This window comes from Thermoflexibacter ruber, assembly GCF_900113045.1.
GTDB lineage: Bacteria > Bacteroidota > Bacteroidia > Cytophagales > Thermoflexibacteraceae > Thermoflexibacter > Thermoflexibacter ruber.
On record NZ_FONY01000003.1, the window covers coordinates 57,672 to 115,342 of the forward strand.

The 57,671-nt window shown below is 37.7% G+C and carries 46 protein-coding genes, 1 tRNA gene, 1 pseudogene and 1 riboswitch (2 of these 49 cut by a window edge); of the genes and pseudogenes, 18 read left to right on the forward strand and 30 right to left on the reverse strand.

Annotated features, from left to right (window positions below; all coding sequences use genetic code 11):
- The 4 genes from BM141_RS02255 to BM141_RS02270 all read right to left on the reverse strand — a co-directional run.
- Positions 1-598: the 5' portion of a sulfite exporter TauE/SafE family protein gene (locus BM141_RS02255; protein WP_091539313.1), read on the reverse strand. 215 nt of this gene lie to the left of the window's left edge; 598 of the gene's 813 nt are visible here — the first part of the coding sequence; its start codon is at positions 596-598; its stop codon lies beyond the left edge, outside the window.
- A 224-nt stretch (positions 599-822) separates the two neighbouring features.
- Entirely contained in the window at positions 823-2,151 is a 1,329-nt protein-coding gene (locus BM141_RS02260) for a sulfate adenylyltransferase subunit 1 (RefSeq protein ID WP_091539316.1), read from the reverse strand.
- A 91-nt stretch (positions 2,152-2,242) separates the two neighbouring features.
- Positions 2,243-3,133 carry a sulfate adenylyltransferase subunit CysD gene (gene cysD, locus BM141_RS02265; RefSeq protein WP_091539320.1) on the reverse strand — a complete coding sequence of 297 codons (891 nt, stop codon included), beginning with the start codon at positions 3,131-3,133 and terminating at the stop codon, positions 2,243-2,245.
- 385 nt (positions 3,134-3,518) lie between these two features.
- Positions 3,519-4,235 (reverse strand): phosphoadenylyl-sulfate reductase, encoded by a 717-nt coding sequence (locus BM141_RS02270; protein ID WP_091539324.1) that lies wholly within the window; start codon positions 4,233-4,235, stop codon positions 3,519-3,521.
- Between the two features lie 99 nt (positions 4,236-4,334).
- Here BM141_RS02270 and BM141_RS22510 point away from each other — a divergent pair, with 99 nt between their 5' ends.
- Positions 4,335-4,541: a hypothetical protein gene (locus tag BM141_RS22510; RefSeq protein ID WP_143090765.1), complete on the forward strand. Its 207-nt coding sequence runs from the start codon at positions 4,335-4,337 to the stop codon at positions 4,539-4,541.
- 56 nt (positions 4,542-4,597) lie between these two features.
- A riboswitch (SAM riboswitch) is annotated at positions 4,598-4,711 on the reverse strand.
- 94 nt (positions 4,712-4,805) lie between these two features.
- Here the strand turns inward: BM141_RS22510 and BM141_RS02275 are convergent.
- Positions 4,806-6,170 (reverse strand): PorP/SprF family type IX secretion system membrane protein, encoded by a 1,365-nt coding sequence (locus tag BM141_RS02275; protein WP_091539327.1) that lies wholly within the window; start codon positions 6,168-6,170, stop codon positions 4,806-4,808.
- Between the two features lie 354 nt (positions 6,171-6,524).
- Here BM141_RS02275 and BM141_RS02280 point away from each other — a divergent pair, with 354 nt between their 5' ends.
- Positions 6,525-6,746: a hypothetical protein gene (locus tag BM141_RS02280; protein ID WP_091539330.1), complete on the forward strand. Its 222-nt coding sequence runs from the start codon at positions 6,525-6,527 to the stop codon at positions 6,744-6,746.
- A 13-nt stretch (positions 6,747-6,759) separates the two neighbouring features.
- Here BM141_RS02280 and ruvB read toward each other — a convergent pair whose 3' ends face one another.
- From ruvB to aroB, 13 genes are all read right to left on the reverse strand, one after another.
- Positions 6,760-7,788 (reverse strand): Holliday junction branch migration DNA helicase RuvB, encoded by a 1,029-nt coding sequence (ruvB, locus tag BM141_RS02285; RefSeq protein ID WP_091539334.1) that lies wholly within the window; start codon positions 7,786-7,788, stop codon positions 6,760-6,762.
- Positions 7,789-7,800: 12 nt separating this feature from the next.
- Positions 7,801-8,379 (reverse strand): NAD(P)H-dependent oxidoreductase, encoded by a 579-nt coding sequence (locus tag BM141_RS02290; protein ID WP_091539338.1) that lies wholly within the window; start codon positions 8,377-8,379, stop codon positions 7,801-7,803.
- Positions 8,380-8,456: 77 nt separating this feature from the next.
- Entirely contained in the window at positions 8,457-9,536 is a 1,080-nt protein-coding gene (locus BM141_RS02295; RefSeq protein ID WP_091539342.1) for an alkane 1-monooxygenase, read from the reverse strand.
- A 53-nt stretch (positions 9,537-9,589) separates the two neighbouring features.
- The gene (locus tag BM141_RS02300) at positions 9,590-11,260 is read right to left on the reverse strand and encodes a glutamine--tRNA ligase/YqeY domain fusion protein (RefSeq protein ID WP_091539346.1); all 1,671 of its coding nucleotides are present in this window, start codon (positions 11,258-11,260) and stop codon (positions 9,590-9,592) included.
- Between the two features lie 269 nt (positions 11,261-11,529).
- Positions 11,530-12,570: a LacI family DNA-binding transcriptional regulator gene (locus BM141_RS02305; RefSeq protein ID WP_091539349.1), complete on the reverse strand. Its 1,041-nt coding sequence runs from the start codon at positions 12,568-12,570 to the stop codon at positions 11,530-11,532.
- Positions 12,571-12,630: 60 nt separating this feature from the next.
- Positions 12,631-13,845: a nucleoside permease gene (locus BM141_RS02310; RefSeq protein WP_091539353.1), complete on the reverse strand. Its 1,215-nt coding sequence runs from the start codon at positions 13,843-13,845 to the stop codon at positions 12,631-12,633.
- 116 nt (positions 13,846-13,961) lie between these two features.
- Positions 13,962-14,642: a DNA alkylation repair protein gene (locus BM141_RS02315; RefSeq protein ID WP_143090766.1), complete on the reverse strand. Its 681-nt coding sequence runs from the start codon at positions 14,640-14,642 to the stop codon at positions 13,962-13,964.
- A 22-nt stretch (positions 14,643-14,664) separates the two neighbouring features.
- Positions 14,665-15,900, reverse strand: a complete 1,236-nt coding sequence (locus tag BM141_RS02320; RefSeq protein WP_091539360.1) for an FtsX-like permease family protein — start codon at positions 15,898-15,900, stop codon at positions 14,665-14,667.
- Between the two features lie 14 nt (positions 15,901-15,914).
- A complete protein-coding gene (gene argH / locus BM141_RS02325; RefSeq protein ID WP_091539364.1) occupies positions 15,915-17,270 on the reverse strand; it encodes an argininosuccinate lyase in 1,356 nt (451 codons plus the stop codon).
- 17 nt (positions 17,271-17,287) lie between these two features.
- A complete protein-coding gene (locus tag BM141_RS02330; RefSeq protein ID WP_143090767.1) occupies positions 17,288-18,685 on the reverse strand; it encodes a hypothetical protein in 1,398 nt (465 codons plus the stop codon).
- A gap of 120 nt (positions 18,686-18,805) precedes the next feature.
- Positions 18,806-20,830 carry a DUF3857 domain-containing protein gene (locus BM141_RS02335; protein ID WP_091539371.1) on the reverse strand — a complete coding sequence of 675 codons (2,025 nt, stop codon included), beginning with the start codon at positions 20,828-20,830 and terminating at the stop codon, positions 18,806-18,808.
- Between the two features lie 95 nt (positions 20,831-20,925).
- A complete protein-coding gene (locus tag BM141_RS02340; protein ID WP_091539373.1) occupies positions 20,926-22,935 on the reverse strand; it encodes a DUF3857 domain-containing protein in 2,010 nt (669 codons plus the stop codon).
- Positions 22,936-23,367: 432 nt separating this feature from the next.
- A complete protein-coding gene (aroB, locus tag BM141_RS02345) occupies positions 23,368-24,396 on the reverse strand; it encodes a 3-dehydroquinate synthase (RefSeq protein ID WP_091539376.1) in 1,029 nt (342 codons plus the stop codon).
- 347 nt (positions 24,397-24,743) lie between these two features.
- Here aroB and BM141_RS02355 point away from each other — a divergent pair, with 347 nt between their 5' ends.
- The 3 genes from BM141_RS02355 to BM141_RS02365 all read left to right on the forward strand — a co-directional run bounded on the left by BM141_RS02355 (position 24,744) and on the right by BM141_RS02365 (position 28,924).
- Positions 24,744-25,829 (forward strand): efflux RND transporter periplasmic adaptor subunit, encoded by a 1,086-nt coding sequence (locus BM141_RS02355; RefSeq protein WP_091539384.1) that lies wholly within the window; start codon positions 24,744-24,746, stop codon positions 25,827-25,829.
- Between the two features lie 189 nt (positions 25,830-26,018).
- Complete coding sequence (locus tag BM141_RS02360) at positions 26,019-27,743, forward strand: site-specific DNA-methyltransferase (protein WP_091539387.1); 1,725 nt, start codon at positions 26,019-26,021, stop codon at positions 27,741-27,743.
- 98 nt (positions 27,744-27,841) lie between these two features.
- Positions 27,842-28,924 carry a serine hydrolase gene (locus BM141_RS02365; RefSeq protein ID WP_177217238.1) on the forward strand — a complete coding sequence of 361 codons (1,083 nt, stop codon included), beginning with the start codon at positions 27,842-27,844 and terminating at the stop codon, positions 28,922-28,924.
- Positions 28,925-28,962: 38 nt separating this feature from the next.
- Here the strand turns inward: BM141_RS02365 and hisC are convergent, their stop codons facing one another.
- Complete coding sequence (gene hisC / locus BM141_RS02370; protein ID WP_091539393.1) at positions 28,963-30,015, reverse strand: histidinol-phosphate transaminase; 1,053 nt, start codon at positions 30,013-30,015, stop codon at positions 28,963-28,965.
- Between the two features lie 297 nt (positions 30,016-30,312).
- Between hisC and BM141_RS02375 the strand changes: the two genes are divergently transcribed.
- Entirely contained in the window at positions 30,313-31,020 is a 708-nt protein-coding gene (locus BM141_RS02375) for a Cj0371 family chemotaxis-regulating polar lipoprotein (protein ID WP_091539396.1), read from the forward strand.
- A gap of 2 nt (positions 31,021-31,022) precedes the next feature.
- On the opposite strand, the gene BM141_RS02380 is transcribed toward BM141_RS02375, so the two are convergent.
- The 6 genes from BM141_RS02380 to BM141_RS02405 all read right to left on the reverse strand — a co-directional run bounded on the left by BM141_RS02380 (position 31,023) and on the right by BM141_RS02405 (position 37,228).
- A complete protein-coding gene (locus BM141_RS02380; RefSeq protein ID WP_091539398.1) occupies positions 31,023-32,168 on the reverse strand; it encodes a 5-(carboxyamino)imidazole ribonucleotide synthase in 1,146 nt (381 codons plus the stop codon).
- Between the two features lie 24 nt (positions 32,169-32,192).
- Complete coding sequence (locus tag BM141_RS02385; RefSeq protein WP_091539401.1) at positions 32,193-33,647, reverse strand: APC family permease; 1,455 nt, start codon at positions 33,645-33,647, stop codon at positions 32,193-32,195.
- Positions 33,644-35,056, reverse strand: coding sequence for a hypothetical protein (locus tag BM141_RS02390; RefSeq protein WP_091539404.1), 1,413 nt, complete (start codon positions 35,054-35,056; stop codon positions 33,644-33,646). The genes BM141_RS02385 and BM141_RS02390 overlap by 4 nt, the downstream gene beginning before the upstream one ends.
- The gene (gene rbfA / locus BM141_RS02395; protein ID WP_091539407.1) at positions 35,049-35,435 is read right to left on the reverse strand and encodes a 30S ribosome-binding factor RbfA; all 387 of its coding nucleotides are present in this window, start codon (positions 35,433-35,435) and stop codon (positions 35,049-35,051) included. Before rbfA ends, BM141_RS02390 begins: the two co-directional genes overlap by 8 nt.
- A 105-nt stretch (positions 35,436-35,540) precedes the next feature.
- Positions 35,541-37,082 (reverse strand): hypothetical protein, encoded by a 1,542-nt coding sequence (locus tag BM141_RS02400; RefSeq protein ID WP_091539411.1) that lies wholly within the window; start codon positions 37,080-37,082, stop codon positions 35,541-35,543.
- Complete coding sequence (locus BM141_RS02405; RefSeq protein ID WP_091539414.1) at positions 37,079-37,228, reverse strand: DUF2256 domain-containing protein; 150 nt, start codon at positions 37,226-37,228, stop codon at positions 37,079-37,081. The genes BM141_RS02400 and BM141_RS02405 overlap by 4 nt, the downstream gene beginning before the upstream one ends.
- Before the next feature lie 165 nt (positions 37,229-37,393).
- On the opposite strand from BM141_RS02405, the gene BM141_RS02410 reads away from it, so the two are divergent.
- The 6 genes and pseudogenes from BM141_RS02410 to BM141_RS02435 form a co-directional block, all read left to right on the forward strand.
- Positions 37,394-38,629, forward strand: a complete 1,236-nt coding sequence (locus BM141_RS02410; protein ID WP_091539418.1) for a GAF domain-containing protein — start codon at positions 37,394-37,396, stop codon at positions 38,627-38,629.
- A 65-nt stretch (positions 38,630-38,694) separates the two neighbouring features.
- The gene (locus tag BM141_RS02415) at positions 38,695-39,468 is read left to right on the forward strand and encodes a type III pantothenate kinase (protein WP_091539421.1); all 774 of its coding nucleotides are present in this window, start codon (positions 38,695-38,697) and stop codon (positions 39,466-39,468) included.
- Between the two features lie 59 nt (positions 39,469-39,527).
- Positions 39,528-40,784: a BamG family beta-barrel-assembly machinery protein gene (locus BM141_RS02420; protein ID WP_091539424.1), complete on the forward strand. Its 1,257-nt coding sequence runs from the start codon at positions 39,528-39,530 to the stop codon at positions 40,782-40,784.
- A 287-nt stretch (positions 40,785-41,071) separates the two neighbouring features.
- Positions 41,072-42,457 carry a hypothetical protein gene (locus BM141_RS02425; RefSeq protein ID WP_143090769.1) on the forward strand — a complete coding sequence of 462 codons (1,386 nt, stop codon included), beginning with the start codon at positions 41,072-41,074 and terminating at the stop codon, positions 42,455-42,457.
- A gap of 175 nt (positions 42,458-42,632) precedes the next feature.
- Positions 42,633-44,162 carry a glutamine-hydrolyzing GMP synthase gene (gene guaA, locus BM141_RS02430; RefSeq protein WP_177217246.1) on the forward strand — a complete coding sequence of 510 codons (1,530 nt, stop codon included), beginning with the start codon at positions 42,633-42,635 and terminating at the stop codon, positions 44,160-44,162.
- A gap of 105 nt (positions 44,163-44,267) precedes the next feature.
- Positions 44,268-44,420: pseudogene (locus BM141_RS02435) on the forward strand (acetyl-CoA hydrolase/transferase C-terminal domain-containing protein); the annotation flags it as partial.
- A 24-nt stretch (positions 44,421-44,444) separates the two neighbouring features.
- Here BM141_RS02435 and BM141_RS02440 read toward each other — a convergent pair.
- Complete coding sequence (locus tag BM141_RS02440) at positions 44,445-45,887, reverse strand: hypothetical protein (RefSeq protein ID WP_091539436.1); 1,443 nt, start codon at positions 45,885-45,887, stop codon at positions 44,445-44,447.
- Positions 45,888-46,453: 566 nt separating this feature from the next.
- Here BM141_RS02440 and BM141_RS02445 point away from each other — a divergent pair.
- The 4 genes from BM141_RS02445 to BM141_RS02460 all read left to right on the forward strand — a co-directional run bounded on the left by BM141_RS02445 (position 46,454) and on the right by BM141_RS02460 (position 50,430).
- A tRNA-Asn gene (locus tag BM141_RS02445) sits at positions 46,454-46,527 on the forward strand.
- Positions 46,528-46,732: 205 nt separating this feature from the next.
- Entirely contained in the window at positions 46,733-47,608 is an 876-nt protein-coding gene (locus tag BM141_RS02450) for a TraB/GumN family protein (RefSeq protein WP_091539439.1), read from the forward strand.
- Positions 47,609-47,827: 219 nt separating this feature from the next.
- A complete protein-coding gene (locus BM141_RS02455) occupies positions 47,828-48,283 on the forward strand; it encodes a (2Fe-2S)-binding protein (RefSeq protein ID WP_091539443.1) in 456 nt (151 codons plus the stop codon).
- Between the two features lie 11 nt (positions 48,284-48,294).
- Positions 48,295-50,430: a xanthine dehydrogenase family protein molybdopterin-binding subunit gene (locus tag BM141_RS02460; RefSeq protein WP_091539446.1), complete on the forward strand. Its 2,136-nt coding sequence runs from the start codon at positions 48,295-48,297 to the stop codon at positions 50,428-50,430.
- A gap of 73 nt (positions 50,431-50,503) precedes the next feature.
- Here BM141_RS02460 and BM141_RS02465 read toward each other — a convergent pair whose 3' ends face one another.
- The 4 genes from BM141_RS02465 to BM141_RS02480 form a co-directional block, all read right to left on the reverse strand.
- Positions 50,504-51,823, reverse strand: coding sequence for a sigma-54 interaction domain-containing protein (locus tag BM141_RS02465; RefSeq protein ID WP_091539449.1), 1,320 nt, complete (start codon positions 51,821-51,823; stop codon positions 50,504-50,506).
- Positions 51,824-51,970: 147 nt separating this feature from the next.
- The gene (locus tag BM141_RS02470) at positions 51,971-53,140 is read right to left on the reverse strand and encodes a Gfo/Idh/MocA family protein (protein ID WP_245763965.1); all 1,170 of its coding nucleotides are present in this window, start codon (positions 53,138-53,140) and stop codon (positions 51,971-51,973) included.
- A gap of 185 nt (positions 53,141-53,325) precedes the next feature.
- Positions 53,326-55,821 carry a ligase-associated DNA damage response DEXH box helicase gene (locus BM141_RS02475; RefSeq protein WP_091539454.1) on the reverse strand — a complete coding sequence of 832 codons (2,496 nt, stop codon included), beginning with the start codon at positions 55,819-55,821 and terminating at the stop codon, positions 53,326-53,328.
- Between the two features lie 35 nt (positions 55,822-55,856).
- Positions 55,857-56,312 carry an NUDIX domain-containing protein gene (locus tag BM141_RS02480; RefSeq protein ID WP_245763966.1) on the reverse strand — a complete coding sequence of 152 codons (456 nt, stop codon included), beginning with the start codon at positions 56,310-56,312 and terminating at the stop codon, positions 55,857-55,859.
- A gap of 150 nt (positions 56,313-56,462) precedes the next feature.
- On the opposite strand from BM141_RS02480, the gene BM141_RS22760 reads away from it, so the two are divergent.
- Complete coding sequence (locus tag BM141_RS22760) at positions 56,463-56,600, forward strand: hypothetical protein (RefSeq protein ID WP_177217239.1); 138 nt, start codon at positions 56,463-56,465, stop codon at positions 56,598-56,600.
- Positions 56,601-56,980: 380 nt separating this feature from the next.
- A protein-coding gene (locus BM141_RS02485; RefSeq protein ID WP_091539458.1) for a glycosyltransferase family 2 protein crosses the window boundary here: on the forward strand, positions 56,981-57,671 show its 5' portion. It continues 62 nt past the right edge of the window; 691 of the gene's 753 nt are visible here — the first part of the coding sequence; it begins with the start codon at positions 56,981-56,983; the stop codon falls past the right edge of the window.

Here is a 57,671-nt window from a genome sequence, read left to right on the forward strand (position 1 = left end):
CTGCCAAATTTACTGTTCCTACCGTATAGCGTGCATCTCTACCATTTTTTAGCAAGGTAGAAACCACTACGGGTCCCCAACCTCCGCCACCTATCGCATCTAAAAAGCCTCCCACAAAAGCTAAAGGGTAGAGGCGTTTGGTTTTTGTCCTTTTCTTATTTTTTTGTAAGGCTTTTCTAATCACAATTCCTCCCATAATTGCCAAATAAACAGCTACATAAGGTTTCATTACTTTCCCATCAAAATTGCTTAAAATATAAGCACCTGTAATTACTCCCAAGCAACCAGGAATGATTAGCCCTTGCAGTAGCTTTTTATTCACATTTTTAAATTTCAAATGCGATAGACCTGAAACCCCTGCAATAAAGGTTTCTGCGATATGTACGCTTGCACTTGCATTGGCAGGCGGCAAGCCCAAACTGACCAAAAAGCTATTGGAACTGATGCCATACGCCATGCCCAAAGAACCATCTATCATCTGAGCGGTAAAACCTGCCAAAATAAAAAAGAGTAAACTTGTATCTGCTACACTAATGCCTGCTGAAAACCAAGCACCTATCGCTGAAAATATGTCGAGCAAGTACAAATAAGAAATCATCGTTAGTTTAGTAAAATTAAAATTTTCATTTAGCGATGTGTGTGATAACTCTCGTTACGAAGTGCACACATTATTTTATTAATTAGCCCCCTTTTCATGTGTTTTCACATGAAAAGCAAAAGTATAAAACATAGCCTGCACCAATTATCTGTATGTGAGTTAATTAAAGGATTTTCATATTTACTAAGATATTGATAAGTGCGATAAAGATACAGGCTAAGACTTTATTCTAAGAAACCGACCGCTACCGTAGCATTTGTTTGTGAATCAATTAAGATGAACGCACCGTTTGCCTTATTCTCCGCGTATAAGTCATAAAAAATAGGTTGTGCGGTGCGAATATGGACTTTCACTATGTCATTGAGTTTGATTTCATTGATTTTTACAGGTTCGTCAAACTCATTAATTGATGTTAACCGTGTCCCCACAGACAAAACTGCTTGCCCAAAATTTTCAATATCCACTTTATAGCTGATTTCCTGAATTTTCGCTTTTACTTCGCTTGAGGCGTGTTTTAAAATGAAGGTCGTCCCTAAGCGATAAGGGTTTTCACTCAACCAGCAAACTTTTGCTCGTAAGTCTTTGTTAATTAGTGGAATTGCATTACTTTTCACTATCATGCTTCCTCTGCTGATGTCGATTTCGTCGGCTAAGGAAATAGCTATAGAATCGTGAGCAAATGCTTGATTTAAAGTATCCTCGAAAAGACGAATTTCTGTAATTGTACTTTCAAGTTGGTTAGGAAGCACCATAACTCTGTCCCCTACCTGAAATGTACCACTGATGACTTTGCCTGCATAGCTTCTATAATCAGGAAATTCTTTATCATCTCTGCGAATGACGTACTGCACAGGGAAGCGAGCAGGTAAACTATTCCAATCTTTGTCGGTATCAACTTCCTCTAAAATTTCTAACAAGGGTTTGCCAATATACCAAGGCATTTTCTCAGATAAGTTAGCGATATTATCTCCATGCAAGGCACTGACAGGAATGAAGGTGATATTAGCCGCCCCACCCTTGCCCTCAGTATGCACTGCGCCCCCAGAGGAGAGGGAATTTGCAAGTTTTTGGAAATCAGAGGCTATTTTATAAAAAACCTCTTCTGAATAGTCCACCAAGTCCATCTTGTTTACGCAAACAATGATGTGGGGGACTCTAAGTAAAGTGTTGATAAAGAAGTGCCTGTACGTCTGCTCCACTACTCCTTTTCTTGCATCTATCAGGATAATAGAAAGTTCTGAATTAGAAGCTCCCGTAATCATGTTGCGAGTGTACTCTATGTGTCCTGGAGTGTCTGCTAAAATAAATTTTCTCTTATTGGTATGGAAATAAATATGGGCAACATCTATCGTTATGCCTTGCTCTCTCTCTGCCACTAAGCCATCGGTCAGCAGGGACAAGTCCGTGAAATCCAAACCTTTGCGTCTGCTTGCTCTTTCTACTGCCTCCAATCTGTCTTTAGTAAGGGACTCAGTATCATACAGTAAGCGACCTATTAAGGTGCTTTTTCCGTCATCTACGCTTCCTGCGGTTGCTAATTTTAGTACGTTCATCTTTTTTAAATCTGGAATTAGGAATCTGGAATTAGAAATGAATTAAAAAATTGTATTTTTCTCATTCCAGATTTATTCATTTTTCATTAAATTAAAAATACCCCTGCTTTTTGCGTTCTTCCATAGCAGATTCCGAACGCTTGTCATCGACTCTTGCACCTCTTTCTGAGATAGTTGCTTCGCTAATTTCTTCTATGACGGTATCTATGTCATCAGCAAAAGAAGGCACAGCCGCTGTGCAAGTCATGTCGCCTACGGTGCGAAATCTTACGGTAGCTTCAAATATTTTCTCATCGGCTTCTATATTCATAAAAGTAGAAAATGGAAGTATAAGTCCATCTCTTTCAAATACTTGGCGTTTATGTGCAAAGTAAATAGAAGGAATCCCAATTTGCTCTTGACGGATATAGTTCCATACATCTAACTCTGTCCAATTGCTGATAGGAAATACTCTTACATTTTCTCCAAATTGTATTTTTCCGTTATAGAGGTCAAACAATTCTGGTCTTTGGCGTTTTGCGTCCCACTGCCCAAACTCATCACGCACAGAAAAAATGCGTTCTTTTGCCCTTGCTTTTTCCTCATCTCGCCTTGCGCCGCCTAAGCAAGCATCAAAGCCTAACTCCTCTATTGCCTCTAATAAAACTGTGGTTTGCAAGTAATTGCGGCTTGCATACTTGCCCTTTTCCTCTACTACTTTCCCTTGGTCTATGGCATCTTGCACATAGCGCACTACCAAGTCTAAGCCCAAGTCTTTTACCAACTTATCTCTGAACTCAATGGTTTCTGGGAAATTATGTCCTGTATCTATATGCAAAAGTGGAAAAGGAATTTTTGCGGGAAAAAATGCCTTTTGCGCCAAACGAACCAAAGTAATGGAATCTTTCCCTCCCGAAAATAGCAAGGCTGGTTTCTTGAACTGACCCGCTACTTCCCTGATAATGTGGATAGATTCGCTTTCTAAATATTTTAAATAAGACATTGTTGGACTGTTATATAATTAAATAGTTTTGAATACAATTTTTTATTATAATCACAAGCAAGTGTTTTAAAGTAATTTTTCTATATATTTTTAATCCAATAGGATTGCAATATTGGTAGAAATTCTTTACTCCTATAGAAATCTAAACTCCATAGGAGTTTAATTATCAAGGTTTTATTCAACTCCTAACGGAGTAGGTCGTACCTGAGAATTTATATATTTTATCAATATATAGCACCTATGGTGTATTTTTAAAAACCTCTATTTTCGTTGAATTACTTGATTATTAAAATTTTATCCTACAAAGCTGTCGTCCCTTTGGGACTAAATACGCTTTATTCTGTATTTATAATTAATTCATAATTAATAATTTATAACTCATCACTCATTTTGCGTGTAAGCCACATTCCTTTTGCGAGCTTTCCCACCACCATCGACCAGCTCTGATGTCTTCATGAGGCTCAATGGCTCTTGTGCAGGGGGCGCAACCAATGCTTATAAATCCCTGGTCGTGTAGTGGGTTATAAGGCACTTTATTTTCTTTCAAATAGCTTATCGTTTTCTCTAATGACCAATTTATCAATGGGTTGTATTTAATCAATTTAAAATTATTATCCCATTCTATAGCTTTCATTTCAAAGCGATTAGCAGACTGCTCGGCTCTTAGCCCTGTTATCCAAACTTCCACATCTTTCAAGGCTCTTTTCAAAGGATTGACTTTGCGGATAGCACAACACGCCTTACGGTTTTCCACAGAATCGTAAAAACTATTCAAGCCTTTGGTATTTACAAATTCCTCTACCTCAGCACTGTCTGGGAAATATATTTTTATCTTTTTCTTATATTTGGCTATAGTCAAGTCCAAGAGGTCGTAAGTCTGGTTAAAAAGTCTGCCTGTATCTAAGGTAAAAACCTGAATATCAATATTATTTTTGAAAATAATATCTGTGATTACTTGGTCTTCTTGTCCGAGTGAAGTAGAAAAAGCCACTTTCCCTTTGAAGTTTTCCGCCAGAAAAGTGAGGCTTCCTACTATGGTTTTATTTGTTAGTTGAGTTTGTAAGTCAGTTATTAGTTGTAAGTTATGAGTTAGGAGTTCCATTTATCTTCTGCCTTATTTTTAGTTAGTTTAGTTTAAAGTTTGTGATTTGGTTTGAAATAGTTTGTTTGTTAGTTTATCTACTGATTGCGGTTATTAGCAATGAGCAATCATCGTAAAATATTGATTTTAAAATACTTAAATAATAGATTATTATATGCGTGTGCGTTTAGAGCCTATATTGGAGGCTTTGGCTATGGTCAAGGAATGCCAAGAATGAGATTAACAGCAACAACAACAACAAATGTTGTAAAAAGCTATTGGTGCGATGTAAGCAGTGGTTCTAACAAGAAAATGATAGGATTTTGAAGAATCCGAACTTAGAAGTGAACTAAGATTTTGAAACAGTGTTTTCATTTTTAATGAGTTTATATTATCCAAAAATTGGACAGGATTTGGCACCGTTCTATTTGAGTAGATGAATCAGAGGTTGCCAGAAGGTCTTAGAGCCTGTTCTCTCGCTTCGTTCTTTATAAACCATTCAGTAATTGAATAGATGATGCAAAGATAAATACAAGTTTTGAAATTTTGCAAGAAAAAATTAAAAAAATTTCAAAATCTATGCTTTTGATTTTATTTTTTCAAAAATTTGATTTCTACGCGGTTATTATTCATCTCATCATTATTATCTTGTAGAGGTCTGAGGTTTCCATATCCTACAGAAGATAACTGATAGCCTTTTGCCCCTTTGCTCATTAAATATTGCTTGATTGATTCTGCACGTCTTTGGGTAAGTGTCTTGCTTGCGTTGGCATGAATAGTGTTATCGGTATGCACCCCAATTTCTATTTGTAATTTAGGATTATTTTTTAATATCGTTCCCAGCTCATCTAATTCTTCTAAGTTGATTTTATCTAATTCGTTGCTATTATTGCCAAATTTGACGGTTTGGAGTAGATAGGGCTGCCCTACGAGCAAATTGGCGTATTTTTCAGGAAGTAAGAGAGTTTGAGTTGTATTGGTTGTTTTCTCCATAACTTCTTTTTCTTTGGTAGGCTCGGAATTTTTCTTTTTTCCAAAAGTATAATTGAGCATAATTTCATGAGTGCCGTTGGAGGCTATGCCTATATTCTGATTAGCAATTTCATAGGCATAGCTTGCTCTAATGTTTTCACTTACTTTGAACCCCATGCTCAAAGCATATCCATAGCTATTGCGATAACCTACTGACAACCATGCTTTTTCCTTCCATTCTGTAAGCAGGCTTATGTCTATCTGTCCAGGGAAAGTATTAGCAAAACGATAGAGCAAAATAGGCTCAAAAGTGAAATCGCCTTTTTTAGGTTTGATTTTATAAGAGGCACTCAAAATGCTATGATTCCCATAACGCAAGAAAGCATTGTTTAGGTCAAATTTTTTGCTTGCGCCGCGTGCAAAAAGATGGTGTACAGCCAAGCCTAATTGCAAGTTGTTGTATGTGTATAAGACGCTAAAATTTCCATCAGGTTGGAACTGGTCGTCGTTGCTGTATAACTTAGGGTCTATGAGGTCTTCGAGCATCACTCTGTCCCAATTAATGCTACTATACATTACTCCTAAGGATAATCCAAAAGAAAGTTTTTGCTTAGCACTGAGGTTGACAAGGTAAGCATAGCTTGCCAAAGCACTTGTTTGGGCAATGAGGTTGAGGTTTTCTCTTTTGAGGGTTGCTCCTAAGCCCATTTTTTGGGCGGGTAAGGTATGCTGGTAGGTCAAGAGGAATGTTTCTGGTGCCCCTTGCAATCCTGCCCATTGGTTGCGATAGATGAGATGTAATTGATTTGCCTCTTGCACCGCAATTTGTGAAGGATTGAATAGGAAACGATTGAGATAATAATGCGTCATCAAAGGTGCTTGCTGGGCATAAGTTTGTTTAGGAGGGATAAATAACCCTACGCAGATAGAGAGAGCAGAATAAAACAGAAGAATATTCAAAAAATGGTATTGACGTGTTTTCATATTTTTTCAAGAAAAGTATAGGTATGCTAATTGAACAATAAACCTATCTCAAATTTGAATAGTCTGGGTTATATTTGAACGATAATAAGTAATATTTAAACGAAAATACTGAAATCTTATTATAACACCGCAATTTCTTTGCCTTTTTTACATTCTTATTTGTGCTTGACTTAGAAATTCAAGCCTATTTTGGGCAAAAATATTTTACAAATCCAGTAAAAAATGACAAAAGTCATCATGCTTTGCGTGTAAAAATCATTTTTTTTCTATGCCAAAATATCCAATTTTGTAGCAAGTAAATTTTGTTATAAATACTCTTTAAGCTAAACTAACAAAAGCTAAACGGTTGATACTATGGTAAAAGAACAAATCAAAACCACGATTGAGCAAATTAGGCAGGAGGAACTTCAAAGGTACAGCAAATCATTGAAAGCACACGAAAGTATAGTCGTAGAGCAAGTAACACAAGGCTTTATAGAAAAGTTGATGCAAAAATTGGAGGCACATCTTTTTCAAAACGAAGCAAACGACAAATTAGAAGCATTGGCGATGCTATTTTCTATTCCTCAACGCTAAACAAAGTGATATGTTACTGAAAAAGTGTTCCGCCGAAAGCAGGGGGAATGATATTGAGATGCCTATAAGCCATTTCAGTAGCTTCTCTACCTCTGGAAGTTCTTTTCAAGTAGCCCTCTTGGATAAGAAAAGGCTCATATACCTCCTCGATGGTTTCCGCTTCCTCGCCGCAAGCGGTAGCAATGGTAGAAATACCTACAGGACCTCCATTAAATTTTTCAATGATAGTTTGCAAAATCCTGTTATCCATTTCGTCCAAACCATTTTCATCAACATCTAAGGCGTTCAAAGCCATTTGAGCGATAGGCAGGGTAATAGTGCCATCTCCTTTGACTTGGGCAAAATCGCGAGTGCGTCTAAGGAGGTTGTTGGCGATGCGGGGGGTGCCACGACTTCGGCGTGCTATCTCGTAAGCGGCTACGTCCTCAATAGGGGTATCGAGGATTTTGGCGGAGCGTTTGACAATATGGGTAAGTAGCTCAGCATTGTAATATTCCAAGCGGGCATTGATACCAAATCTGGCTCGCAAAGGAGAAGTAAGCAAACCCGCTCTTGTCGTTGCTCCAATCAATGTAAAAGGATTCAAACCTATCTGAATAGAGCGGGCATTAGGACCTGAGTCGAGCATGATGTCTATGCGATAGTCTTCCATAGCTGAGTAGAGATACTCCTCGACTACGGGATTCAAGCGGTGAATCTCGTCAATAAAAAGCACATCAAATTTTTCTAAGTTAGTCAATAGCCCTGCCAAATCGCTTGGCTTTTCCAAAACTGGTCCTGAGGTGATTTTAAGATTGGCTTTGAGTTCATTGGCAACGATGTGCGAAAGTGTAGTTTTGCCTAAGCCTGGGGGACCGTGCAATAGCACATGGTCAAGGGCTTCACCGCGTTTGCGTGCCGCACCGACAAAGACTTTCAGATTTTCTACAATTTTGCTTTGCCCTGTGAAGTCATCAAAGCTCAAAGGACGCAGAGCGCGGTCTATCTCTTTGTCTTCTGTATCTTGGCTTTCTTTATCTCCTTTCAAATAATCTTTTCGCATCGTTATTCTTTCTTAAAATCTGAATTTGCGTGCTATCTCCAAAGAATAATTGACAAACTGTTCCAATGTTTTATCGTAAATAGCATTACCCAATGAGTTTCCGTTTTCATCTACATTCTTGCTTGTTTCATGAGATTCGTAGATTTTTGGAGAAACAAAAGCATGTTGATAGGTAAAACTAATGATTTTATTGAGCAAAGTAGTTATTTGCAGTGCAGGCATTCTGCCCCCTCTGCCAGAGGAAACCCCGCAAAGTGCAAAAACTTTATTGTTAAACAGATAAGCAAAGTCTTCATTCCCAAGCTGATGTATGGCATTGATGAGTTGAGGGCTGGTGTTCCAATTATACTCAGGAATAGTAAAAAATACTAAATCTCCCTCTGCCCAAGTTTGTATGAGTTTTTTTTGAAACTCAGTGAGATGATTTTTATCTATACTCCCTTGCCCTACCAAAGGCAAATCATAACCTTCAAAATCACAAAAACCAATAGACTGATAGTTTTGATGCTCTAATATTTGTTTTATTCTCTTGGCTACTCTAAGTGAACTGCTTGATTTTCTTGGAGAAGTAGAGATTATGCTAATTCTCATTTTGTTGAAGTTTTGAAATACGATGCAAGTTAGATATTTTTTTAAATATATTTTAAATTTTTATTAATTTTTCAAATTTACGCTAAACTTGTTTGCTTCCACTCATCTAACTTTTTGTCCATGACCTTGAACCACAGCGGAGGCACCAAAGCAAGCAGAATCATAGAAGGATAGCCCGCAGGAAGTTGGGGACTTTCTTCTACGTGTTTGAGGACTTGGTAGCGTTTATGAGCAAAGGCATGGTGGTCAGAGTGCCTTTGTAGCTGAAAAAGGAAAAAGTTGCTAATCAACTGATTAGCATTCCAAGAGTGCAAAGTGTTCACTTTTTCGTACTTATTTGGGGCGATTTCTTTTCTAACAATTCCATAGTGTTCTATGTAGTTTACCGCTTCTAACAAAGAAAATCCTAAAATGCTTTGTATAAAAAAGAAAATAGGTATATCCCACAAAATAACTCCTTTGGGTAGGCTAAAAACAGCAGTCAAGACAGCGCAAAGCAAAATGGGCAACAAGGTAAACCAAATCATGTCATTTTGAAGGCTAAACTTAGATAGACCTTTTCTACTCATTCTCTCAAACTCTAACCTCCAAGCACTCAGGTAACTATCTCTGACGGTTCTCACCCAAAAAGCATAGAAATTTTCCCCTCTTCGGCTGGTGGCTGGGTCTTTGGGTGTACCTACGTGAACGTGATGCCCGCGATTATGCTCTATGTAAAAGTGCATGTAGCAAGTAGTCATGAGTAAGACTTTGGCATAAAATCGCTCTAACTTGGATTTTTTGTGTCCCAATTCGTGGGCTACTGTAATGCCTATGCCCCCTGTTACCAAAGGAAAACCCAAAATAAAGCCTATGTATTCCAAAGAAGTCATATTTTGCTGAGCAATGACATAACAACCCCACGCCAAAAAAGCCAACTGCACATAGACCCAAACATACAAAATAAAACGATAGTAAAACTCCTCAGCTACTTGGGAAACTACTCTATCTTCTACATTTTCAGCATCTTTCCCCACTATTTGGTCTATAATGGGGATAAGCACAAAGACAAAGACCACAGTGCTAAAATTCCAAGCACCGCCTAAGTAATATCCTGCTATCACCAAAGCAGGGATAATGAAGGCACTGAAAAAGCCTATTTTTTTGTAAACAGACATATATGGTTAAGGTTGTTAATCTTTAGCAGCAACTGATTTTAAAAAAATCTCATTTACTTGCCCTTAGAATCTTTCAAACTTACTGTCAAATTAAAAACTAATTCTTTAGCAGTACTGTCTATATCAACGCAGAAATAGCCTTTTCGTTCAAATTGGAAAGAATCGCCTACTTTGGCATTGCTCAAATTAGATTCTAACTTGCAGTTTTTCAATACTTTTAGAGAGTCAGGATTAAGTGCTTGTGTGTAATCCTCTACTTCCGAAAGGTCTGCTACGGTAAAAAGTCTATCGTAAAGCCTTACTTCTGCCTCTATGCTGTCTTTTTCACCTACCCAGTGAATAGTTGCCTTGATTTTAGGATTGCCTCCTGCTTGGTATTCTGGTTCGGGAATAGCTTGGCAGTGCAACTCCTCGATTGCCCCTTCGGCATTTTTCACTATTTTTTCTAAACGAATCATGGTAGAAGCATGTTTTAAACGCACAGGCTGAGCGGGGCTTAGTCGGAAGAAATTTTTATCAGGATTTTCTAAAAAGTCCTCCCTTTCTATGTAAATCACTTTGCTCATTTTTACCTTGCGAGTGCCGCTATTTTCTTGCTCAGGATTAATCACCGCCTCAAATTCTCTTACTTCGTTTTCCTCAAAATTGGTCAATACCACTTTCAAAGGCTCTAAGACTGCCATAGCGCGTGGAGCATTTTTGTTCAAATCCTCTCTGATGCTAAACTCTAACAAAGCTACATCTATGATGCCGTCCCTTTTGGCTACGCCTATTCTCTCAGCAAAATCTCTGATAGCGGCAGGCGTGTAACCTCTACGTCTTAGCCCTGAAATAGTGGGCATTCGAGGGTCGTCCCAGCCTTTGACGTGCTTATTTTGCACCAATTCAAGGAGTTTTCTCTTGCTCATTAGCGTATAAGTCAAGTTTAAGCGAGCAAACTCGATTTGTTGTGGGTGGTGAATTTCTACTTGCTCTATCAGCCAATCGTACAAAGGTCGGTGTACTTCAAACTCCAAGGTACAGATAGAGTGTGTAATTCCCTCAATAGAATCGCTGTAACCATGTGCAAAGTCGTAGGTAGGGTAAATACACCATTTGTCGCCTGTGCGGTGATGATGGGCATGGCGAATACGGTACAAAATAGGGTCTCTAAGGTGCATATTGGGCGAAGCCATGTCTATTTTGGCACGTAAAACCTTTTCTCCGTCTTTGAACTCCCCGTTTTTCATGCGGGTAAGCAAGTCCAAATTTTCCTCTATACTTCTATTTCTATAGGGGCTTTCTATGCCTGCTTTGGTTGGTGTACCTCTGTTAGCACTAATTTCTTCTGGGGTAAGGTCGCAAACGTAAGCCTTACCTTTTTTGACCAATTGCACGGCATATTGGTAAATTTGGTCAAAGTAATCTGAAGCATAAAACTTGTTGTCCCACTGAAAGCCAAGCCAGCGCACATCTGCCTCTATAGACTCTACATATTCCGTGTCTTCGGTAATAGGGTTGGTATCATCAAAACGCAAGTTGCACTTTCCGTTGTATTTCTGAGCCAAACCAAAGTTCAAACAGATAGACTTGGCATGACCGATGTGCAAGTAGCCGTTGGGTTCGGGAGGGAAGCGAGTATGCACTCGTCCATTATTTTTTCCTGCTTTGAGGTCGTTCTCGATGATATGCTCAATAAAATTGAGAGATTTTTCAATGCTTGGTTTTTCTTCTGCTTTGTTCATAAGTGCGTATCTATTCGTCTTAATTTTCTTTGTTTCCGATGAGTTGATTTTTATTTGTATTCAGTAAGTTAGTCTAATAACTTTTTTATAGAATAATTTTGGGACACAGATTTTACAGATTTTCACTGTTGAATTACTCAAAAATCTGTGTTCCATAAATAGTAAGCAACAATTTGGACAAATCAACAATCTATTTTTGTAAACTAACTACAAATATACACCTAATTTTTGATTTGCTTGTGATGTAATTAAAATGTACCCTTCAAAAATTATGAATGACTGAGTGCTTTCAAGCGGATTTTCTTGGTAGAGTTACGTTCTATGAGTTCAGTTTTTAAGACGATTCGCTCTGGTTTAGCAGTTTTGTTTTTAATTTGGTAAATAAGCTGGCGAGTAGCGACCTTGCCCATTTCAAAGGAGGGCTGTGCCATAGTGCTGATAGAAGGTTCTATGATGTCTGATACGGCATCATTGGTGAAGCCCATGAGCGAAATCTGTTCAGGCATTTTAAGTCCATGCTTACGAATAGCAATATGCGCCCCGATGGCTACGGGGTCTGTTACGGCAAAAATAGCATCTGGTTTTTGGGGAAGGGTCAGCAGTTTTTCTGCCAGCAACATTCCTTCGCGTTGGTCTAAATGCGAGTACACGATTAGTTCTTCGTTAATAGGCATATCATGGGCTTTGAGCGCGTCTAAATAACCTTCTTTACGCTTCTTGCATATCTCCAAGTTTTGAGGTCCTGCGATGTGGGCTATTCGCCTACACCCCGAGAGAATCAAATGTTCGGTAGCTTGGAAAGAGCCTTCATAATCATCTACAATTACTTTACTCGTATTCAAGTCTTCACAAACCCTATCAAAAAATACCAAAGGAATTTTTCTTTGCAAAGCCCACTCAAAATGCTCATATTTTTGAGTTTGGTTAGAGATAGATACCAAAATACCATCTACGCGGCTCGAGATAAGCGTTTGCATATTGATAATTTCTTTTTCATAAGTTTCATTGGATTGGCAAATCAATACCTTATACCCCTCAGCGTAAGCTACTTCCTCCACGCCAGCGATGACAGAAGCAAAAAAAGTATGTATGATTTCAGGAACAATGATACCAATGGTGTTGGTTCGCTTGTTTCGAAGGCTTGAGGCAATCGAGTTGGGGTGATACTGCATTTGCTTTGCCAATTCTGCTACGGCTTTTTTCGTTTCATCGCTAATATCAGGGTGATTCCTCAAAGCGCGAGAAACCGTAGAAGTGGAGATATTGAGTGCTTTGGCAATATCCTTAATCGTAATTTGCTCATTTTTCATAGTAAAACAATCTTTATTCTAAAAAAAGCCCACCGTAGAAACGGTGGGAAGTGTTCATAATTAACTCGCTGGTGCCGTTACCTCTGATTTTTCTTCTCTGAACACAAAAGTAAACAATATTAGTACGCCTAATGCTAAAATAGCAGGTACTATCCATATTTGTTGCCAAAGATGTGGAATAGCAGCATCAGCTACTGTATTTTGTTTGACAATTTCCCCAGATACATAAGAGCCAATCAGCATACCTATCCCATAAGTTGCTAAAGTAATCATGCCCTGAGCGGCACTTTTGAGATGGGCAGGGGCTTTGTTGTCCACGTAGATTTGACCTGTAACAAAAAAGAAGTCGTAACAAATGCCATGCAAAATAATACCCAAATAGAACATCCAAATTCCTGTATCTATATTGCCAAAGGCAAAAAGTAAATATCGCAGTGTCCACGCCGCCATACCAAACATAATCATTTTCTTTACGCCTAACCTAATGAAGAAGAAGGGCATCACCAACATAAAGAAAAACTCAGAAGCCTGCCCCATAGTCATCTTGCCTGCTGCATTTTCCATACCTACTTCGTTGAGAAACAGGTTAGTAAAATTGTAGTAAAAAGAAAGGGGAATACAAATAAGGATAGAAGCAATCACCACTACGGCGAAAGAGGTTTGCTTCATTAGTGCTAAGGCTTCTAAGCCAAGAACATCAGAAACTGTAACCTTTTCTCCTTTTTTCTTTGGAGGAGTATGAGGTAGCGTAAAAGCATATATGCCCATGAAAAAAGACATTCCCGAGGTGATAAGCATTTGAGTAACAGAAGCCTCCACTTTTAAGAAGCCAAGTACTAAACCAGCCACAATCCAACCTACTGTACCAAAAACTCTTACATTGGGAAATTCTTGGCTGGGGTCTTTCATTTGGTGAAAACATACCGCATTGGTTAGGGCTAAGGTAGGCATATAGCAAAGCGTATAGGCAAAAATGAGTGGATAGAAACTTTCAAAGGAGGATACTGTAGAGATGAGATACATCAAGATACCTCCTATGATGTGTAATATACCCAGTACTCTCTCAGCGGCAAAGAATCTATCTGCTACCATGCCTACAAAAAAAGGAGAAATAATCGCTGAGATAGACAAGGCACCATAGGCAGAGCCTACCTGCAAGCCATCAAATTTGAGCGTTTGGGTAAGGTAAGTCCCCATAGTTACATACCAAGACCCCCAAACGAAGTACTCTACAAACATCATGAAAGACAGTTGAGAACGTATTTTTAAATTCATATTTACTAAAAGGTTTAAGTATAAATAATTAGACAAGAGTTTCCATACTTATAGCGTGGGCTTAAAGATAAGAGTTTTGATAAATAAAAACAGCAAAATATAAATAAGAAAATTTCCTACCTCAATCTCTTTAATGCCTCTCTCTTGCTTAGATTAGAAAGCATGCGTTCATTGGCTTCTACAAAATCAATCACTGCTTGCGGATTAGTTTTGGCATATTCTCTTAAAGCCCACCCAATTCCCTTGCGAATAAAAAAATCAGGGTTCTCGGCATTGGTTAAACAATAGTGGAATAGGCGGATAGGGTCTGTTTTTTGTTTGTAAGAGAGTTGATGCAATATAGCGATACGTTTGAGCCAGATATTGTCATCTTTGCTGAGAATATCCATAGCTGCTTGTAAATCAGGATATTTTAAAATAATTTTTCCAATAATTTTTGAGGCTAAATAATCAATGCTATCCCACCAAGCATGCTGAACTGCTAAATTGGTGAGAAAAGGCAAGGCAGAAGGCGTAAGGTGATTGACAAATTTGCTCAGCAAATCAAGAGCAAAATAATGGTATTCTCGTTCTTGTTTTTGCCACATGGCGGTAGCTACTTCTTTCAAAAAATTTTCATTGACTTCCTTTTTAATCAAAAGAAAAAGAGGTTTATTGATTTTATCTCTTTCTGGACGGTTTATGCCCAAATAAGGAAAAAGATTTTTCATGTAGGCAGACATTGCTTTTGCCTTTTGAGGATTGCGTTCTTGTTCGTAACAGCTAACTAATTCTCTAACAAACTCTTGTGAAGTCATAAAAATAGTATTTACTTTTGTACTAATCAAACCTAATAGCTTTGATAGGGCTGATGTGAGAAATAATAGAAGTAGGTATCCAAAGCACTAAGGAAATAATAAGGATAAGTAAAATATTTATTATCACGATATTAGATAAATCCCATGCAATAGGTACGGTAGCCATGTAATAGGTTTCTACGTCAAGAGGAATCAAATGGAAGCGGTATTGCAAGTAGCCAATAAGTATAGCTAAAAAATTACCTACTACCATTCCCCTTAGCACAATCCGTAAACCATGATAAAAGAAAATCCTCTTAATCAACATATCACCTGCTCCAAAGGCTTTCAATGAACCTATCATATTAGTACGTTCCATAATGAGAATGAGTAGTACAGACACTATATTGAAACAAGCAACAAAGAAAATCACTGATAAAAAGATAATTACGTTGCGATGGAGCATATTAAACCACTCAAAAAAGTGTGCATAACGAGCCGTAACTGTATCTAACCACATGTCAAAATCCATAATATCAAGCATCTTTTCTGTCATGCCATTATGTAATTGGTTGAAATCTTTTAAAAAGACCTCATAGCCCCCCGTGAGCGAGTCTGCCCAGTTGTTAAGAATCTGAATGAGTTTATTATCAGCTATGACTATCTGATTATCAAAATCTTCTATTCCTGTTTCATAGATTCCTTGAATCTTCATTTTGCGAACTCTGGGAGGGTCTTGAATGAAATAGACAATAATAGTATCATTGATTTTTAATTCTAATTTATTAGCAAAAAACTTACTAATAATCAAATCGTTAGAGTGAGTAGAGTCATTGAAGGAAATAAAGCCTCCTTCTACAATGTTTTTCTTAAACCTCAAAGAATCAAAATCTCGTCCTACTCCTTTTAGCAAACTGCCCATGACCTCTGTTTCGGTTTTGAGCAAGGCTGGTTTCTGGCTAAAAGACTGAATATGTAGCACTTCTGGCATAGCCAGAGCCTGCTTAAAAGTTTTACTCTCCAAAGAGAGAGGCTTACTTTCTAAGGATTCTTTGGCATCGTACTTAGTAATTTGTATATGAGCAGAAAAACTAAAAATTTTTTCTCTGATTTCTTGTTGGAAACCTTCAAAAATCATAAATGAAACTATCATGGTGGCTAAGCCGAGTGCAATACTGCCTATAGCAATATTGGTAATAATGGCAGAAAATGAACTACCATTGGCACTTTGGCTAATGCGTTCTGCGATAAAGTAGGCAATGGGAGTATTTTTTTTCATGCTTTTTTTTAGGCTTATTTTACCAAATCATACATCTTTTCTGCTTTCTCAAATTCAAAATCTTGCCATACTTTCTGCATTTTGGCTTGAATCTGCTCATTACAAAGATTGCCTATGCTTCCTTCGTGGGTATGCTTGACCATTTTTACAGGCTCGAATATACCATTTTCTATTTCTAAACCTATTTTCTTGTAGGCATCTCTAAAACTCATTCCTTTGAGGACTTCTTGATTAACCGCCTCCACACTGAAGATGTACTTGTATTTTTCATCTTCGACAATGTTTTCTCTTACGATTACATTCTCAAGCATATAGGAGGCGATTTGAATACAGTCTTTGATTTCTTGGAAAGCAGGAATGATGTTTTCTTTGATAAGTTGCAAATCACGATGATAACCAGAAGGCATATTGGCTAAAATCAGATGGATTTCATTGGGCAGTGCCACGAGGCGATTGCACTTAGCACGGATAAGCTCAAAAACATCAGGATTTTTTTTGTGAGGCATGATGCTTGAGCCTGTAGTAAGTTCTTTTGGAAAGGTAAGAAAATCAAAATTTTGGCTCATGTAAAGACAGACATCAGAAGCCAATTTGTTCAGTGTACTTGCTACGCTCCCTATGGCAAAAGCCACTACTTTTTCAGTTTTGCCTCTGGTCATTTGGGCATACACAGAGTTGTAGTTTAAGTCCTCAAAACCAAGTAGTTCTGTAGTCATTTTCCTATTCAAAGGAAATGAAGTGCCATAGCCTGCCGCTGAGCCGAGTGGATTCTGATTAGCAATTTTGTAAGCAGAGAGAACTACTAATAGGTCATCAGTAAGACTTTCTGCGTATGCTCCAAACCACATACCAAAGGAGGAGGGCATAGCTACTTGAAAATGCGTATAACCGACTAAAAGTATTTCTTTGTATGTTTCACTCAGAGAAATAAGCAGGTCAAAAAATTGCTTAACCTCTATACAAAGTTCTTTTAATTCGTTTCTCAAATAGAGTTTCAAATCTACCAATACTTGGTCATTGCGAGAGCGACCGCTATGAATCTTTTTACCGACTTCGCCCAATTTTTCGGTCAGGAGAAACTCTACTTGGGAGTGTACGTCCTCTATCCCTTCTTGGATTTGGAAAGTGCCGCTTTGAATATATTGGTAGATGAGTTTTAGTTCTTGTTGTAAAACTTGTAACTCATTGGCAGTCAATAAACCTATGCTTTCCAGCATCTGAATATGGGCTAAAGAGCCAAGCACGTCATATTTTGCTAAGAATAAATCTGTTTCTCTATCTTTCCCAACAGTAAACTGGCTTACTTTGTCGTTGATGTTATAGTTTTTCTGCCAAAGGCTTTTTGTTCTCGTAGGTTTTTCTAAACTCATTTTATTTCAGTGCAAATTTACTCGAATACTTTAGTAACTTTTAGGTTGTCAAAGGCAACAATTTGCTTTCCACAAGACCTCAACCCAACATTGTTTACAGTGATTTCTATTTTTCCTCTTTCTATCAACTGTTCATTGAGGTAGTATTCGTATTCTTTATTTTGATTTTTTAAGATAACCTTTTGATGTATGTTCGTTTTTCCGTCAGTTTTCTGAGTAGTACCTCCTCTCCAATTAGAAACGCTTTTGTTCGTGCCTTTTTCATAAGTAGCTACGCTTCCTTTGCCATCGGGAAGGAGATTAAAATTTACCGTATTTTTCGCATTGTCATTGATAGTAATGCCAAAACTTTTCATATCTCCTTCTTTCCAAGTGCAATCTACCTCTAAGATGTAGTTTACTCCTGATTTGGCTTCCATAGTAGGAGGCAAAGGAATATCTGAAAAGTAGCAATTTTCTCCGTCTTGGATATTCATAAGATATTGCCCATTTTCTATTTTATACTGTTTATCAAAATATTCTTTAAATTCCCAGTCGGGGTGTGGCTTTACAAAACGCTCCTGCATAAGTACATTGCCTGTCTGGTTATCAGTTACTTTGACAAAAGTAAAAGCAATTTTCTGCCTTCCACATACGCGCAGTGCTATTTCCTTAGGAGTAATACTTGCTGCGATTTTGCCTTCTTCCACAAAAATGTCATTCACAAAATACTGAAAACTTTTTCCTTTAACGATGACTTTTTGTAAGTTTTCTTTGTTGCTTATGGCAGTAGCTACTGGCTTGAATTTAAAATCTGCCCACTCTTTGTTTTTGTACTCTTGGTAACAAGCCTCTCCATTTGCTTGCATTGCAAAGTTGCCAAAACGAGTGTTGTCTTGTATGAGCAAAAAGCCGTAAGTATCTTTATTATTTCCTTCTTTCCAAATAGAACCTACTTCTACTGTATAGCTTTCAGGGAGGTTTACACTTGCATCGTCCCAATAACACCATTCGTTTCGGTTACACTCAAATACGTAGGTATTATTCTCATGAGTCCTTTTGTATATGTAGGGCTGACCTATCAACCAACCATTCCTGTTGTCGTCAAAGGTTTCTAATAAAATGACCTGTGGTTCAGGTTTAGGACGGAAAAAAAAATAAAGCACAAGTAGTAAGGCGACAGCACCGCCAATGCCCCATTTTAGAAGTTGGCGGCGTGATTGGTTTGCCTTTTGTTCTTTTAGTAGGAGTTCCTGCCTTACTTTTTGCTCTATCTCTTTGATTTGTTGAGCATTCAGAGAGGTAACTGCGTCTAAGGCTTGCAGAAGAGCCTCTTTGTCCTCTGCATTTTCCTTTTTTTGCTTCAGTTTCTCCTCCTCCTCAAAAACGCGTTTTTTTAGCTCCTCTAAGATTTTATCTTCTAATTTCTTGCTCATATACATCAATTCTTTTTTATACTTCAAAAATAAATGATTTTGTAGTATTTATTTGCAATTAAAAAGATAAATGTAATGAATAAAAGCTAATTTATTCTTTTTGAGGAGCCGGGCTGATGCTTAATTTTCTTTCTCAAATATTAATGCAATTTTATTGAAACTCGCTGCTGCATTAGTTATTTTATGGAAATCTTGTATTTTATCTTTGCTGTAGTCTATTTTTTTGTAAAATTCTTCTATTTCAATGCGAATCAAGTTATTCCCTACTACATCATAGCGAGAAGTAAAAGCGGCAGTACGCTCTCCGTTTTCTTCTATGAAAGCCTCTTGGTTTAGCGAAGTGATATTTTTTATCCAATAACCTTCTGGGATTTCCAAATAAATGATTTTATGCACTCCTTGCTGATAATCACGCTCTATGTGTAGGTGTCTTTCCTGTTCCTTGCTTATCTTCTCGTGCTTGTCCATTAAATCTCCTATTCTGAACAAGAAATTATTACCTGCATACTCTATTGGCGAGGAGGTAGTCAAATCTGCCTCGATTTTGAAATAATCTGTGTAAGGGTCATCTTGCTGGTGATTGACCTCTACATTAGCCACTTTAATATCGTTCCCAAAGCGGCGCAGTACATTTTCTATCACTTCTTTCTTCTGTGCCTCAGAAGAATTCTCGTAATGATAAAGCAGGTTTACAGCATAGTATCCTGAAAATGACCTTTTTAGATGTATATTTGTCGTGCTAAAATTAGGAGCAAGTTTGACATTTAACTCTGTCAAATCATAGTTGCTTTGATACTCAGAGGCAGGTATTTCCTGTATCTTTGAGCTAAAAATATCAAATCCTTCGTAGCTGGGGCTGATAAACAATCCTTGATTGTGTGTGTAATGATAAGGCACTGTCCCATATTTGTATTCAGGGCTATGAGGGGCAAGAAAGTGCTGAGTATTAGGAAAATGAAAGAGATACTTGTCTAAATAGTTTAAAGTCTCGAAATCCCTATCAAACTTAGCATAAGTCCTATCTGTGGTCAAAACAACTTCATGCTCTACGTCAGCTAAAGTAAATAAAGCGGCAAATAGACGTACTATGCCAATTTCGCTACCATGCCTATTTCTCAATACATCTAAGGGGTTCTCTTCTTTGTTATGGCTATTTTCTGCCAGTCGGATATTTTGCTTGATATATTTCTCTATAGCTTTGATTTTTTCCTCTACTGAAGTAGCTGAGGCAGGAATAATTTTTTTAAGGAATTTTTCCATTCTCTGGCGGTCAGTCAGCGTCATTTTTTTATTAAAGCTATAAATATCCGAGTGGAAAAACTCTCCTAAGTAATCCCAAGTCATCAAATGGGCTTTTTCTGTTTGCTCTTTGTCATATCCCCATTTGTAATCTACCCGCATCAAGTTCGCATGATAGTAAGAATACTGTTCTGGAACGAGAGATTCTACTTTATTGACATATACGCCTAATACGTTTTTGTCTGCATATCTATCTATATCCATTTCCATTTGAGGGAAATTATTGTAACTTTTTGCCTCAAAAACTAAATTTTTAGGGGTTACTATCTCAAAACTTACGTCTTTGGCAGTTACAGAGGTCTGGAAAATTTCTCTGCCAAAAAAGCGAGGGTGTTGCTTCAAGGTATAGATATACTCTATCTCGCCTCCTACTTCTGCTCCTGAGATAGCAAAAATCTTGAATAGACCTGCATTATAGGGATTATCTAAGTCTTTGATTTGGTTCTTGTCCAACTCTACGATTCTTCCCGTCTTACTGATAAACCTTGCCTTAATCTCTATGATAGATAGAGCATTACGCATAGGAATATATACTTTATTGAACTCTTCTATTGCCGAGTGGCTATTGACCCTGATGATTTTATGGCGTGTATCGTACATGAACAGTCTGCCTGTCTTTAGGTCATAAGCGTATTCTATCAATCGCTTGTCTTTCAAGATAATAGCTGTTTCTTGGCTCTCTACCTCACTCAGATTCATAATAGTACGTTTCTGAATCCAATTGTAGCTTTGATGTACAAATTGGGTACTTCCTGAAAGAGGCTTGCGAGCAGGGATAGCATGCAGGTTAATAGCAAGTCCAAAGAAATAAATGGCAAAAGTAATTTTCCAAAAGGCTTTTTGCATGAGTTCGTTTATTATTGTTCTAAAAATTTATAAAGGGGTTCTACTAATTTTTCCAACTACTATACGTATCAAAAATTAATAGAGTTGCTATTTTTTTAATGGTTTACTATTTTAACACTATTTCTGTATGCTATATCTAAACTCTTTATCATCTCATTCCACAAATGAAAATCCTTGCTGGTGATAAAAAGTACATTGCAATACATCTTTTTAGTCATGATAAGCTGATTTTCCTTGACTGCATACTCGATAGAAAAGCCAAACTTTTCATTTTGGAAGCTACTGTTAGGCGGGATAAATTCAATTTTACAGTCCTTAGGGACATTCACTACATAACAACGAACATCATTGAACTTATATTCGATTTCCCTATCAGTTTTTCTTTTCCCAATGTCTATCATTTCATATTGCCACTTTCTATCCAAATGCAAATTCAAAAAAATCTCCTTACCTGCTATTTTTGTATGTTTTTCCACTAAAAAATCATAGGCAATGTCTATTTGCTGGTCGTTTTCCTCTGCTAAGTAGTAGGTGATTTGACCTACTTCTGGGTGCAGGTAATCACACCCTAAGAGTCGGACAAGATTATTTTTTTGTTCTTCTTTCTTTTTCTCTAAAATGTCCAATCCTGCGTTTGATTTATAGTATCCTGTAAGCAACATTTTGCCTTTGGCTTTGATATTTTCACCAACTATATCTACATAAGAGGTATCTATCAGTACATTCTCTTCGCTTTTTACCACAGGCACAGTAGCAATTTCGTAGTGTAGAGAGTCTATTCCTATCATAGCTTCTTTACCTTGAATCATTGCTGTAGGCATGTTAAAAGGTAAATAACTATCAGTGGCATCTAAAAAGATATTTTCTCCGTCAATTTTTGCAGTGGCTATCATGTGATTGTCCACCATAGGGGTAGGGACATCATAGTAGGTATAGGGTAGCTTTCTTGTGCCTATCCAAGTCAAGTAGGCTGGGATATTTGCCATTTTTAACATAGTAACGATAATACTTGACATGTCTTTGCAATCCCCATGCCTATTTTTGAATACTTCTGAGGCACTTTTGGGGATAAAACCACTCAAGCCATCTTCTATAGCTATGTATTTGATATGATTTTGCACCCATTGGAAGATGGTTTTGGCTTTTTCTCTGTCTGTAGGTTTATCTTTGACCAAAGTATCTACTAAAACTTGCATCTCTGCCAAAACTTCCTTATTCACATCTTTGGTGAGCGAGTAATACCACTGATAGAGGCTATTAGCATTTGCCAATAAAGGTTTCTTTTTTATTTCTGTAATATAAGCGATGATATGAGGCTCGTAGTAGCTTAAACTTGGGGCATCTTTTTCTATTTTATACTCTGCCAACTTATCTGCGCGCCAAGTATAAATGATTTGCTCTCCTACTTTTTTCTTTGTGAAATTTACATTTACTCCTTGCGTTCCATAAAGTTTATAAGCTATTTTGATGTCTTTATGCACTACAAGTACATATTCTGATTTCTCCACAGGGACATAAGAATTGAGATAAAAAACACCTAAAAAACGCGGTTCTTTGATAACCTCTTTGTAGTTTAGCACTGTTAAAGCCCCCGGTGCAACAGCAGGAAAAAGAAAAGTTTTTTCTTTGTAATCATCATAGAACCAGTTTTTTGAAACAATACTACTTGTTACGTAGTCTTTTTCTTGTACCTTGATTCTCTTGAGTTTGCTATTTTCATAGACTTGTGTATAAGCATTGATATTGAGTATCTGGTTAAATTTTGAAAAAGGCACAGACTCTGTGGCATACTGTTCGGATTTATTTTTGAGATGCAACATCTCAAAACGATTCTCGGCGACAATACTTATGCTGTCATTCTTTTCAAATCCAATGTTTATCGTTTTTCTTTTTAGTGTAAAAATGGCTTTTGCATTTGGGTAGGTTTTTTGCATCTGGTTCAGGTAAGCATGATGCGAAACGTTTGGACTATTTATTGGTTTAGGCTGACCAGAGATAGGGTGGGTAATAGCCCACAAGCAAACTACTATAAGAAAAAATAGCATAGTCTGTTTGCCTTTTATGCTCTCAGAAAAAAGCCATATCAATAAGGGAGTCCTGTTCATTTTTTGCTGTTAATAATTTTTCAATAACACTTATCAGGGATAAAGCCTTATAAATACGAGGCTTATTGAGGATTGATAAGCAAATTCAGTACAAATCTCTATTTTAAATTTGTATAAAAACACTACTTTTTTTACAAAATAGAATAAATCTTAAAAACGTTATAAATACTGCAAAATGAAAATTTTATTTCCTATTTCAAATGAATAACACCATAGTAATATCTTGGATTTATACAAAATTAGCCGAGTACATTTCGCATTAAAATCATAATTTAGGATTATTACTATATTGTTTATGACTTTTCCAATAGTTGTTTCATCACTTTTTGTTTCAAGTTCTAATTTTTAAAAAGTATTGTATATTTTTCCAAAAATACCATTTTTTATTTAAAATACATAAAAACTTACATTTTTACTTTGCTTTTCCGAATGTTAAATCTCATTGTAAAACTCTAAACCTTCTTTGATGTCGTCTATAGTAATAGGAATATCATAGTTTGCCTTGCCTATTTCTGCGAGTAGGCTTGCCATAATAATACCTTTTTCATTTTTTTTGTCTTGAAAAGCATTTTTAATAATTGCTTCAAAATGACAAACTTCTATTTTAATTTTCCCAAAAGTTTTGATGATATAATTTTGTATTTCTGCTAACTCGGTACTTTGGATAAAGCCTTTTTTTACCGCTAACCATGCTTCTGCTATCATACCTATCGCAATAGCCTCGCCGTGCAAGAGTTTGTCTGTCAGTGGATTAGTTAGGTAAAACCCTTCTACTGCATGACCTATGGTATGTCCAAAGTTGAGAATCTTTCTTAGTCCTTTTTCTTTGGGGTCTTGCCTAACGACTTTTTCTTTGATGGAGATAGAGTGCGGAACAGTCTTATCCCAATTTTGACTATGTATATCTTTGCTTATCAAATCTTTCCATGCTTGCTTATCTGCAATGAGGCAGTGCTTAATGACCTCAGCAAAGCCTGAACGCAACTCTCTAAACGAAAGCGTTTGCAGAAATACAGTATCTATAAGCACTTTGGCGGGTTCTTGGAAAACGCCAATGTGATTTTTAAAAGCCCCAAAATCAATCCCTAATTTCCCGCCTACGCTTGCATCTACTTGGGAAAGCAAAGTAGTTGGGATTTGGATAAAGTCAATGCCGCGTTTGTAGGTTGCGGCGCAGAATCCCCCCATGTCCCCAATTACACCCCCGCCCAAATTGATAAGTAGTGCCTTGCGGTCAAACTCAGCATCTGTGAGTTTTTGCCAAATTTGTGTGCAGGTATTTAAGTTTTTTTGTTCTTCACCGCTCTGAATTTCAATAAGTTGGTGCTTAGGTAGTAGGTCTTTGAGCAAAGGGTAGCAGTGGGTTTTTGTATTTTCATCTACTAAGACGGCAATTTGTGCATAAGATTGGATAAGTTCAGGAAGCGAATCTTTAATAGGTTGTATCAATATGTTTTGCATTTTGGTCAAAAGTAGCTTTATTGGGTAAATAATTTCGGTTTTGGGCTATTGGTTTTTAATAAAATAAGCCCACTTTTAAACATTAAAGATACGATTATGGTTCTGCTTAAATAAACAAAATTGAATTTTTTTTATTTTTACAATCAATATGATGTTAAATTTAAAATTTTTGCAAGAAAAAATTGTATTTTTAAAATATTGCTGATGGGGATTTTTAATCCTATTCAGAAAATTGAAAAGTACAAAGTCATTACTTATCTTTGTCCAATTTTTTATGAAAACTTGCATATCAGCCAAACTTTACTTTTTCTTTCACATTTTTATCATGCTCATTCATTAATAAGTAAATGAAAAAAAATATACGTGTTCTTTCTATCATTATCATAGCACTCGTGTTGCTTTCTATTTTTGCTTACCAAGCAGGTTGGTTTGGGGCTACTGAGTCCGAAATAACTTTGCAGCCAGCAAGTAATGCGCCTAAAAATGCTCCGCCGCAGCCTATCAAGGCATACATAGTAAAGGAAGAGGTATTGGAGGACAAAATTACCGCCGTTGGCTCTGTGGCTTCTAATGAGGAAGTTTCGCTTGCTTGTGAAACCTCAGGAAAAATTACTAAAATTTTCTTTGAAGAAGGTTCTACCGTTACCAAAGGACAGTTATTACTTACACTAAACGATGCAGAATTGCAAGCACAACTCAAAAGAGGCATCATTCAAAAAGAGTTTTTGGAAAAGAGAAAGGCAAGAAATGAAAAATTGAGAGAGAGAGATGGCATTAGCGAAGAGGAATTTGAGCTTTTGAACGCAGAACTAAATAGGCAAATAGCTGAAAATGAAGCTATCAAATCACGAATTGAGCAAACTAAATTGGTCGCTCCTTTCAGTGGGCGCATAGGCTTGCGCTATGTAAGCGAAGGTAGCTACATCAATCCAAATACTAAAGTAGCTGATTTGATAGATATTAGCACTGTAAAGCTGAATTTTGCTGTGCCTGAAAAATACATGGGAACGATTAAGAAAGGAACGAAGGTAAAGTTTACTGTAGCGGGAAATGAGAAAAAAGAATACGAGGGAACGGTTTATGCGATTGAGCCTAAGATAGACGCCTCTACCCGTACTATCCAAGTGCGTGCTATTTCCAACAATAGAGATAGTGAGATTTATCCCGGAGCTTTTGCCAATATTAGCATCGTACTCAACAAAATAGAAAAAGCCCACTTGATTCCTACTGCTGCTTTGATTCCAGAAATGAATCAGATGAAAGTATTTGTGGTCAGAGGTGGCAAGGCAGAAAGTGTGAACGTAATTACGGGAACACGTACAGAAAATAAGATTCAGATATTAGACGGCTTGGCATTGGGCGATACCGTAATTACCTCTGGAATTTTGCAGATTCGGGCAGGCTCAGGGGTGAAGGTCGCAGAGATAGAGTAAGGTTTATCATGTTAGATATTTGATGTTATACTCAAACAAAAGTGGTTTTGAAATTTTTTTCTCAAAAGTTCTTTTCTCAGCAGAAGAAAGGGATGGAGGTTGAGAAAAATCATTTTATTTTGCGTGTAGTGGTAATTTTAAGGACAACACCTGAAAAAATAAGACGTTACTGTAAAATAGACAAGGTAAGTGGCAATCAACAAACTCATTTTAGGGGACTGTTTAGAAGTCTTGAAAACGATAGATAGCGAAACCATAGACCTCATTTACATAGACCCACCCTTCTTCTCTAACCGAACTTACGAGGTGATTTGGGGCGACAAGGGTGAAATTCGCAGTTTTGAGGACAGATTTAGCGGCGGCATAGACCATTACATCGCTTGGCTCAAAGATAGAGTACAAGAAATGCACCGCACTTTGAAGCCCACAGGAAGTATTTTTGTGCATTGTGATTGGCACGCCAACGCCGAAATTAAGGTTTTTATCCTCAATAAAATATTTGGCGAAAAGAATTTTAGAGGTGAAATTGTTTGGCAACGAACAAATGCCCATAATGATGCAAAGAAAAAAATTGCGGTGCTAAAAGATTGTATTTGGTATTATTCCAAATCAGAAACTTTTATCTACAACCCCATTTATGCGGCTTACAAAGGTGACTATTTAGAAAGTTCATATCGTTATCAAGATGAAAAAGGAATTTACAAGTCAGATGATATGACGGGTGCAGGTATCAATCCTAATGATTTAGAATGGCGAGGTTATCACCCCAAAAACGTTGGGCGTAGTTGGTCTATCAACAAGGAAGCAGTGATAAAGTTAGTAGGTGAAGAAAAAGCCAAAACAATGAATAGTGCCGAGAAACTTGATTTATTGTATGCTAATGGACTGATAGAAATTACCAAAAACGGTACGCCAAGATTTAAAAGGTATTTAGATAAAAGCAAAGGGGTTTTATTGGGTGATATTTGGACAGATATAAATAATTTGCAAGCCCAATCAAAAGAGAAAATAGGCTACCCAACCCAAAAACCCGAAGCCTTGCTTGAAAGGATTATCAAAATGGCAAGTAGCGAAGGCAATACAGTTTTAGACTGTTTTTTAGGTGGTGGCACAACCGCAGTAGTTGCAGACCGACTGAACCGAAAGTGGATAGGCATAGACCAAAGTGTGCAGGCTATCAAAGTAACCGAATTGCGGTTGAACAAACAACAAGGTTTGTTTTCAAAGCCTTTTACGGTGCAACTTCATAAATACGATTACGATACCTTGCGTTACAAAGACGCCTTTGAGTTTGAAAATTGGATAGTAGTTCAGTTTGGCGGATTTGCCAACTCAAAACAGCGAGGCGATTTAGGGCTTGATGGCAGAACGAGAGAAAACCAACCCATACAAGTTAAACGTAGTGAAAATATGGGGCGAAATGTAATTGACAATTTTCACTCGGCAGTCATGCGTTACGACAAGGCATTGTACGAAAAAAACAAAGCTGAGCAGAAACCTGTGGGTTTTATCATTGCGTTTTCGTTTGGCAAAGGTGCAGTGCAGGAAGTTGCGAGATTGAAAAACGAAGAAAACGTAATCATCAAGTTGGTAACGGTGGAGGAAATAGTGCCGATTGCCAAAAAACCAACTTTGCAAGTGGAAATTAAGGACTTGGGAACAAGTAAAAATTTGCGAGAAATTGAGTTTTTAGCGACAGGACAAAGCGAAGCAGGAATTGAATTTTACGCTTGGGACTTTGCCTACAATGAACAACAATTTTTGCCGACAGTTTTGCTTGACAAAGAGGGCAAACAGACTTACAAGTTCAAAGCAGGGGAACACCAAATTGCGGTGAAAGTGGTTGATAACGAAGGACTTGAAAGTTTGGAGGTAGTGAAACTAAAAATAAATAGAGTGGTAGAGAGAAACTAAAAAACTTTGCTATCTTTGGAAACGAAAGAGCGAAAACGAGCAAACGTAATGCCTTTTCTGTTAGCCATCTTATTTAATTCCTTTATTTTATTATGCTAATGAAAATCTTAATTGGATTGGGTATCTTATTGGGAGTAATAGTGTTGATAGCCGCTGTTGGAATGTATTACCTTTCACCTAATGAGGAAAAAGTATTAGATTTTATCAAAAATAATCCCTCCAAAACTTCTATACTCCTTGTGAGGAATGATACAGTGCTTGCTAAGCATAATGCTGATAAGGTAATGCCTTTGGCAAGTACAGTAAAAATCATCATAGCCATAGAGTATGCCGCCCAAGCCGCAAGTGGGCAAATCAATCCTGATGAAAAGGTAAGTTTAGAAGAATTAGATAAGTTCTATGTGCCTAATACCGATGGTGAGGCACATCCCTCTTGGTTAAAATCAGTGAAAGAGAAAGTTCAAAATAACCATATCAGTATCCGAGAGATTGCAAAGGGAATGATAGCCTATAGTTCTAATGCCAATACAGAGTGGTTATCAGAAAAATTGGGTTTGGATAGGATAAATCAAAGAATAGACAGCTTAGAATTAAAAAATCATACACCGATTTATTACATTGTTTCTTCTTTGTTTGTAGGTAAAGAAGCCTTCCCAATGCTCAAGGGGAAGGCATTGGAAGAAAAATTAAAAGCACTCACGCCTGAGCAATACATTGGTTTCACAAGGGAAATTCATCAGAAACTTTTTACGGATACTACTTACAAACGGGAAGTAGGGGATATGAGCATGGAGATTCAAAAAGTATGGTCTGATAACCTACCAAGTGCTACTGTAACTGATTATATAAGTATTCTAAAGAAAATCAATAGCCGTACTTACTTTGATGCTAATACACAAGCCTATTTGGACGAAGTCATGGAATTTTTGTTAGAAAATCCTGCTAACAAATCATGGCTTGAGCATGCAGGCATGAAAGGAGGCTCTACTGCTTTTGTGCTTACCAAAGCCCTTTACGCCACAGACAAAAAAGGGAACAAGACAGAATTAGCCTATTTTATCAATGACTTATCTATCTTAGAGTCAATTCGGATTCGCTTGAGTATGAATGAATTTGAGTTAAAAGTATTGACTAATGAAAACTTCAGAAAGAAGATAGCAAGTAGCTTAATGATGCCTTAGTCCATGACCTTGTTGTTCTTCTTTTCGCCCTCTATCTACTACCCTTCGTATTGTCGTAACTGTTCTAAGAGTTTAGCATTTTCTTCTGCTGTACCTACGGTAATCCGCAAACTGTCCTCACAAAGAACAACCTTGGAGCGGTCTCTGACGATGATTTTTTGCGCTACCAAGTAATCATAAATTCCCTTAGCGTTGGTGGTTTTTACCAAGACGAAGTTGGCATCAGAAGGATAGACACGGACAATGCAAGGTGTTTTTACTAAATTTGCTACTAATTTTTCTCTTTCTGCCAAAATAGTTTTTACCATTGTGTCTTTTCTTTCTACATGGTCAAGAGCCTGTAAAGCAAGCTGTTGGGTAGCCTCATTGATATTGTAAGGAGGTTTGATTTTATTCAAAATCTGAATAATCTCCTCAGAGGCAAAAGCCATGCCCAGCCTAAGTGCCGCCAGCCCCCATGCCTTAGAAAAAGTTTGCAAAACTACCAAATTAGGAAAGTCGCTTAGTTCTTCTATCCAAGAACCGTCTTTGGCGAAGTCAATGTATGCCTCATCTACTATGACTAAACCTCCAAAATTGCTCAATAGCAAGCGAATATGTACTTTTTTTAGGCTATTTGCTGTAGGGTTGTTGGGGGAGCAGACAAAAATAAGTTTAGTATTTCTATCTATTGCCTTCAATACAGCATCTATATCTATTTGAAAGTCAGGCGTAAGATTCACTTTCTTAGCTGTTACTAAGTTTAAATCTGCACTGACCTCGTACATTCCGTAGGTAGGAGGCATAAGGATTACGTTGTCTTGTTTAGGCTCGCAAAAAGCCCTGAAAAGCAAATCAATAGGCTCATCGCTTCCGTTTCCCAAGAAAATTTGGGCAGGTGAGCAGTTTTTGATAACTGCCAATTTTTCCTTGACTTTTCGTTGATAAGGGTCAGGATAGCGATTGAAACTTTCATTTTCCAATGCAGACCCTAAGGGGTTTTCATTGGCATCTAAAAAGATTCCTTCTGCTCCAGTATATTCATCTCTGGCTGAGGAGTAAGGTTTTAAAGTCAAAATGTGTGGTCTAACAAGGGTTTGTATGCTGAACATGACTTGTTTAGGCTATTTTTTTCATATTAAAGGTGCTAAATAGCACAAACTTTTTATGAAAATCAAATACTTGCTCTAAAACTGCAAAATGCCAATGAGAAGAAAATTAGGACTATTGCAATGACTATTATTGACTTCAATGGCTAATTAGTGTCTTTGAAACAACAAATTCTTAATTTTTACGTATTTATAATAACAAGATTGTTATTTAACCTTAAACTTTATTAGCTGACAAATTTGTTATTATGCGAGAATATACTCTATCTATTTGATAATCTAATTTTACCTTACCAAACAATGACTCTTAAGAGAAAAAATGCGATTATTCGCAAAGTAAAAGACATTACAATTAGTACAACGCTTACTTTGGCTCTATTGGGAAGTTCAGCCTTTTTACAAAGTTGCGAAGAAGATGAGCATGAAGTTGTTTTTACTAAGAGCGTGCAAACATACATACAAGAAGTAGAACCTAACAAGTTTCAGATTGTGCATGAGGAAGTTGGCGAAGAGAACCAAGAGTCAAAAGCGTATATTAGTTATATGAATGGTACGACAAAAGTACTGACTATAGAAGAAGCACGCCAACTATTAGAGCAAGAACAACCAGATACTTTAGCACACCTGCTTAACCAGACAGTAGTGGACTCGAGTACTACTTCTTCTTTTAATAATACCTATCTTGACGGCAACCGCACGTATCGAGTTAATGGAAATAGTAATGCCGAAGCGAGTGATTTGCAGACAAGAAATTACAGCAATGGAGAAACACAATACTATTATCATGGAGGCTCAAACCTAAGCACCTTGCTCTATTACAGTGCCATAGGGAATATGTTAGGCAGACAGCACAGCTATCATGCCCCAGCCCATTTTTATCATTCGTCTGAGTCTTATCGTAGGTCTTTTGATAACCACAGGACTGTGCGTAGTTCTATGACTACACGCCCTCGTAGCACGAGCAGTGGCTTTTTCAGTGGCTCCCGTTCTCGCTCATTTAGTAGTTAAGATTATGAGTATTCATCACTTACTACCTTTAAGTGATGTTTGACAAAATCTACTTTGCTATGTAGTCCTTCAGTAGTTTGGTCTAAAAGCGTTACATGCCCCATCTTTCTGAAAGGCTTGGTAACTGCCTTGCCGTAAAGATGTACGTATGCTCCCTCTAAGGCAAGCACTTTTTCTAAGTTTTCATATTGGGCTATTCCTGAAAATCCCGCCGCCCCGAGCAAATTGACCATAGCAGCAGGCATAATTGCATGGGTAGAGCCAAGAGGAAGATTCAAAATAGCCCGTAGATGTTGCTCATACTGAGATACATAGTTAGCCTCAATAGTATGATGACCGCTATTGTGCGGGCGGGGGGCTACTTCATTGACCAGTACTTGTTGGTCTTTGGTCAAAAACATTTCTACAGCTAAAAGCCCTACAAAATCCCATTTTTCTACTATCAAAGTAGCTATCCTATTTGCCTCCTGTTCCACTTCTTTAGAAATATTGGCAGGGGCAAATAAGTACTCTACCAAATTATATACAGGATTGAAAACTAACTCTACTACGGGAAAGGTTTTTACTTCTCCATTTTCATTTCTGGCGACTATAACCGATATTTCTTTTTCAAAATCAATCAGTTTTTCTATCAAACTTGGAGCATCAAAACCTTTTGAAATATCATTTTCATTGAGAATTTTTTGCACACCTCTGCCGTCATATCCTTCTTTGCCCAGTTTCTGAACAGCAGGGAGAAAATCTTTGTATTTGGCTAAGTCTTCCCGATTTTCAATGAGTACGAACTCAGCCGTAGGAATACTATTTTTCTGGAAAAACTGTTTTTGTAGTCTTTTATCTTGAATTTCTCTAACAATGCTGGGTTTAGGAAAAACTCTGACTCCCTCTTTTACTAAGGCTTCCATTGCCTCTGTATTGACGTTCTCAATTTCTATGGTCAATACCTCTACCTCTTTGCCAAACTCATAAACAGTTTGATAATCAGTGAGTTTTCCTTGTATAAAATCATTAGTTAGCACTTTGCAAGGGGCGTTGGCATCTGGGTCTAAAACTTTGCAAAGTACGTTGAGGTCTGCGGCAGCTTGGATTAGCATTTTACCCAACTGCCCACCTCCTAAAATTCCTAAGCGTGTTTGTTTATAAGACATGGTTTTTATTTTTCTTGTCTGTGTTTATTCATTAGTTTTTACATATATCTTTCTCCAAAAGTAAATGCACGAAGCTATGCTCATTACGATTAGCCAAGCATAGGTAGAGTGAAAATACCAATGACTGACTGTGGCACTCGTATCTTTCCAAACATGAATTATTAAAAAAATGGACAAAAAAACAATCCCTGTTACAGATAGCATATTTCTCCAAACTTTTGGAATGAGGCGGTTCATTTTCTCAGCAATGGCGAGGTTTCGCTTGGGGAGTATGTACCAAGTGAAGCACATGAGCAAGAAATTGACTAACATACTTGTTACCATGATGTCGACCCCTAAGAAAAAATCTCCTGCCCAATGACTGCCCAACACACCTGCGGTAGCCACTAAGCCGCTCACAAACAAGGAATTGTCTGGGATATGTGTATGGGGGTTGATGTAGGCAAGTTTTTTAGGAAAAATTCCGTCCTCTGCCCATGCAAAGAGCAGTCTGGACACAGCAAGTAACATAGCGGGTAAGTCATTCAAAAGGGCTACCGTAGCACCTACCAAGATGACCGCTCCCCAAGTGGGAGAGAGCAACAGGCTAAACAAACCCGCCACTGAAATATCTTTGTCTGCCGCCTCTTGGGCAATGAACTGCCAAGGTATGGCATGATATACTGCTGCCGTAAATACAAAATAAAAACTACTCACTACTAAAAAAGCCAAAATAATGGCTCTGGGTAAGAGTTTTTCAGGATTTTGGGCTTCGCCACCCGCTTGGGCTATGGAGTCAAAACCGATGAAACTGGCAAATAAAACTGCGGAGGCAGAAAAAAATATACCTAAACTGAAAACAGGATTTGTTGGGTTGATGAGGTTTTTTTCTTGTTTTGTCGATAAAATATGTGCAAAATCATTGTGATTGAAGTTGAACCCTACTACAATCACAATAGCACCCAGTCCAAACATAAGCATCATCAATGGAATCACAGTGCGTTCGTAAAATCTCAGTCCTTTTCTATTAATCCATATAAAAAACCATAATATACCCAATGCCAGACCTACCCTTAGCCAGCCTATTTCCAAGTAAGACGCAAGTTCCTGCCATCCTAAAACGTAGGCTATATCTCTAAAAAAAGGAATGATAAGATAGCAAATAACCCCTATAACAATAGATAACCCAAACCACTGAGAAAAACTTGCGATAAAGCCCAAATATGGACTTAATCCTCTACTTGCAAAAATATAACCCCCCCCCGGCACGGGCATAGTAGCAGACAGACTTGCATAGGCGAAAGCGGCAAGCAAGGCAGGAATAGCCGCAAAAATAAAGGCAGGCAATACCCATGTACCTATGCCTATGACATTTCGCTGAATCATTACAGGTACTACATAAATAGATGCTCCCAGCATAGAGCATATTCCCGTAGCAGTTAGCCCTAACAAACCCAACTGACGTGAGAGAGTAATACTTGGCTTTGCCTTATTGCTCATATCTTGCGAGCTTCTTTCTTTAAAAAGTAAAATTTCCCTTGTTTTGTGTAAGATTTTTGCAATATAGAGATTTTAGAAAAAAGTTTTTCTGCAAACCCTACTTCATCTATAATAATTTCTGGTAAGTCTTTTTCTAAGTTTTCATAAGTAGCTATCATACTTGCATAAGTATCCAAATAGGCAAAATGTGCTTGCGAAAGTTCCCAATCTAAGTAGGGAGTTGCAAGTTGGTTGTCGTGATAATAGGATAAGTTTTCGCCTAAGACCAATATTTTTTGCTGGCTAATATCAAATTCTTTAGGCTTGCTGACGTATAGATTTTCATAATTGATGTAATTTTGAAGCCTGCCCAACGGATACCCACTCGCATAACCATTGAAGCCTATCAATACTATGAAAGCTAAAAATAAAATTTCCTTCAATAGCTTTTTTCTGTATAGCAAAAAAAAGTAAGTAACAAAAAGGCTAAAGACAGGAGTGAGCAGAATAAGCTGATAAGTGCCAAAGTTAGGAGCAGAAACATTGCTGAGGAGTGCAACTGCTAACCAAATGAGCATAAGCAACTGTGTATTGCTTTGAAAGTTGATGAAAGAAGTTTCATTAAAAATTCTTAGCAAGGATATAATTAAAAAAAAGGAAGGCAAAAGCATCACGGCAATAATAGTTTTCCAAGATAGATAAGAAACCCAATTAAAGTCAAAAATATTGGACAAGAAGTTTTGGAAAAAGAAATGTAGCTTGCCTATCCAAAAATAATAAATGAAAAAAAAGCTGAATATGAAACTGATACCGTAAATAAAAAGCAAATATTGGCGAGTAGAGGCTGTACGAAAAAGGGCAAAACCAATAGCAATAAAGATGATGAAAACAAAATTGGGCAGGTAAAGCAGTATAGCTATGCCTAAATAAATCCCTGTTTTGAAAATTTCATTATCAAAAGCCTCTTCATTGAGAGATAAAATATTTCTAAATACTAATAATAAAAAAGTCAGGGACATCAGAGAAGGCGAAAGTATGAGCATATCAAAAGTGCTACACGCAAAAAGAACATAAAACAAAGCAGGAAGATAGCTTTTTTCATTATAAACATTTTTGCGAATCAGTACCCAATTAAAAAAAGCAGACTGTATAAATATTACTAACATCGCTAAGATGCGATAGGGCAATATGGAATTACCTAAAAAATAATACAAGCCCCTATAAATCAGAGCAGATAGGGGGGCTGTTTTGTCCCAAACCTCTACGTACATAGTAGCCCCCTGCCCCAGTTTCTCTCCTAAAATTAGCCAATTCAGTTCGGGAAGGAGCAGTGGCGGTACTTGGAAAAAGAAAACAGCGCGTATCAAAACTAAAATTACCAATATACCAACTAATCTAAAAGGGTCATTGATTCTAAAAAAGCTAAGCATAGTTCTCCTCCTCGTCCTCTGTTGCAGGTGGAATATTTAAAGAATCTATCAGATTATTAATCTTTTCTGCCTCGTCGTAAGTATCATCTAAGAAAAATACAATATCTGGAATTATTCGTACTTCTTTTCTGATTTTTTCTCCCAAGAGTTTTTTTATCATAAATTTATCTTTCTGCAACTTTTCCAATTTTTCTTGGCTCTTTTCTTTTGGGAAAAAACTTAGATATACTTTTACTAAGGATAAATCAACACTTGCTCGGACTATAGTAACAGTAAGTAAACTGCCTTCCGCATACTCCTTAGCTTCTTTCTGAAAAATACTACTTAATTCCTTCTGAATCAAGCGAGAAAATTTTTTTTGTCTTGTGGTTTCTTCCATGAAACAGCAATTATAATGAACTTATTTATCAGGCAAAGGTAGGTAAAATTTTCGGAATTAAAGACATACATCAAATATAAAACAAGATTGTTTGCAGAGCTTTTGCTACTTCTTTACAAAGAGGTAATAGTTCTCAGTGGTAATTTTTTCATAACCCGCACTTATTAAAAATTCAAAATCCTCGGTAGTATAATTCCTAATTTTCAATAAGATAATAGCACCAAATTCTTGATTTTGAATAGCTTGGTATCTATTTAGATTTTGATAGTGTACTCTTTCATAAAACTCAGGGTGCGACTCACGTATCGTTCTCAGTTTTTTAAATTGGGTGCTTTGGGAATAATAGTTAAATACATGGCTGGCATCTGCCAAAATAGGTAGGGGAGTTTGCTGAGCAAGTTGGATAATTTGCCAGATTTCTTTCTTCTCGGCTTGATGCTTGGCACGAATTTGCTCAAATGGGATAGTAACAAATCCATAGATAGTTTCTGCTAAGATACAGAGTACTAAGATAAGTTTGACCACAAAACTATCAGATAAGCTTTTGATAATCAAAAGAGAGGCAAGTAAAATCAAAAGAAATGCAGGCATTAGATAGGTATGATAAAGAGCAAAAGGCAACATAAAAAGTAAGTAGGCAAACCCGCAGAATAGCAAAAGTAACATTGGGTTCTCGACTCGATGATAATTTTTGACTAAGGCAAATAAAGAAGTCAAAATCAAGATAGTCAATGAAATATGACCCAAGAAGAAATCTTTGATGACTGAAAGTAACCTAACCGACTGATACTCCTCGTTGCTGGCAAAGAAAATTCTGTAAGTATAATATGCCCAAGATTTTAGGCTTCCCCCTGTGTAAAAAAAACTTGGATTGAGCAAGAAAACCCATAGCAAAGTAAAGCATAATATTTTTGCTATTGCTTGGGGCTGGTTGCGGAAAGATAAAAAATAAAAAATACTTGTAAAAAATATAATAACAATGTAGGTTTCTAACATCAGTATCATCAATGCAATAGAAAAACTCAGTGATAGCTGAGTGGATAGCTTTTGCTCATCAGATTTAAAATTTTGTAGCTGAAGAAAGAAGAATAGACAGCTCAGAGAAAAAAAAGAGTGAAAATTAGCCGTTTGGAAAGTGGAGGCAAAGATAGGGGAAATAAACAAAATAGAAAGCCCTATGAAAAAGTAGAAAATAGGGTAGGGGAGGGGAGAGGATTTGAGGTAAAAGTAAAATAAAAGTGCGAATAGACTTAAAAGCAAGCAGTTACTTAGCACTATCCAATTTTCTGCACTTATCTGCTTGCATAAAATCCAGACATATACGGGCAATACAGGGTGGAAATGTCTAAGCAGAAAAACATCTTCTTGCTCATCAGGCATTTCTTGTATTACTTTTTGAAGCAAAACGGTGTCGCTGACAAGTTTAGCATAACTATATCGGAGGAATTGTGAGAGGGTGGCACTGTTAGTTTCTAAGGCATTTCCTACGATACCTCGCTGAATGGCTTGTTGGTAATGTACCTCGTCCCAAGAAAGTACCCTATCTTTTTGACTATCAAATATCAAATAAAAAAAGACCACTGCACTGATACAAAGAACAATGCTAATTAAATTAAAAAAAATCTGATTTAAGGAGAGCCTTTTCATGAGGCTTTGGATTTATTTTGTCTGCACTTATCGCTACAATATTTTACCTCGTCCCAGACCTTTTCCCATTTTTTTCTCCATTGGAACGGGCGGTGGCACACGGGGCAGATTTTTTCAGGTAAATCTGATTTTTTACGCATTTTCATTGTCGAGGAAATTATTTGGACTACTTATCAACAATTTAAGAGCCTATTTTGCAAAAATAGGAGTGTAATTATTTAGTTAAAATTTGTTAATGAAATGTTTATCTATCAAAATATGCAAAGGCTTTATTATTTTTAGAGTAAAAATAAATTTTCAAGTAAATAAAAGTGATACTTCGCAATAGCATATATGCCATTTTAACACTTTTTTTAAGTGTGCTTGTTTTTGCTTATCTGAGCCTGAATAGACCAGATAAATACATAGATGAAATCATGTTTGCCCTGCTTTTGGCTTGCTTGTTTGTGTTATACATGGTGGTATATTTCTTACTATTGCGTCCGTTGGGGAGGCTGGCAAGACAAAGTTCAAAAATTGCCAAAGGAGATTTGAACCAGCCTATCATACAGACAGCTTTTGGAGAAATAGATGAAATTGCTAAATCCATCAACTTGATAACGAGTAATATAAAACAAGCAACTGAATTTATCAAGAAAATAGAAAAAGGCAATATAGACATCAGTACGCAAACTTTGCAAGGCAACGATAGCTTGTCAAGAGCCTTAGTCAATATGAGCTGGCAAATCCAAAAAATAGCGGAGGAAGAGCAACAACGCAACTGGGCTACTGAGGGCATGGCACAGTTTGTTTATATTTTGCGTTCTAATAACGATGATATACAGGCACTTTGCGATAACATCATTACTAACTTAGTCAAATATTTAAAAGTTCAGCAGGGAGGTCTATTTGTGGTCAATGATACTACTTTGCCTATAGAAAAACGTTACTTAGAATTATATGCCTGCTATGCCTATGACGAAAAAAAGTACATGCACAAACGCATAGAAATAGGTGAAGGCTTGATAGGGCAAACCTATATACAGAACGAAACCTTGCAACTAAATGATATTCCCGCAGACTATACTAAGGTCATATCGGGCTTAGGAGAAGCCAGCCCAAAACACTTGCTTATCGTACCTATGCGGGTCAATCAGGAAGTTTTTGGCTTGTTAGAGCTTGCCTCCTTCAATCCTTTCCCTAGCTATCAAATCCAATTTATAGAAAAGTTAGGGGAAAATATAGCTGCGACTATTTCCAACGTAAAAGCCAATGAGAAAACTAAGCAACTGCTCGAGGAAGCACAACTCCTTGCTGAGCAGTTAAGGGCGCAAGAAGAAGAAATGCGTCAGAATGTAGAAGAGTTACAGTCCACCCAAGAAGAAATGGCTCGCAAGCAACAAGAATTGGAAGCTACCAACAAAAAAATGGAATCAAATGAGATAGTCCTCAAAAAAGCCTTAGACAAAGGAAAAAATAAAGAGCAGGAATTTATACAAAAGCTCAAAGATAAAGAAGAGGAAATAAATCAGTTAAAACAAGAATTAGCAAGTGTTAAAAAAACTTAACCCACTCTAAGTTTTTATGAAAATTGACCAACTTTGTGGCTTTGATAAAATAAAAAAGATTTTTAATGCCTATGAACTTGGCAATAGATGTGGGAAATACCTCTGCCAAAGCCGCTTTATTTGATAAAGAAAGATTGACAAGAAGGATAGAAGATTTAGACGAGTCATCGCTAAAAGTAATACTATCACAAGAGAGAATTGAAAATATGATTGTTTCCTCTGTCAATACTTATTCAGAAAAATTGCTTAGTTCTTGTGTCCCACCTCTTGCTTCTCAGCATATTCCTATTTTCAAACTCAATTATCAACTTCCCTTGCCTATCAAGATTTTGTACCAAACTCCAGAAACCTTGGGCATGGATAGAGTAGCGGCCGTAGTAGGTGCAACGCTTGTATGCTCAAATACGAATAGTTTAGTAATAGATGCAGGTACTTGTATCACTTTTGATTTCATAGATGCAAGTAAAAACTATCATGGAGGAGCTATTACGCTTGGGGTAGCGATGAGGTTCAAGGCTTTGCATGAGTTTACAGCTAAACTTCCCTTGTTTTCAAAAGCGAGCTTTGATGCAACTGCTTCTTTTATAGGCAAAAGCACAGAGTCTTCCATAACAAATGGAGTGGTTTATGGGGTAGCCCATGAAATCAAAGGAATGATAGAAAAATATATCTCAACGTTTGGCAATATGAATGTAATCCTCTGCGGGGGCGATGCTCCTTTTTTACATGAAAATCTTAAAGAAAAATTAGCAGATATTTCTACTAATGTAGTGATAGAGAAAGACCTGTTGTTTTTAGGTTTAAATCAAATTTTACTATATAATCTAAATCGAAATTAAATACCGTATTGCGTTCAATTAAAATATTGTATTCATCAATGTCTGAAAATACATCAAATATGTTCAAAATTCTCCCTATCTTCATTTTTATCAGCTTTTTATCGCTTACGCTATCAGCACAAAATGGCAATGCCCCATATTCTCGCTTGGGCATAGGTCAGTTAGCAGAGTCTGGCTCTTTGTACAATATTGGCATGGGAGGGTTGGGTGTAAGCAATGGCAGTCAAGCCTATATCAATCTGATTAACCCTGCCTTGCTAACGCGTAATACGCTTACTGCCTACGAAGCCGCCGCCAATGCAGAGTATAAAATTATCTCCTCCAATAATGCTTCAGAAAGAAATAGTACAGGAAACTTGTCATATTTAGCCTTTGCTTTTCCTCTGACACGCCATTGGACATTAGGAGTAGGTTTAAAGCCCTTCAGCAATGTGAATTACATAGATAGATTCGAGCAGAAAATACCCCAAAGACCTTCTTTCATAGAATACTCTTACGAAGGAACAGGTGGAGTAAATCAGGCATTTATTTCAAGTGGTTTTTTATTGACCAAAGGGCTATCCGTAGGGATACAAGCCAACTACAACTTTGGTGCTATCAATACAGCTTCTATTTCCAGAATTATAGACAATCAACTTAGCTATGCTGTTGCTCTTTATGAGCAAACTAATTTTGGAGATTTGAGCTACAAAACAGGTATTGCTTACAGAGTGCGAGTAGGGAAGGAAACTTCGCTCAACTTTGGGGCAGTCTATGATTTAGAAGCAAACTTGGCAGTAAAAAAGTTTCGCTCCGCCCAGCGCAGAGATGCCTCTGGACAAATTTTCTCTTCGGATACCATTTCCCGCGACCTCAGAGGGAGTGTGCTTCTTCCTGCCAAATATGGATTTGGAATCAGCCTCCAACGTCCTTTCAAATACACAGTAGGCATAGACCTTACGTTCCAAGACTGGAGCAGCTTCACAGGTTTGATACTCAGAGATACCTTACAAAGCTCTCAAAAAATTACTGTGGGGGGCGAAATTACCCCTAACATCGCCTCTATTGGTAGTTACTTGGCGCGTATTACTTACAGAGCAGGAGTAACGCACACTATACTACCTTATTTGCTCAATGGAAATTCGCTCAACGAAACCAGCATTAGCTTAGGTTTTTCTCTTCCAGTAAATAGGGGACTATCAAGCATCAACATGGCATTTATAGGAGGACAGAGAGGGGTAGCTGGAGAAAATACGCTCAAAGAAACTTTTTTTAGGGTACATTTGGGCTTAACGGTAAACGACCAGTCGTGGTTCTATCGTAGGAAAATCAGATAGTAAAATACCTCATTAACAAAAGGTTAAGTTAAAAAATGCAAATAATTCAATTTTTGGCTTACATAATGCAATATTGTTAATTAAGAAATGCGTAAATTAGCTTATTAATTCAAATAAACGATAATAGCGAAAATCATCAACCTGACTTATGGACAACCCTACAAGTGTTAAGATAAATCTTGTAAGTTTTTAAATAATTTACTTAACTTGCGATTTTATTTTAGCTTATACTTTGAATCGTAACTATTATTCTTATTCCTTTATTTATTCATTAAAAACAGTAAACTATGATGAAAAGGTTATTAGTCATTACACTTTTATTAGTCGGGGCTGTCAGTTTATCATCAGCACAACCTTCTAATTGCAATCCTGCACCGACAAACTGCGAAAGCGGCTGGTGTTGGGGAGAAGACCCAGGTAAGGCAAAGGAAACCTATACGCTATTTGCAGATGCCGTTAAACTTAAAGAATACGACCGTGCTTTAGAAGGCTATGAGTGGTTAGAGAAAAACATCCCTTGCCTAAATGAGGCATTGTATATCAACGCACTGAAAATGTTTGAAGGATTAGCTGATGCAGCAAAAGATGCTAATTCCAAAGTTGCTTATCAAAATAAAGTCATTGCGCTCTATGATAAACGCATGAGTATTTATGGAGAAAAATTAGATGTTATGGAGCGTAAGGCACTGCTATATTATCCCTATGAATTAGATGGGAAAACCAATGTAGATGCAGGTACAGTGGACAAACTGTATGATTTTTACAATAAGTTCATGGAAAAAGCAGGAGCTAATATCAAATATCCACGCATCATAGTTTACTACACCGACCTCATGTGTAAGAAAAAAACTATCTCTAAAACTTTGAATGATGAGGTAATATTAGATAAGTACGGCAAAATCACCCAGATGGTAGATGATAAGATTAAAGAAGGAGTCAAAAAAGAGGTGTGGGAAGAAATCAAAACGGCGGTAGATGGTTTAGTAGAATTGACCGTGCCTATGGGTTGCGACTATATCACCAAACAGCTTTATCCTAAGTTGAAGGAAAACCCCAATGATATTGACATGGCAAAGAAGATAGTTGCCTTTATCCTAAGAATCAAAGAAGATGAAGACAAAAAGACATGTTTCAAAGGAGAAGTATTCACTAAAGCTGTAGAAACTATCTATAAAGTAGAAAAGAATGCAAATACTGCAAGGCTATTAGCAGAGCGTGCATGGGCAAATGATGAAGAAGAAACATTCTTGAAATACATTAATGAAGCTATAGAACTTGAAACCGACCCAGGTAAAAAAGCAGATGATTTGCTCAGACTTGCCAAATTGGCAAATAAGCAAGGTAAACTCAGCGAAGCCCGTAGCTTGGCATTGAAAGCCGCCACTACAGAAGCTTCCAAAGCCGCAGAAGCCTACTCTTTTATTGGAGATTTATACATGAGCAGCTACAAGCAATGCAGCTCTGGTGATGCGGTACAGTCGCGTGCTGTTTTCCTCATAGCGTATGATATGTATGAGAAAGCAAGAGATTCTAAAGGCATGGCAAATGCAAAAGCTCAGTTCCCTACTGTAACAGATGGCTTTACTTTGGGCAAAAAAGAAGGAGACGTACTAAGCGTTGGGTGCTGGATTGGTGGCACTACCACCCTACGCATGAGAAAATCAGGGCAATAATTGTACGATAAGATACAAAAAAAAGGTTTTGAGTAAACTACTCAAAGCCTTTTTTTATATCTTTGTAAAAAATTATTTTCATCAGGTTTCAGGCTTCCGAAAAAGTTTGAAACCTTTGATTTTTAACAAAATCAAACCATAGCAAACCGCTTCAAACAAGAAGTTTAAAGACATGATAACTGAAAAAATCCTCATCCTCGACTTTGGTTCTCAATTTACCCAACTTATTGCTCGCCGTGTGCGAGAACTGAATGTATATTGTGAAATCCACCCATACAATCATTATCCCCAACCCGATGGCACTGTCAAAGGGGTAATCTTATCAGGTAGCCCAAGCTCAGTAAGGGAGGAGAACGCTCCTGCGGTCAATCTGGAGGATTTTCGTAAAAAACTTCCTCTTTTAGGGGTTTGCTATGGGGCGCAGTTATTAGCACAAAAAAGTGGGGGCGAGGTACTTCCTTCTGACACAAGAGAGTACGGTAGAGCAAACTTAAAACTTATCAAGAAAGATAGTCTTTTACTCACAGGGCTTTCTCAAGCCTCCCAAGTCTGGATGTCGCACAGTGATACAATTATGCGTATTCCTGCTGATTTTGAACTAATTGCAAGTACTGAATCAGTCCAAGTTGCCGCATTTCAAATAGCAGGAGAGCAGACCTACGGGATTCAGTTCCACCCCGAAGTTACCCACTCTTTAGAAGGCAAGCAATTATTAGAAAACTTCGTAGTCAAAATTTGCCAATGCAAGCAAGACTGGAACTCTGCTAACTTTATAGAAAGTACGGTGCAGGAACTCAAAGAAAAATTAGGACAAGATAAAGTAGTTTTAGGCTTGTCAGGAGGCGTAGATTCTTCTGTTGCCGCTTTATTACTACATAGAGCCATAGGAAAAAATTTGCATTGTATCTTTGTAGATAATGGCTTGCTTAGAAAAAATGAGTTTGAGGACGTATTGCACTCATACCAAGATTTAGGCTTAAACGTCAAAGGAGTAGATGCTAAATTACAGTTTTACAACGCACTAAGCGGACTTTCTGACCCAGAGGTAAAACGTAAAGCTATTGGACGCACTTTTATTGAAGTATTTGACCATGAAGCCCACCAAATACAAGATGTCAAATGGTTAGGTCAAGGTACAATTTATCCTGATGTAATAGAATCTGTATCGGTCAAAGGACCCTCAGCCACCATAAAATCGCACCATAACGTTGGTGGGCTGCCTGACTTTATGAAACTCTCAGTAGTAGAACCTTTGAGGTCGCTATTCAAAGATGAAGTGCGTAGGGTAGGGGGGGAGTTAGGTTTACCCCCGCACATTCTCAATCGTCACCCTTTCCCAGGACCCGGTTTGGCAATTAGAATTTTAGGGGAAATTACTCCTGAGAAAATTCGTTTGCTCCAAGAGGCAGATTATATTTACATTCAAAACCTCAAAGAAACAGGCTGGTACGGAAAAATTTGGCAGGCAGGGGTAATTTTATTAGATTCTCGTTCAGTAGGCGTGATGGGAGATGAGCGTACCTATGAGCATGTGGTAGCATTGAGAGCGGTTCACAGTACAGATGGCATGACGGCAGATTGGGTACATTTACCCTATGAAATTTTGGCTAAAATCTCCAATGAAATTATTAATAAAGTAAAGGGAATCAACAGAGTAGTCTATGACATTAGCTCTAAACCACCCGCTACAATAGAATGGGAATAAATAATCTGTATTTTACGAAAATGATACACACGAAATTTACTGCTTGCAGAAGTAGATGAACCTCCTTTGTAGTACCCATGGACGCATCATTACTTCAGAAGAAAGACAAATAGGCACGTACATTATGTAATTACGGAATACGGTATCGCTTACCTATACGGGAAAAGTTTGAAGCAGAGGGCAAAAGCACTCATAGCCATTGCCCACCCTCAGCACAGGGAAACCTTAGAAAAAGCAATACATGAAAAATTTGGTTAGTTAAGCAAATTGCTTTGCCATTGCTTAATCACCGCAAAGCAATTTTACCAATTTATCATCTATTTTGATGTACTTAGTAGGCGAGAATAACCTTCTGTCCACGTCTGAGATTTTGTCAGCTACATTCCTAATTTTTTCTGCTTTTTCTTTTTTGGCTTCGCTGGTAGCTATTTTCATAATTTTCAAAAAACTAATGATGTGGCTACAATCTTCCTTGCCCAAAATGCGGATTTGCCTTTGAATACTATTGATTAACTGATTAAACAAATCCATTTCTTTCATCAAGCAGTACTGTAGTGCTAAAATGGACTTAATCTCAATAGTGGCATAGGGGTATCTTTTTAGGCTGAGGTCGTTCAGTAGGTCGTTGAGCCATTTAGCTGCTTCTGAGTATTTATCTGCATAGTAACAACAGATAGCCCGATACACTACATAATTGATATACAAAGCAATATTATCATCATCATATTCAAAATTTTCAAATAGGGCTTCGTTTTCCTCGTAGAGTTGTCCTTGCAGATTCATTCTCAGCGTTCTTTCCAATTTGGTAGAAAGGAACTGGGCTGGATAGGTAAATAAGTTGTAGTTGGAAAGTAAAATAGCTGAGGACTCGTTAACATCTTCGTAGAATTTTTCTGCTTTTTTATATACTTTGTAGTGATTGTAGTATTCTAATTTGAGGTATTCAAATACGAGTTTGAGGTGATAATAGATAGAATCTGCCTTATACGAATCAAAAGTATGACTTACCTCCTCCAATATATCCTCGATAGGCTCTAAGTTGTCGGTGGGCTTGTCCTCCTCTACATACAGTCTATGAAAAACACTCATACAACTTTGATATACTTTTAACCTATGCGATTGATACAAATTGGCTACATTAGTCATCTCATTGTTGAGTAAAATCAGTCCCAGTTTATCTGTTTCATCTCCCGAAAGGGCAAAAAATCCGAATTTTTTAAAATACTCTGCCAGCATATCCTCTGCTTTGTCCACCGCCAGCATGTACGCAATATGTCGGTTATATAACTGAGAATAGTGAAAATAGTCAGCAGAGTTGATATGTAATTTTTTTAGGTTTTTATAGACAATGGTGAGTTCGTTAGATAGGTCATAGTCCAAGAGTTCACGCTCTAATTTTTTCAGTGTAGCTATCGCAATGGCTTGTTTTTTAGTAAAGATAATTTCTGTGATATTAGCTACTTTTTTCAAAAGTTCTGTTCTCGGGCTTTCCATTTGATTGAGCAGATATTCCTCAATTTTTTGGTTTAAGCGGGAACGCAGCGTATAATAGGCATTCGTATTTACATCTAAGTCCTCCATGATTTTGCTATCAGAGAGTTGCTTTTCTCTCATGTATTTGAGTAAAAGTGCTGACTTTTCTGCATTACTCTCTACCAAAGAGTTATAGATTGCCTCATAGTCATTTGTAGATAATTGCTTAATGATGTTCTTTAATTTAGCCATTGTATTTGGAGTGTTTCTACAGTTTAATAAAATTTTTATGCGTCTTGTAAGTCTTATTGCAAATTTTCTAAAAAATTGTTCTAATTTACTAATTAAAAAATAATATCCAAATATTTTTGTATATAGATGTTCCAGATTTTGAGATTTTCTTACTTTCCAATGAAACAATATTTTTTGTATGCAGGAATACCTATAAAAATAAATAAGCCCACAAAAATACACGTAATATTCCATAAATTGTATTAGAGTAGGGCAAGATTATTTACTTGAAATAGTACCTATATTTTTTTATTACATGCAAGTAAAAGCAAAGAATATTGAAAATATGATTGTAAGATTTTTAATAAAATATCAACATAAGAGATAAATAGGCGGGAATAATTCATAAGGTTTAGCTTTTCTCACTGAACAGTGATTTATCTTGTTAGAATTAATTTTTTTAAGCAATTTATAATCAATAAGTTACTATTTTATAAATGTTAAAACATAAAATTCTTTAAAAAAAATCAAAGGAAGGTCTTGCATGATATTTATAAAACATCTATCTTTGCACCACAATTTTTCACTCCTCCTTAGCTCAGCTGGTTAGAGCACATGACTGTTAATCATGGGGTCCTAGGTTCAAGCCCTAGAGGGGGAGCAGAATCAATCTTATTGAGGGGCTTATAAATGAATCCATTTATAAGCCCTTTTTCTTTCTCCTATATAAAAATGCCTTTATTGGTCAGTAGTTCAATTCTTATCTTTGGTTTGCATCAAAACTTTAGGTGCATTTGAAGTTGAAAATTAGTATCTTTGTATAAGTCATTAAACTTGTAGAAATACTAATTCCTTACACTAAACAGATGAATTATTTAAAAACTCAATCCTTAGTCATTTTCTTTTTCCTATTTTCTCTGCCTTCCCAAGCGCAACTACTTTGGAAAATTACAGGGAAAAATATAGAAAAGCCATCGTACTTGTATGGCACTATGCACACAAGTAACGCTAAAGCCTTTGTATTGAAGGATTTGCTGATAGAAAAAATAAGTACTTGCGATGCCTATGCAGGAGAAATGATTTTTGAGCCAGCCATGATGCTTGCTATTCTGCCCCAACTTTTCATGGAAAAAGATACTACCTTGCAAACCTTGCTTAATGATGATGAGTACCAAGTAGTGAAAAAAGTTTTAGATGAAAAACTTGGTATGATGTCCTCTTTTGCGGAACGTATTAAGCCTATGTTTACCAGTATGCTTTTGCAAGAAGGTAGCTTAGAGGAATTGCAAACTGCCTCTCAAAGTCAATACAAAGCCTTAGATCTTTTTTTGCAGGAGGAAGCAGGCAAGCGAAATTTAGAATTGGTAGGTTTGGAAACCTTAGAGGAGCAGATGGGAGTTATTAATAGTGTACCCTTGCCAAAGCAAGCTAAAATGCTTTATCAAGAAGTTACCAAAAACAAGCAAGAAGGCAAAGATGATAGTATGGAAAAAATGCTTAATTGGTACGCCGAACAGAAATTAGATAGTCTGTATGAGTATGCTTCTAAGGAGTTTGCCTCAGAACCAGCTTTGAGTTATCAAATCCTTACTAAACGCAACTTGAACATGGCTGACCGCATAGAGAAGTTAATAAACAAGAAAAGTGTTTTTATTGCGATAGGAGCGGCTCACCTTCCTGATAAGCAAGGTGTAATAGCACTATTGAGAAAAAAGAAATTCAAAGTAGAGCCTATAAAATAAGAATATTGAATAAAGAGAGCAGCAAAAGCCGCTAATTTTTTCTTAAAGTCAATATTTTGTTTAACTTTACTTCGGTTTTACTGTCAATTTTGTTATCAATATTGTGTTACATCTCAGCTACATACAAACAAAATAACCTTTTGCTTTGTTTAGTTTGCATATCAACCCATTACAATATTTTCTAATCACCTTTTTTCTGTAACTACAAAAATATCCATTATGCCAACTTACAAACTTACTGTGAACAAGAAAAAGTATGAGGTCAATGCTGATGCAGACACACCTATACTTTGGGTACTGAGAGACCACCTAAATTTGGTAGGCACAAAGTACGGTTGTGGTATTGCCCAATGCGGTGCTTGCACTATTCACTTAGACGGCAAAGCTACACGCTCTTGCGTATTGCCTGTTTCCTCTATAGGTAACAAAGCAATTACTACCATTGAGGGACTTTCTGAAGACGGAACTCACCCCTTGCAAGAGGCGTGGGCTACGCATGATGTCCCCCAATGCGGTTACTGCCAAGCGGGTCAAATTATGACTGCGGCGGCACTTTTGGCAAGCAACCCAAAGCCTACGGAAGAGGAAATCGTTACTGCTATGCAGGGAAATATTTGTCGTTGTGCGACTTATAACCACATCAAAGATGCTATTCTCACCGCCTCAAGAAAATAAGATAAAGAGCCATGAATACAACTACTTATAATCGCCGTTCCTTCTTCAAGGTATCTGCTGTGGCAGGAGGAGGAATTTTGTTTGGTTTTAATATGCTGACTGCTCAAAAAACTGAAGCAGGCGTAGCAGAAGTTTTGGCTGATGCCAACCAAATTAATGGTTACATTCAGATAGACAGCAAAGGAATAGTAACTATCATGTCTGCCAATCCTGAAGTAGGGCAAAACGTAAAAACTTCTATGCCTATGATAGTGGCAGAAGAACTCGATGTGGCGTGGAAAAATGTGATAGTGAAGCAAGCTCCTTTGGATACTAAAAACTTTGTAAGACAGGTAGCTGGGGGGAGCCAGTCTTTGCGTTTCAGTTGGAAAGCCCTACGCACTGCGGGTGCAACAGCAAGGCAAATGCTCATCAATGCTGCCGCTCAAAAATGGGGCATAAGTCCAAGTGAATGTACTACTAATGAAGGTGTTATTAGGAATAGCAAAGGGCAGACTGTTACCTATGGAGAGATTGCGGCTGAGGCAGTAAAAATGGAAGTTCCCAAAGATGTGCCTTTAAAAAATCCTAAAGATTTCAAAATCATTGGGAAAAATACTACCAATGTCGATATCAAAGCTATTACGACAGGAAAGCCCTTGTTCGGTTTGGACTATAAGCGCGAGGGAATGTTGTATGCTGTAGCCTTGCGGCCTCCTGCTTTCGGTCAAACTTTAGCCTCTTTTGATGACAAGGAAACCCGCAAAGTAAATGGAGTAAAAGATGTCATCAAGTTTGGAAATAAAATAGCAGTCTTAGCTACTTCTACTTGGGCGGCTATCAAAGGACAAAAAGCACTCAAAGCGACTTGGACAGGAGATACCAAAGCAGAAAGCACTGAGGAACACGACAAGAAAATGTTGGCTTTCTTAGATACTCCTTCCTCTGCCCCTAAAAGAAACGACGGAGATGTAAAAACTGCTTTTGCCAATGCAGATAAAGTATTGGAAAGAACTTTTCACGGTCCTTTTATGCCTCATAACAGTATGGAGCCTATGAACTTCTTTGCTAATGTAACCGCAGACAAAGCAGAGTTAGTCGGACCTACCCAAAGACCAGAGGAAACCCGCAAGCAAGTTGCTACTCTATTGGGCATGAAAGAAGACCAAGTAAGTGTAGAGATGACTCGCATCGGGGGAGGGTTTGGAAGAAGACTGATGTGGGATTTTGCTTTGGAAGCAGCAGAAATTTCCAAGTTAGCCAAGAAGCCTGTGCAATTGGTCTTTACCAGAGAAGATGACATGACGGCAGGCTTGTACCGACCTGCTACCAAATACAAGTTTAGGGTAGCCATCAAAGACAAGAAAGTTACGGCTTATCACCTCACAGGTACAGGCATCAATGGACAAAATTTTGTCAGAGAAACTTTCTTCCCCGCAGGAGCTTTTGAGAACTTACTCATGGAATCGCACAATGTAGAAAGCAAGATTACTACTGCTCCTTGGCGCGCACCTATCACTAACTTTTTAGCCTTTGCTGAGCAAGCCTTTTTTGACGAAGTAGCGCGAGAAATTGGGGCAGACCCCGTGCAGTTCCGCCTTGACCTTTTCGAGCAAGCAAGGGTAAATGCCCAAAAAGGAATGAAGTTTGACTATGATGTGGACAAATCCATTGGCGTAATCAAATTAGCGGCAGAAAAGTCTAATTGGGGGAAAGCAGAAAAAGGAGTTTATCAAGGATTTAGTGCGTATTATTCTCACAATACCTATGTAGCAGAAGTGGCTGAGGTCGTTATGCAAAACAACCAGCCAGTTATCAAGCGCATTGTTTGTGCCATAGATTGTGGAATTGTGGTAAACCCTGTGGCGGCGATAAACCAATCTGAAGGAGGCGTGATAGACGGCATAGGTCATGCCATGTTTGGAGATTTTTCCTTTGTTGATGGCAAGCCTCAAGCCAATAACTTCAACAAATTCAGATTGATACGTATGAGTGAAGTTCCAAAGGTCGAGATTCACTTTGTGCCAAGCCTGAACGACCCCACAGGATTGGGCGAGCCAACTTTGCCTCCTGTGGGTGCAGCTATCGCCAATGCAATTTTTGCGGCAACAGGAAAGCGTTTGTATAGCTTCCCCTTTGCAAAGGAATTAGGTATGCAAGGAAGTTAATCATTCCACTATCCAATAATTAAGCCCTAAAAAATTTTGAAATTTTTAGGGCTTATTTTGTATAATGTCAAACTTAGTCCTCTAAGCCATACTGCCTAATTTTTCTATAAAGCGTTCTCTCTGAAATGCCCAAGTCTTGAGCTGCGTATTTACGCTTGTTGTTATTCTTTTTTAAAGCCTTGATAATCATTTCTTTTTCTTGTTTTTCCAAAGAAAAATTATCTTCTTCCATGATGCTATGAGTAATGTCCTCTACTTTGGCATATTCAAAATCGTCGTTTTCCTCTTCCTTTGCATTGGCTATGGGATTGAGCAATAAAGAGGTCGGTGGAGTAGTGTTGTTTGCTACATTACTTAGGGGGACGCCTGAGTGCGAAGTGCTATGAGCAGATGCGAAAATGTCTTCTTCTGTATTGTTAAAAAGATGCTTGTTTTGCTGAATGATTGTTTTTCCCGAACTTTCACCCTGAAGTATGGTGAGTACTAATTTTTTTAACTCTGCAATGTCTTTTTTTACATCAAATAAAGCCTTGAACAAAATGCTTTCTCGCTCTGTAAAACCTTCTTCTCTGCTATCTCCAAGAGGTACAGGTAAGGTAGTCATTTGATTTTGAGGGAGATACTTCATCAAAGTTTCGGCAGTAATTTCTTTATTTTCTACTTCTAAGACGGAAATCTGGCTTACTATATTTTTTAACTGTCGAATATTGCCGGGGAAGCGAAACCTGAGCAATAATTTTTTTGCCTCCTCGTCTAAATTGATAGGTTTTACAAAATTCTTTTCTGCAAAATCAGCCGCAAACTTCCTAAACAAAAGTAAAATATCATTTCCTCTTTCTCGCAAAGGAGGAATGTAGATAGGGACTGTATTCAAGCGAAAGTACAAATCTTGACGGAATTTGCCTCTTTCTACAGCTTTCATTAAGTCCACATTGGTAGCGGCTACTACTCTTACATTGGTTTTCTGTACTTTAGAAGAACCTACCCTAATAAATTCCCCATTTTCTAATACACGTAAAAGTCTTGCTTGCGTGCCTAAGGGCATTTCGCCGATTTCATCTAAGAAAATAGTCCCTCCGTTGGTTTCCTCAAAATAACCTTTGCGGGCTTCGGTTGCTCCTGTAAACGAGCCTTTTTCATGCCCAAAAAGTTCTGAATCTATTGTGCCTTCGGGAATAGCCCCACAATTAATTGCAATAAAGTTGTTGTGCTTACGAGGGCTGAGTTGGTGGATAATTTTAGAGAAAGATTCTTTTCCTGTACCGCTTTCGCCTGTAATGAGTACAGTCATATCTGTAGCCGCCACCTGCACCGCTACTTGGATAGCGTGATTGAGGGCAGAGGAGTTGCCGATGATACCAAATCGTGATTTTATACTCTGAATATCAGTCATTTACTTTATAATTTAATTTATCTTTGGCGATAATTTTGTACTATATTTAAGAGAACAATCTGTCGGGAAGTGCAGTATAAGATAGTACAAATCAAAGACAAAAAAGGTTTACGCTTTGTAAAATATGCCAAATTTAGCACAAAAAACCTACTTAATCAAAGGATAGCTAAAAGAAGATTGTAATTTGATTCGCTTTCCTGTACTTTGGGACGTTCTTGCCGCTTCTATTACCTCCAAGACGTGTAAAGCATGTTCTACGGTAATCAAAGGTTCTTGGGCGGTAGCCAAACTTTCTGAAATAACCGAAGCTCCCTGTTCCCATACGTAGTTGCCTGCCTCAGGAACAAATCGTACCGTTTTTTCATTTTCCCATGTAGCCATATCTACCCCCGCAGGTGCCCAGTCGTAGCCTATAAGGTGCATATTCCCATGCGTGCCGTAAATCGTAATTGAAGGTTTTTCTTGCCCTTTGCCTTCATGTCCATAAGGGTCAAAGTAATTAAAGCCACACTGTACATGAGATAAAACACCATTATCATGCTCCATAATGACCATAGCATTGTCCTCCGCCTCTACTTTGACTTCTCCTTTGTTATCTGTTTTTCGCAAAGGTGTAACGATACTGGTCATGGCAATAACTGACTTGGCAGGACCTAAAAGCCCTGTCAAAGTAGCTAAATTGTACACGCCTAAATCGGGTAGGCTTCCGCCTCCTTTTTCGTAAAAAAAGGCAGACCAAGTAGGTCCCAAATGTCCATAATGAGCATGAGCGGCAGACACTTTCCCCAATTTTCCGTCTTGAATCGCCTTTGCCATGAAAGCAAATTGAGGGCTGTTCACTACGGCAGGGGCGCCCCAAATTCTTACCTTCTTTTTCTTTGCTAATTCTACTAATTCTTTGCCTTCTTTGTAGGTGTTTGCTAAAGGTTTCTCGCTCCAAATATGACGACCGGCAAGCAAGGCTTGTTTGTTGAGCCTACCATGCTCTTGCATATCAGTAAGATTGACCAATAAATCGAAAGGCACTCCTGCTAACTGTTGGTCTATATGGGTATAGTATTTGGCAATCTTATACTTTTCTGCTTGGTTTTTGGCTCGCTCAGGCACAATATCACAACAACTCACTATTTCTACATAAGGGCATTTGGATAAGTGAGGTAGGTACATATTGGAAACGCTGCCACAACCTATTACTCCTACCTTTACTTTCTTGTCTGGCAAAGTATGAGCCTTTCCTACTAAGGGAGATAGTACCGCAATAGCTCCCAGCATACCGCACTGTACTAAAAAGTCTTTTCTTGTTAATAATTTTTCCATTTTCATTTTTATTTAAAAAGCTGTATTTCAAGAGTATAGATAATTAGATAATTTTCTGTCTGCTCAGAGGCTTGTGAGTTATTGTAAATTCCTTCTTGGGGTTAGGGCAGACTTGCTCAGTCAAACGCTCTCTTTTTAATATCACTTGAGCAATATTACCAAAAAAATAGGACATAGGAAACTTCTTAACCTGCCAATTTTTCTAATTGCAAGGTCATTTTTTTTACTCTGTCCTCCAAAGATTCAGAGCTAAGTTTTTCACGAAGTCTATCTACCAAAATAGGAAAGGCAAAAGGAGTAGGTTGTAAAGTTTTTTTCAAGACGATTTCCTGATGATTAGTTTTTTCCAAAGCTGTTTGCAAGCGTTTTAAATCTAACTGCAAGTTAATGCTTTCTACGTAGGCTTGATGAATGAGCAGATTATCGTTATCATATTTCCTGAATACATCAAAAAGTAAACTCGTGGAGGCTTGTAGGTGCTTTTTAGAAATGTACTTGTTAGGGTAGCCCTGAAAAATAAGCCCTGAGATTGCCGCAATGTCCCTGAACTTGCGTTTTGCCATTTCGGTTTCGTTCAGGCTATTAGAAAGGTCTTCAAGGAGATGCTCTGCGCTAAAAAGGTCAGTAGCTAAGGCTTTTTGTATAGGAATCTCTTGGTCGGAGAGCAACTCAAAGCCGTAGTCATTCATGGCAAAGCTAAAAGTAATTTTTTGTAACTTACTGATTCTAAATGCGATTAGTGATGCCAATACTTCGTGAACAGCTCTGCCCTCAAAAGTATAGAAAAATAGATGATGTCCTTCTTGGGTTTGTAGCTGCTCGATTAATAACTGCTTTTTTGTAGGAATGATAGACCATGTTTTTTGAAGTATTAAAATGGGGGCTATGGCTTGGAGTTCAATACTGTTTTCTTGACTTGCTAACTGACCATTGGTGGCAAGGTAGATTTCTAACTGTTCCCTTAGTAAGTCCGATAATTCACTGGACAAAGGTAGCCTTCCTCCTGCCCAGCGCGGCAATATGCCAGATTTCTTGTTGGTTTTTCTAACCAAAGCGTTCATTTCTTTCATCATTACAAACTCCAAATTGCGCCCTGCAAACCAAAAAACATCTCCCTCATTGAGCCGAGCAATGAAAGACTCTTCTACCGAACCTATGTGAGAACCATTCAAGTATTTGACTTTAATGACGGGGTCGCTGACAATAGTGCCTATGGACAAGCGGTGTTGGTAGGCAACTTTACGTTTCTTGACTTGGTAAAAATTTCCTTGCCTTTCTACCTTTTTGTAATCATCGTATTGGGCAAGCCCGTTGCCTCCCGTAGTGATAAACTCCAATGCCCATAGCCATTCTTCCTTGCTGAGCATTTGATAACAGTGTGTTGTTATAATCTCATCGTAAAGCTGCTCGGCATCAAAGCCATCTGAAACTGCCAAAGTCAAAAGATACTGCACCAATACATCAAAACAAAGCAACAAAGGTTCTCTTTTTTCTATCAGTTGTCTTTTTACAGCGGTTTTAAGAGCGGCGGCTTCCAATAGCTCTAAGGCGTGAGTAGGTAAAAAATAAATCTTGCTAATGGCATCGGGTCTATGCCCGCTTCTACCTGCTCTTTGGAGAAAGCGCGCCACTCCCTTGGGGCTACCTACTTGGATTACTGTGTCCACAGGGCGAAAATCAACACCTAAGTCCAGACTTGAAGTACAAACGACTACTTTTAGTTTCTCCTCGTGCAAGGCATTTTCCACCCAAGTCCGAATCTCATTGTCCAAAGAGCCATGGTGCATAGCGATTTGCCCTGCTAACTCAGGCGCATAATCCAATAATTTTTGATACCAAATTTCCGTTTGCGACCTTGTATTGGTAAAAAGTAAGGTAGTTTTACTTTGCTCTATGATAGGTAAGATTTTGTAAATCAGGTTTGTACCCAAATGCCCTGCCCAAGGGAAGCGTTCTATGGTATCAGGTAAAATCGAAGATATATCTATTTTCTTTTGGATATTTGCTCTGATAATGGTAGTATCCTTATCTATTGAGTTTGAGAAAAGAGGAAAAGTCAAGACTTTTTTTGCCTCTTCTAAGTTCCCAATGGTAGCCGAGATACCCCAGATTTTTAGTGCAGACTGGATAGCTACGAGGCGGGAAATTGCTAACTCCATTTGTACGCCGCGCTTAGTACTCATCAGTTCGTGCCACTCATCTACTATGACGGCTTTTAGGTTTTTAAATAAGTCTGCATAGCCTTTTCCTGAGAATAGAATATGCAAACTCTCAGGCGTAGTAAGCAGACATTCAGGCATTTGCTTTTTTTGTTTTTGGCGTTCTGTACTTTCCGTATCTCCTGTACGCAATCCCACTCTCCAGCCTAACGCCAAGTCATCGACTGCGATCTGCATAGCTTTTTGCAAGTCTTTGGACAAGGCTCGTAGAGGAGTAATCCAAAGTATTTGCAGTCCTCTGCCTTGCTTATTTTCTTTCTCATTTTTTAAAGTATTTAGCCATGCTTCTGCCAAGCAAGGTAGCCAGAGAGCATAAGTTTTCCCGCTTCCCGTAGGAGCATTGAGCAAGCCGCTTTTCCCTGACAAATAAGCAGTTGCACACTCTTCTTGAAAAGGTTTCATTTGCCAACTTTTACTTGCAAACCAAGCATGAATGTAGGCAAGTCCTTCGTTCAGCTTCATAGAGAAAGCAAATGTTTTGATGGCAAATATAGCGATTAGATAATAGATTTGATGTTTAAGTTTTTGATTTCCTCTATACTGCTTACTTGGTTGAGGAAATGCACCTTATTCATCGTAGGAATCGCTGCCAGTTCTTCAAAACTAAACCAACGTACCTCTGCCAAATAAGGCTCATTTTGAGGATAGTAGGCTTCTTTGATTTCTCCTCTGACAATTTTTACCTCAAAGAAAAACTCAATCGCATGAAGTGGGTCTTGGATAAACTGCTGAACGAAGAGTAAATTACCTACTTCTACCTCTAAGGTTGTTTCTTCTAAAAACTCTCTTTTCAAGGCTTCTTGTAGGGTTTCGCCATACTCCACCCTTCCCCCTGGCGGAATCCACAAATAAGGAACATGAGGAAGGCTAATTTGTTTGACAAGTAATATTTTATTTTGATGAAAGCACACGCCGCATACTCTTACGCGCACTTTGGGTTGGTGATTCTCCATTGGAAAGGTATAAATGAAATATAAGTAAATACAGACAAATACATTTGAGTTACTACAAAAATATTACTCTTTTGGGGTAATTTATCAGTAAGTATCCAACGCCGAAGGTGTGCTATATTTGTAGAAAATAATGAATAAAACCGCGTAGCGGTGGCATATTTCACGCCTACGGCCTTGCTGAATGTTGGGCTTACTCTTTTCTACAAAGATGACAGCCCTACGGACTTAAAGTTAGATATAGTATTGTTCATTGGAAAAAGTGTCAGAGAACCAAAGTCCCTTTCTTAGCAAGAGAAAGGAATTGAAAAATCATTTTATTTTGAGTATAATTACTTATGGTGATGATTCCAATTGTATGATGGTATTTTATCTACTGTTATCAATTTGATGAGAAAAGTGTTTTTTTGAATAAAAACCTGTGTTTATCAGCCCAATCCGTATTATCGGTGTTCTATTTTGGAACACTGATGACACAGATTGTACCGATGAGAACGGATTTTTTTAAACACATAAAATTATCATACATTTGAAAACACCACCTTATCTATAAGTGACAAAAGTACTTGAAATAATACATATTAAGGGAGAGTATGTAAAGTTTTTTTACTAAAATTTTTAAAACAGGTGAATTATATGTAGCTTGCGATGCTTTTTAGAGGTACAAGTGAATGATTCAGTTAAGTGTAGTGATTATCACTAAAAATGAGGAACGCAACATAGCGAGATGTTTGGACTCGGTCAAAGAAGTGGCAGATGAAATAATAGTAGTGGATTCTTTTTCAACAGATAAGACCGAACAAATTTGTAGAGAAAAAGGGGCAGTTTTCATACAAAATCCTTTTATCGGACACATCGAGCAGAAAAGATTTGCCACCGAACAGGCTCGTTCCCAATATGTTCTTTCTCTCGATGCTGACGAGGTTTTGGACGAGATACTGAAAAAAGAAGTCTTGACTATCAAGAAAAATTGGCAGTATGATGGCTACACTTGCAATAGAATGACTAACTATTGCGGGACTTGGATTAGGCATGGCGACTGGTATCCCGATGTACAGCTCAGGCTGTGGGATAAAACCAAAGGAAAATGGGGCGGTACTAACCCTCACGACCGTTTCATGATGCACCCAAATACCAAAGTCAAACACCTCAAAGGCAATATCTTACATTACAGCTATTACACCATAGAAGGGCATATCCAACAAATGAATTTCTTTACCAGTATTCTTTCCAAAGAGTATGTAAAAAAAGGTAAAAAAGCCTCTTGGGTTAAAATTTTACTCAGTCCCTTATTTACTTTTTTGAGAGGATACATATTCCGATTGGGTTTCTTAGACGGCTATCATGGCTTGGTAATTAATC

Bases quoted from the DNA above. Each gene is read 5' to 3' on its own strand.
- BM141_RS02260 (WP_091539316.1), bottom strand. From the start codon at position 2,151: ATGAACGTACTAAAATTAGCAACCGCAGGAAGCGTAGATGACGGAAAA.
- cysD (WP_091539320.1), bottom strand. From the start codon at position 3,133: ATGTCTTATTTAAAATATTTAGAAAGCGAATCTATCCACATTATCAGG.
- BM141_RS02270 (WP_091539324.1), bottom strand. From the start codon at position 4,235: ATGGAACTCCTAACTCATAACTTACAACTAATAACTGACTTACAAACT.
- BM141_RS22510 (WP_143090765.1), top strand. From the start codon at position 4,335: ATGAGCAATCATCGTAAAATATTGATTTTAAAATACTTAAATAATAGA.
- BM141_RS02275 (WP_091539327.1), bottom strand. From the start codon at position 6,170: ATGAAAACACGTCAATACCATTTTTTGAATATTCTTCTGTTTTATTCT.
- BM141_RS02280 (WP_091539330.1), top strand. From the start codon at position 6,525: ATGGTAAAAGAACAAATCAAAACCACGATTGAGCAAATTAGGCAGGAG.
- ruvB (WP_091539334.1), bottom strand. From the start codon at position 7,788: ATGCGAAAAGATTATTTGAAAGGAGATAAAGAAAGCCAAGATACAGAA.
- BM141_RS02290 (WP_091539338.1), bottom strand. From the start codon at position 8,379: ATGAGAATTAGCATAATCTCTACTTCTCCAAGAAAATCAAGCAGTTCA.
- BM141_RS02295 (WP_091539342.1), bottom strand. From the start codon at position 9,536: ATGTCTGTTTACAAAAAAATAGGCTTTTTCAGTGCCTTCATTATCCCT.
- BM141_RS02300 (WP_091539346.1), bottom strand. From the start codon at position 11,260: ATGAACAAAGCAGAAGAAAAACCAAGCATTGAAAAATCTCTCAATTTT.
- BM141_RS02305 (WP_091539349.1), bottom strand. From the start codon at position 12,570: ATGAAAAATGAGCAAATTACGATTAAGGATATTGCCAAAGCACTCAAT.
- BM141_RS02310 (WP_091539353.1), bottom strand. From the start codon at position 13,845: ATGAATTTAAAAATACGTTCTCAACTGTCTTTCATGATGTTTGTAGAG.
- BM141_RS02315 (WP_143090766.1), bottom strand. From the start codon at position 14,642: ATGACTTCACAAGAGTTTGTTAGAGAATTAGTTAGCTGTTACGAACAA.
- BM141_RS02320 (WP_091539360.1), bottom strand. From the start codon at position 15,900: ATGAAAAAAAATACTCCCATTGCCTACTTTATCGCAGAACGCATTAGC.
- argH (WP_091539364.1), bottom strand. From the start codon at position 17,270: ATGAGTTTAGAAAAACCTACGAGAACAAAAAGCCTTTGGCAGAAAAAC.
- BM141_RS02330 (WP_143090767.1), bottom strand. From the start codon at position 18,685: ATGAGCAAGAAATTAGAAGATAAAATCTTAGAGGAGCTAAAAAAACGC.
- BM141_RS02335 (WP_091539371.1), bottom strand. From the start codon at position 20,830: ATGCAAAAAGCCTTTTGGAAAATTACTTTTGCCATTTATTTCTTTGGA.
- BM141_RS02340 (WP_091539373.1), bottom strand. From the start codon at position 22,935: ATGAACAGGACTCCCTTATTGATATGGCTTTTTTCTGAGAGCATAAAA.
- aroB (WP_091539376.1), bottom strand. From the start codon at position 24,396: ATGCAAAACATATTGATACAACCTATTAAAGATTCGCTTCCTGAACTT.
- BM141_RS02355 (WP_091539384.1), top strand. From the start codon at position 24,744: ATGAAAAAAAATATACGTGTTCTTTCTATCATTATCATAGCACTCGTG.
- BM141_RS02365 (WP_177217238.1), top strand. From the start codon at position 27,842: ATGAAAATCTTAATTGGATTGGGTATCTTATTGGGAGTAATAGTGTTG.
- hisC (WP_091539393.1), bottom strand. From the start codon at position 30,015: ATGTTCAGCATACAAACCCTTGTTAGACCACACATTTTGACTTTAAAA.
- BM141_RS02375 (WP_091539396.1), top strand. From the start codon at position 30,313: ATGACTCTTAAGAGAAAAAATGCGATTATTCGCAAAGTAAAAGACATT.
- BM141_RS02380 (WP_091539398.1), bottom strand. From the start codon at position 32,168: ATGTCTTATAAACAAACACGCTTAGGAATTTTAGGAGGTGGGCAGTTG.
- BM141_RS02385 (WP_091539401.1), bottom strand. From the start codon at position 33,647: ATGAGCAATAAGGCAAAGCCAAGTATTACTCTCTCACGTCAGTTGGGT.
- BM141_RS02390 (WP_091539404.1), bottom strand. From the start codon at position 35,056: ATGCTTAGCTTTTTTAGAATCAATGACCCTTTTAGATTAGTTGGTATA.
- rbfA (WP_091539407.1), bottom strand. From the start codon at position 35,435: ATGGAAGAAACCACAAGACAAAAAAAATTTTCTCGCTTGATTCAGAAG.
- BM141_RS02400 (WP_091539411.1), bottom strand. From the start codon at position 37,082: ATGAAAAGGCTCTCCTTAAATCAGATTTTTTTTAATTTAATTAGCATT.
- BM141_RS02405 (WP_091539414.1), bottom strand. From the start codon at position 37,228: ATGAAAATGCGTAAAAAATCAGATTTACCTGAAAAAATCTGCCCCGTG.
- BM141_RS02415 (WP_091539421.1), top strand. From the start codon at position 38,695: ATGCCTATGAACTTGGCAATAGATGTGGGAAATACCTCTGCCAAAGCC.
- BM141_RS02420 (WP_091539424.1), top strand. From the start codon at position 39,528: ATGTTCAAAATTCTCCCTATCTTCATTTTTATCAGCTTTTTATCGCTT.
- BM141_RS02425 (WP_143090769.1), top strand. From the start codon at position 41,072: ATGATGAAAAGGTTATTAGTCATTACACTTTTATTAGTCGGGGCTGTC.
- BM141_RS02440 (WP_091539436.1), bottom strand. From the start codon at position 45,887: ATGGCTAAATTAAAGAACATCATTAAGCAATTATCTACAAATGACTAT.
- BM141_RS02450 (WP_091539439.1), top strand. From the start codon at position 46,733: ATGAATTATTTAAAAACTCAATCCTTAGTCATTTTCTTTTTCCTATTT.
- BM141_RS02455 (WP_091539443.1), top strand. From the start codon at position 47,828: ATGCCAACTTACAAACTTACTGTGAACAAGAAAAAGTATGAGGTCAAT.
- BM141_RS02460 (WP_091539446.1), top strand. From the start codon at position 48,295: ATGAATACAACTACTTATAATCGCCGTTCCTTCTTCAAGGTATCTGCT.
- BM141_RS02465 (WP_091539449.1), bottom strand. From the start codon at position 51,823: ATGACTGATATTCAGAGTATAAAATCACGATTTGGTATCATCGGCAAC.
- BM141_RS02470 (WP_245763965.1), bottom strand. From the start codon at position 53,140: ATGGAAAAATTATTAACAAGAAAAGACTTTTTAGTACAGTGCGGTATG.
- BM141_RS02475 (WP_091539454.1), bottom strand. From the start codon at position 55,821: ATGAAGCTGAACGAAGGACTTGCCTACATTCATGCTTGGTTTGCAAGT.
- BM141_RS02480 (WP_245763966.1), bottom strand. From the start codon at position 56,312: ATGGAGAATCACCAACCCAAAGTGCGCGTAAGAGTATGCGGCGTGTGC.